Annotated in this window: 55 protein-coding genes and 1 tRNA gene (2 of these 56 only partly in view); 11 read left to right on the top strand and 45 right to left on the bottom strand. The window is 58.8% G+C overall.

Annotated elements, in window-relative coordinates; translation table 11 throughout:
* The 3 genes in view from ACYJRZ_RS10785 to pcsA are tightly spaced (at most 41 nt apart) and all read right to left on the bottom strand, a layout consistent with a single transcriptional unit that may run on beyond the window.
* Window positions 1–278: the 5' end (the start) of an ABC transporter ATP-binding protein gene (locus ACYJRZ_RS10785; protein WP_459458850.1), read on the bottom strand. It extends 1,297 nt beyond the left edge of the window; the window shows 278 of its 1,575 coding nt (coding positions 1–278); its start codon is at window positions 276–278; its stop codon lies off the left edge, out of view.
* Window positions 279–319: 41 nt separating this feature from the next.
* The gene (locus ACYJRZ_RS10790; protein ID WP_459458852.1) at window positions 320–1,303 is read right to left on the bottom strand and encodes a quinone oxidoreductase family protein; all 984 of its coding nucleotides are present in this window, start codon (window positions 1,301–1,303) and stop codon (window positions 320–322) included.
* Between the two features lie 36 nt (window positions 1,304–1,339).
* Window positions 1,340–2,065 carry a phosphatidylcholine synthase gene (gene pcsA, locus ACYJRZ_RS10795; RefSeq protein ID WP_459458854.1) on the bottom strand — a complete coding sequence of 242 codons (726 nt, stop codon included), beginning with the start codon at window positions 2,063–2,065 and terminating at the stop codon, window positions 1,340–1,342.
* Window positions 2,066–2,277: 212 nt separating this feature from the next.
* Between pcsA and ACYJRZ_RS10800 the strand changes: the two genes are divergently transcribed.
* On the top strand, window positions 2,278–3,480 hold the full coding sequence (locus ACYJRZ_RS10800) for a UbiH/UbiF family hydroxylase (protein WP_459458856.1): 1,203 nt from the start codon (window positions 2,278–2,280) through the stop codon (window positions 3,478–3,480).
* A gap of 118 nt (window positions 3,481–3,598) precedes the next feature.
* On the opposite strand, the gene ACYJRZ_RS10805 is transcribed toward ACYJRZ_RS10800, so the two are convergent.
* The gene (locus ACYJRZ_RS10805; RefSeq protein WP_459458858.1) at window positions 3,599–4,351 is read right to left on the bottom strand and encodes a cytochrome c biogenesis CcdA family protein; all 753 of its coding nucleotides are present in this window, start codon (window positions 4,349–4,351) and stop codon (window positions 3,599–3,601) included.
* 280 nt (window positions 4,352–4,631) lie between these two features.
* On the opposite strand from ACYJRZ_RS10805, the gene ACYJRZ_RS10810 reads away from it, so the two are divergent.
* Window positions 4,632–4,913, top strand: coding sequence for a PsiF family protein (locus tag ACYJRZ_RS10810; RefSeq protein WP_459458860.1), 282 nt, complete (start codon window positions 4,632–4,634; stop codon window positions 4,911–4,913).
* A 344-nt stretch (window positions 4,914–5,257) separates the two neighbouring features.
* On the opposite strand, the gene ACYJRZ_RS10815 is transcribed toward ACYJRZ_RS10810, so the two are convergent.
* From ACYJRZ_RS10815 to ACYJRZ_RS10825, 3 genes are all read right to left on the bottom strand, one after another.
* A complete protein-coding gene (locus ACYJRZ_RS10815; RefSeq protein ID WP_459458862.1) occupies window positions 5,258–5,461 on the bottom strand; it encodes a hypothetical protein in 204 nt (67 codons plus the stop codon).
* A 444-nt stretch (window positions 5,462–5,905) separates the two neighbouring features.
* On the bottom strand, window positions 5,906–6,385 hold the full coding sequence (locus tag ACYJRZ_RS10820) for a hypothetical protein (protein ID WP_459458864.1): 480 nt from the start codon (window positions 6,383–6,385) through the stop codon (window positions 5,906–5,908).
* A 680-nt stretch (window positions 6,386–7,065) separates the two neighbouring features.
* Window positions 7,066–7,141 (bottom strand) — tRNA-Lys (locus tag ACYJRZ_RS10825).
* 377 nt (window positions 7,142–7,518) lie between these two features.
* Here ACYJRZ_RS10825 and ACYJRZ_RS10830 point away from each other — a divergent pair.
* The 3 genes from ACYJRZ_RS10830 to ACYJRZ_RS10840 all read left to right on the top strand — a co-directional run bounded on the left by ACYJRZ_RS10830 (window position 7,519) and on the right by ACYJRZ_RS10840 (window position 8,971).
* Window positions 7,519–7,776, top strand: coding sequence for a GlsB/YeaQ/YmgE family stress response membrane protein (locus tag ACYJRZ_RS10830; protein WP_459458866.1), 258 nt, complete (start codon window positions 7,519–7,521; stop codon window positions 7,774–7,776).
* 195 nt (window positions 7,777–7,971) lie between these two features.
* Entirely contained in the window at window positions 7,972–8,178 is a 207-nt protein-coding gene (locus tag ACYJRZ_RS10835; protein ID WP_459458868.1) for a hypothetical protein, read from the top strand.
* Window positions 8,179–8,356: 178 nt separating this feature from the next.
* A complete protein-coding gene (locus ACYJRZ_RS10840) occupies window positions 8,357–8,971 on the top strand; it encodes a GntR family transcriptional regulator (RefSeq protein ID WP_459458870.1) in 615 nt (204 codons plus the stop codon).
* 52 nt (window positions 8,972–9,023) lie between these two features.
* Here the strand turns inward: ACYJRZ_RS10840 and ACYJRZ_RS10845 are convergent, their stop codons facing one another.
* The 5 genes from ACYJRZ_RS10845 to cysG all read right to left on the bottom strand — a co-directional run bounded on the left by ACYJRZ_RS10845 (window position 9,024) and on the right by cysG (window position 14,073).
* A complete protein-coding gene (locus ACYJRZ_RS10845) occupies window positions 9,024–9,836 on the bottom strand; it encodes a ferredoxin--NADP reductase (RefSeq protein ID WP_459458871.1) in 813 nt (270 codons plus the stop codon).
* 261 nt (window positions 9,837–10,097) lie between these two features.
* On the bottom strand, window positions 10,098–10,610 hold the full coding sequence (locus ACYJRZ_RS10850; protein ID WP_459458872.1) for a DUF934 domain-containing protein: 513 nt from the start codon (window positions 10,608–10,610) through the stop codon (window positions 10,098–10,100).
* 11 nt (window positions 10,611–10,621) lie between these two features.
* The gene (locus ACYJRZ_RS10855; RefSeq protein ID WP_459458873.1) at window positions 10,622–12,301 is read right to left on the bottom strand and encodes a nitrite/sulfite reductase; all 1,680 of its coding nucleotides are present in this window, start codon (window positions 12,299–12,301) and stop codon (window positions 10,622–10,624) included.
* 17 nt (window positions 12,302–12,318) lie between these two features.
* Window positions 12,319–12,633, bottom strand: a complete 315-nt coding sequence (locus ACYJRZ_RS10860) for a DUF2849 domain-containing protein (protein WP_459458875.1) — start codon at window positions 12,631–12,633, stop codon at window positions 12,319–12,321.
* A 3-nt stretch (window positions 12,634–12,636) separates the two neighbouring features.
* Window positions 12,637–14,073, bottom strand: coding sequence for a siroheme synthase CysG (gene cysG, locus ACYJRZ_RS10865; protein ID WP_459458877.1), 1,437 nt, complete (start codon window positions 14,071–14,073; stop codon window positions 12,637–12,639).
* A gap of 295 nt (window positions 14,074–14,368) precedes the next feature.
* Here cysG and ACYJRZ_RS10870 point away from each other — a divergent pair, with 295 nt between their 5' ends.
* Both ACYJRZ_RS10870 and mazG read left to right on the top strand, forming a co-directional pair.
* Complete coding sequence (locus ACYJRZ_RS10870; protein ID WP_459458879.1) at window positions 14,369–14,956, top strand: deaminase; 588 nt, start codon at window positions 14,369–14,371, stop codon at window positions 14,954–14,956.
* Window positions 14,957–14,978: 22 nt separating this feature from the next.
* A complete protein-coding gene (gene mazG, locus ACYJRZ_RS10875) occupies window positions 14,979–15,827 on the top strand; it encodes a nucleoside triphosphate pyrophosphohydrolase (RefSeq protein ID WP_459458881.1) in 849 nt (282 codons plus the stop codon).
* 6 nt (window positions 15,828–15,833) lie between these two features.
* On the opposite strand, the gene hflX is transcribed toward mazG, so the two are convergent.
* The 8 genes from hflX to dusB form a co-directional block, all read right to left on the bottom strand.
* Window positions 15,834–17,168: a GTPase HflX gene (gene hflX / locus ACYJRZ_RS10880; protein WP_459458883.1), complete on the bottom strand. Its 1,335-nt coding sequence runs from the start codon at window positions 17,166–17,168 to the stop codon at window positions 15,834–15,836.
* 78 nt (window positions 17,169–17,246) lie between these two features.
* Window positions 17,247–17,489: an RNA chaperone Hfq gene (gene hfq, locus ACYJRZ_RS10885; protein WP_003539403.1), complete on the bottom strand. Its 243-nt coding sequence runs from the start codon at window positions 17,487–17,489 to the stop codon at window positions 17,247–17,249.
* A 107-nt stretch (window positions 17,490–17,596) separates the two neighbouring features.
* Window positions 17,597–18,460 carry a D-amino-acid transaminase gene (locus ACYJRZ_RS10890; protein ID WP_459458886.1) on the bottom strand — a complete coding sequence of 288 codons (864 nt, stop codon included), beginning with the start codon at window positions 18,458–18,460 and terminating at the stop codon, window positions 17,597–17,599.
* Window positions 18,461–18,509: 49 nt separating this feature from the next.
* Complete coding sequence (gene ntrX / locus ACYJRZ_RS10895; protein ID WP_113352573.1) at window positions 18,510–19,874, bottom strand: nitrogen assimilation response regulator NtrX; 1,365 nt, start codon at window positions 19,872–19,874, stop codon at window positions 18,510–18,512.
* Complete coding sequence (locus tag ACYJRZ_RS10900; RefSeq protein WP_459458888.1) at window positions 19,864–22,137, bottom strand: sensor histidine kinase NtrY-like; 2,274 nt, start codon at window positions 22,135–22,137, stop codon at window positions 19,864–19,866. The genes ntrX and ACYJRZ_RS10900 overlap by 11 nt, the downstream gene beginning before the upstream one ends.
* 283 nt (window positions 22,138–22,420) lie before the next feature.
* A complete protein-coding gene (gene ntrC, locus ACYJRZ_RS10905; protein ID WP_015339828.1) occupies window positions 22,421–23,872 on the bottom strand; it encodes a nitrogen regulation protein NR(I) in 1,452 nt (483 codons plus the stop codon).
* Window positions 23,869–25,026: a two-component system sensor histidine kinase NtrB gene (locus ACYJRZ_RS10910; protein ID WP_459458890.1), complete on the bottom strand. Its 1,158-nt coding sequence runs from the start codon at window positions 25,024–25,026 to the stop codon at window positions 23,869–23,871. Before ACYJRZ_RS10910 ends, ntrC begins: the two co-directional genes overlap by 4 nt.
* Window positions 25,023–26,048 (bottom strand): tRNA dihydrouridine synthase DusB, encoded by a 1,026-nt coding sequence (gene dusB / locus ACYJRZ_RS10915; protein WP_459458892.1) that lies wholly within the window; start codon window positions 26,046–26,048, stop codon window positions 25,023–25,025. The genes ACYJRZ_RS10910 and dusB overlap by 4 nt, the downstream gene beginning before the upstream one ends.
* Before the next feature lie 223 nt (window positions 26,049–26,271).
* On the opposite strand from dusB, the gene ACYJRZ_RS10920 reads away from it, so the two are divergent.
* Window positions 26,272–27,492 carry a bifunctional 2-C-methyl-D-erythritol 4-phosphate cytidylyltransferase/2-C-methyl-D-erythritol 2,4-cyclodiphosphate synthase gene (locus ACYJRZ_RS10920; RefSeq protein WP_459458894.1) on the top strand — a complete coding sequence of 407 codons (1,221 nt, stop codon included), beginning with the start codon at window positions 26,272–26,274 and terminating at the stop codon, window positions 27,490–27,492.
* Entirely contained in the window at window positions 27,492–28,007 is a 516-nt protein-coding gene (locus tag ACYJRZ_RS10925; RefSeq protein WP_459458896.1) for a CinA family protein, read from the top strand. The genes ACYJRZ_RS10920 and ACYJRZ_RS10925 overlap by 1 nt, the downstream gene beginning before the upstream one ends.
* Here the strand turns inward: ACYJRZ_RS10925 and ACYJRZ_RS10930 are convergent.
* The 15 genes from ACYJRZ_RS10930 to ACYJRZ_RS11000 form a co-directional block, all read right to left on the bottom strand.
* Entirely contained in the window at window positions 27,998–28,444 is a 447-nt protein-coding gene (locus ACYJRZ_RS10930; RefSeq protein WP_459458898.1) for a type II toxin-antitoxin system RatA family toxin, read from the bottom strand. The two genes, ACYJRZ_RS10925 and ACYJRZ_RS10930, sit on opposite strands and share 10 nt — an antisense overlap.
* 9 nt (window positions 28,445–28,453) lie before the next feature.
* A complete protein-coding gene (locus tag ACYJRZ_RS10935; protein ID WP_459458900.1) occupies window positions 28,454–29,047 on the bottom strand; it encodes a P-loop NTPase family protein in 594 nt (197 codons plus the stop codon).
* A gap of 9 nt (window positions 29,048–29,056) precedes the next feature.
* Complete coding sequence (locus tag ACYJRZ_RS10940; protein ID WP_459458902.1) at window positions 29,057–29,650, bottom strand: P-loop NTPase family protein; 594 nt, start codon at window positions 29,648–29,650, stop codon at window positions 29,057–29,059.
* A gap of 157 nt (window positions 29,651–29,807) precedes the next feature.
* The gene (gene lipA, locus ACYJRZ_RS10945) at window positions 29,808–30,779 is read right to left on the bottom strand and encodes a lipoyl synthase (RefSeq protein ID WP_459458904.1); all 972 of its coding nucleotides are present in this window, start codon (window positions 30,777–30,779) and stop codon (window positions 29,808–29,810) included.
* 36 nt (window positions 30,780–30,815) lie between these two features.
* On the bottom strand, window positions 30,816–31,064 hold the full coding sequence (locus tag ACYJRZ_RS10950; RefSeq protein ID WP_459458906.1) for a GlsB/YeaQ/YmgE family stress response membrane protein: 249 nt from the start codon (window positions 31,062–31,064) through the stop codon (window positions 30,816–30,818).
* A 69-nt stretch (window positions 31,065–31,133) separates the two neighbouring features.
* Window positions 31,134–31,388 (bottom strand): GlsB/YeaQ/YmgE family stress response membrane protein, encoded by a 255-nt coding sequence (locus ACYJRZ_RS10955; protein WP_069612110.1) that lies wholly within the window; start codon window positions 31,386–31,388, stop codon window positions 31,134–31,136.
* A 55-nt stretch (window positions 31,389–31,443) separates the two neighbouring features.
* Complete coding sequence (lpdA, locus tag ACYJRZ_RS10960; protein ID WP_459458909.1) at window positions 31,444–32,889, bottom strand: dihydrolipoyl dehydrogenase; 1,446 nt, start codon at window positions 32,887–32,889, stop codon at window positions 31,444–31,446.
* 52 nt (window positions 32,890–32,941) lie between these two features.
* The gene (locus ACYJRZ_RS10965; RefSeq protein ID WP_459458911.1) at window positions 32,942–33,583 is read right to left on the bottom strand and encodes an SGNH/GDSL hydrolase family protein; all 642 of its coding nucleotides are present in this window, start codon (window positions 33,581–33,583) and stop codon (window positions 32,942–32,944) included.
* A gap of 25 nt (window positions 33,584–33,608) precedes the next feature.
* On the bottom strand, window positions 33,609–34,970 hold the full coding sequence (locus ACYJRZ_RS10970) for a pyruvate dehydrogenase complex dihydrolipoamide acetyltransferase (RefSeq protein ID WP_459458913.1): 1,362 nt from the start codon (window positions 34,968–34,970) through the stop codon (window positions 33,609–33,611).
* A gap of 15 nt (window positions 34,971–34,985) precedes the next feature.
* Window positions 34,986–36,368: a pyruvate dehydrogenase complex E1 component subunit beta gene (locus ACYJRZ_RS10975; protein ID WP_459458915.1), complete on the bottom strand. Its 1,383-nt coding sequence runs from the start codon at window positions 36,366–36,368 to the stop codon at window positions 34,986–34,988.
* A gap of 18 nt (window positions 36,369–36,386) precedes the next feature.
* Complete coding sequence (pdhA, locus tag ACYJRZ_RS10980) at window positions 36,387–37,430, bottom strand: pyruvate dehydrogenase (acetyl-transferring) E1 component subunit alpha (protein ID WP_459458917.1); 1,044 nt, start codon at window positions 37,428–37,430, stop codon at window positions 36,387–36,389.
* A 157-nt stretch (window positions 37,431–37,587) separates the two neighbouring features.
* Window positions 37,588–37,899 carry an FtsB family cell division protein gene (locus ACYJRZ_RS10985; RefSeq protein ID WP_459458919.1) on the bottom strand — a complete coding sequence of 104 codons (312 nt, stop codon included), beginning with the start codon at window positions 37,897–37,899 and terminating at the stop codon, window positions 37,588–37,590.
* A gap of 218 nt (window positions 37,900–38,117) precedes the next feature.
* Window positions 38,118–39,392 (bottom strand): phosphopyruvate hydratase, encoded by a 1,275-nt coding sequence (gene eno, locus ACYJRZ_RS10990; RefSeq protein WP_459458921.1) that lies wholly within the window; start codon window positions 39,390–39,392, stop codon window positions 38,118–38,120.
* Window positions 39,393–39,541: 149 nt separating this feature from the next.
* Entirely contained in the window at window positions 39,542–40,381 is an 840-nt protein-coding gene (gene kdsA, locus ACYJRZ_RS10995; protein ID WP_459458923.1) for a 3-deoxy-8-phosphooctulonate synthase, read from the bottom strand.
* The gene (locus tag ACYJRZ_RS11000; protein WP_459458925.1) at window positions 40,378–41,265 is read right to left on the bottom strand and encodes a VOC family protein; all 888 of its coding nucleotides are present in this window, start codon (window positions 41,263–41,265) and stop codon (window positions 40,378–40,380) included. The genes kdsA and ACYJRZ_RS11000 overlap by 4 nt, the downstream gene beginning before the upstream one ends.
* A 417-nt stretch (window positions 41,266–41,682) precedes the next feature.
* Here ACYJRZ_RS11000 and lexA point away from each other — a divergent pair, with 417 nt between their 5' ends.
* Window positions 41,683–42,405, top strand: a complete 723-nt coding sequence (gene lexA / locus ACYJRZ_RS11005) for a transcriptional repressor LexA (protein WP_459458927.1) — start codon at window positions 41,683–41,685, stop codon at window positions 42,403–42,405.
* Here lexA and ACYJRZ_RS11010 read toward each other — a convergent pair.
* On the bottom strand, window positions 42,386–44,854 hold the full coding sequence (locus ACYJRZ_RS11010) for a ComEC/Rec2 family competence protein (RefSeq protein ID WP_459459583.1): 2,469 nt from the start codon (window positions 44,852–44,854) through the stop codon (window positions 42,386–42,388). The two genes, lexA and ACYJRZ_RS11010, sit on opposite strands and share 20 nt — an antisense overlap.
* Before the next feature lie 291 nt (window positions 44,855–45,145).
* On the opposite strand from ACYJRZ_RS11010, the gene gltA reads away from it, so the two are divergent.
* Entirely contained in the window at window positions 45,146–46,435 is a 1,290-nt protein-coding gene (gltA, locus tag ACYJRZ_RS11015; protein WP_015339806.1) for a citrate synthase, read from the top strand.
* 26 nt (window positions 46,436–46,461) lie between these two features.
* Here the strand turns inward: gltA and lpxB are convergent, their stop codons facing one another.
* From lpxB to ACYJRZ_RS11060, 9 genes are all read right to left on the bottom strand, one after another.
* On the bottom strand, window positions 46,462–47,643 hold the full coding sequence (gene lpxB, locus ACYJRZ_RS11020) for a lipid-A-disaccharide synthase (RefSeq protein ID WP_459458930.1): 1,182 nt from the start codon (window positions 47,641–47,643) through the stop codon (window positions 46,462–46,464).
* Window positions 47,640–48,521 (bottom strand): LpxI family protein, encoded by an 882-nt coding sequence (locus tag ACYJRZ_RS11025; RefSeq protein WP_183812135.1) that lies wholly within the window; start codon window positions 48,519–48,521, stop codon window positions 47,640–47,642. The genes lpxB and ACYJRZ_RS11025 overlap by 4 nt, the downstream gene beginning before the upstream one ends.
* 2 nt (window positions 48,522–48,523) lie before the next feature.
* Window positions 48,524–49,339 carry an acyl-ACP--UDP-N-acetylglucosamine O-acyltransferase gene (gene lpxA / locus ACYJRZ_RS11030; protein WP_459458932.1) on the bottom strand — a complete coding sequence of 272 codons (816 nt, stop codon included), beginning with the start codon at window positions 49,337–49,339 and terminating at the stop codon, window positions 48,524–48,526.
* Complete coding sequence (gene fabZ / locus ACYJRZ_RS11035) at window positions 49,336–49,809, bottom strand: 3-hydroxyacyl-ACP dehydratase FabZ (protein ID WP_069612095.1); 474 nt, start codon at window positions 49,807–49,809, stop codon at window positions 49,336–49,338. Before fabZ ends, lpxA begins: the two co-directional genes overlap by 4 nt.
* Window positions 49,802–50,869, bottom strand: a complete 1,068-nt coding sequence (gene lpxD / locus ACYJRZ_RS11040) for a UDP-3-O-(3-hydroxymyristoyl)glucosamine N-acyltransferase (protein WP_459458935.1) — start codon at window positions 50,867–50,869, stop codon at window positions 49,802–49,804. Before lpxD ends, fabZ begins: the two co-directional genes overlap by 8 nt.
* A 51-nt stretch (window positions 50,870–50,920) precedes the next feature.
* The gene (bamA, locus tag ACYJRZ_RS11045) at window positions 50,921–53,254 is read right to left on the bottom strand and encodes an outer membrane protein assembly factor BamA (protein ID WP_459458937.1); all 2,334 of its coding nucleotides are present in this window, start codon (window positions 53,252–53,254) and stop codon (window positions 50,921–50,923) included.
* Between the two features lie 196 nt (window positions 53,255–53,450).
* Window positions 53,451–55,124: an RIP metalloprotease RseP gene (gene rseP, locus ACYJRZ_RS11050; protein ID WP_459458939.1), complete on the bottom strand. Its 1,674-nt coding sequence runs from the start codon at window positions 55,122–55,124 to the stop codon at window positions 53,451–53,453.
* Between the two features lie 126 nt (window positions 55,125–55,250).
* Complete coding sequence (locus ACYJRZ_RS11055) at window positions 55,251–56,084, bottom strand: phosphatidate cytidylyltransferase (RefSeq protein ID WP_459458941.1); 834 nt, start codon at window positions 56,082–56,084, stop codon at window positions 55,251–55,253.
* On the bottom strand, window positions 56,084–56,824 hold the 3' portion of the coding sequence (locus tag ACYJRZ_RS11060) for an isoprenyl transferase (RefSeq protein ID WP_459458943.1). It continues 6 nt past the right edge of the window; only the last 741 of its 747 coding nucleotides appear in the window; its start codon lies off the right edge, out of view; it ends in the stop codon at window positions 56,084–56,086. Before ACYJRZ_RS11060 ends, ACYJRZ_RS11055 begins: the two co-directional genes overlap by 1 nt.

The raw sequence follows: 56,824 nt of genomic DNA on the forward strand, positions 1-56,824 counted from the left end.
AATACCATACCGATGCCGAGCTTGCGCGCCGTGCCCGGCGCGTCGATCGACACAGGTTGCCCTTGCCAGACAATCTGCCCATGCGACGGTTCGAGCACGCCGAACAGCATCTTGACGAGCGTAGATTTGCCGGCGCCGTTTTCGCCTAAAAGGGCGTGAATTTCGCCTGGCTGGATTTCGAGATCGATCTCGTTGCAAGCAGTAAAACTGCCGAACAGTTTCGTCAGTTTGCGAACCGACAATAGTGCACCGGTTGCCGGCGCATCGGATGACGACACGTTCCCCTCATTTCCTTCCCACCGTCCTGCCCTTTACGGATCTATGGGATCAGCAGTGTAGTTCCACTCGTTTTCCTGGCTTCCAAATCCGCATGCGCGCGCCCTGCATCAACAAGCGGATAAGTTTGATGAATATTGATACGCACTTTGCTGCTTTGCACAACAGCAAATAACGCCTTTGCACTGGCTCTCAACTCCTCAGGTGTGCCGACATAGGCAAAAAGGCTTGGCCGCGTGGCAAAGAGCGAGCCTTTCTGATTGAGGATGGCGAGATTGAAATTTTCGATCGGGCCGGAAGACTGACCGAAGGTGACCCACATCCCGCGCGGCTTCAGGCAATCGAGCGACTGCGGAAACGTGTCCTTGCCGACCGAGTCGTAGACGACGTCGACACCCTTGCCGCCGGTAATCTCGCGGACACGCTCGGCAAAATTGTCCTTGCCGTAATCGATGACGTGGTCGTAGCCGTGAGCCAGCGCCAGTTCGACCTTTTCGGCGGAACCGGCAGTACCGATGACGGTACCGGCTCCCAGTGCCTTGGCCCATTGGCCGGCAATCAGGCCAACACCGCCTGCAGCCGCATGAAACAATAGCGTCGTTCCGGGACCGACCTTGAAGGTACGGTTCAGCAGATATTCGGCCGTCATACCCTTCAGCATCATCGATGCCGCAGTTTCAAGCGTGATATCATCGGGCACCTTGACCAGATGACGGGTCTCGATGTTGCGTTCAAGGCTGTAGGCACCGTCGCTGCCGGCATAGGCAACGCGATCGCCGACGGCAAAATCGGTCACGCCAGGCCCGACCTCAGTGATCGTGCCTGCGGCTTCCTTGCCGAGCGGCAGAGGAAAATATGGCGCCTTGTAGAGACCGGAACGAAAATAGACGTCGATAAAGTTGAGGCCGATTGCGGCGTGGCGGATCTGCACCTCACCCGCGCCGGGAGGCGGCAGATCCACCTCCTCTAACTGCATGACCTCCGGACCGCCATTTTCATGAATACGGATAGCCTTGGTCTTCTTCATGATGCATAATCCTTACTAACGTCCTGGGGACGGGCCTTACTGACGTCCGAGGGACGGGAAAAACTGCAGCACGGCACCGATGCAATAAAGATAGATCCCGCTGACGATGAACAGGACAACCGCCCATTGCGGCATGACGAAATGCATCAACAGCGAATAGATGCCGAGCGCCGACCAGAAGAGAAATATGCCAAGGTTCAGCGACCGCAAGCGCTTGACGCGCACCGGATGCAGAAAATTGATCGGCAGGAAGGTCAAAACGACGGAAACGCCGACGAGGATCATGGCTGTCGTGGCGCTGGCTCCGATGACGAAAAGCGTAAAAATCACCATGTTCCAGACTACCGGGAAACCGGAGAAGAAATATTCGTCCGTCTTCATGCCGGTATCGGCGTAATAGATGGCGCTGGAAACGACGATCATTCCGGCCGCGACAAAGGACCACGGCTCGCCGATCATTCCGCTCTCATAGAGCGCGAAGGCCGGCAGGAGCACGTAGGTGACGTAATCGATGATGTTGTCGAGCGTGTCGCCGGACCAGTTTGGCAGCACCTCCTTGACGCGGACCTTGCGCGCGATCGGCCCGTCTATGCCATCGACCAGCAGCGCCAGGCCAAGCCACCAGAACATATCGACAAAGCGATGTTCCGATGCCGCAACGACGCCGAGAAAGGCAAGAAATGATCCGGATGCCGTCAATATATGAACGGAGAAGGCACGCATCTCCGCATAAGGCACCCGCTTGTAATTGAAGATTTTCATCCGCCCCACGACTCGTCAGCTTATTCACCTGCCCCGGCAGGCGCTTTTTCTTGCTAATATGCATCCTTTGGTCGGCATCGCCAGCGCAAAAGCGTTTATCTCGGCACGCTAGCGCGACTTACTGTCATTTTCACCCGTTGCGATGTTTCATCCCATGGATTTCAACAGGCTAAGCGCTTATTTTCAGAACCGAAGGTAATTGAGGCATCGATATGAAGCAGATTGAAGTCGCCGTTATCGGCGGAGGGCTCGCCGGCATGATCACGGCGTTCGCGCTCGCGCGTGGCGGAAGATCCGTCGCCCTTGTGGCCGCACCGCACAACAAAGCCGACAAGCGGACCACGGCGCTGATGGATCAATCGATCCGCTTTCTGGAGCGACTGACGCTATGGGACAGGATCGCGCCTTCGGCGGCAGCGCTGACCACAATGCGCATTATCGACGGTACATCGCGGCTGCTGCGGGCGCCGACGGTCTCGTTTAGGGCATCGGAAATCGGGTTGGATGCCTTCGGCTATAATATTCCGAATGCCGTGTTGCTCGACAACCTCAGCCAAGCCATCGAGGCGGAAGGCAATGTTAGCCGCATCGAAGCCATGGCTTCCGAGATCACCTTCCAGGATGATGGCGTATCGATCATCTTCGACAACGGCGATTCGATCGAAGCCGCATTCGTCGTCGGCGCGGACGGCCGCAATTCGATGGTGCGCGAGGCATTGGGGATCAAGACCAAAGGCTGGTCTTATCCGCAATCGGCGATGGTTCTGAATTTCGCGCATAGCCTGCCGCACCAGAACATCTCCACGGAATTCCACACGGAAAGCGGTCCGTTTACGCAGGTGCCCTTGCCCGGCAGACGCTCCAGCCTTGTCTGGGTTCAGAAGCCGTCAGAGGCGGCGGCCAATGCTGAAAAGTCGCTCGAAGAGCTTGGCCGCCTAGTCGAGGAGCGGATGCAATCGATGCTCGGCCAGGTCACGATCGAGAACAGCGTGCAAGTCTGGCCGCTCTCCGGCATGACGGCCTACCGTTTCGGCAAGGGCCGCGCCGCGTTGATCGGCGAAGCAGCCCATGTCTTCCCGCCAATCGGCGCGCAGGGCCTCAATCTCAGCCTTCGCGATATCTTGGCCCTGTCGGAAATTCTCTGCTCGCGTGGCGGCCTGCCGATCCCGGCAACGGCTGGCGATAGTTTCGACCGCAAGAGACGCGCAGACATAATCAGTCGCACGGCAAGCGTCGATCTCCTTAATCGCTCGCTTTTGTCGGATTTTCTGCCTGTGCAGATGCTGCGGGCAGCAGGCCTGCATGTGCTTTCGACCATTGCTCCGCTGCGCAACATCGTCATGCGCGAGGGTATCGAACCGGGTGGCGGCCTGCGCAATTTTTCGTCGGCATTACGGGAGAAGCTGCGCCGGTAAGACGCCCGACTTTATCAGGTAGAGCACCAGCGAAACCGTCACCACGGAATAGGCCGTGGTGGTCAGGATGGCGGCGGAGGCTCACTCCTGCCTACCGATGACGTTCGTTGCTGCTGGCTCAGCCGATTTTCATCAGGATTGGAAAGGTCTGCTGAAACCAGATCGCCATATCGCTGATATAACCGAAGATGAAGGCGAGGCCCGTCAACACAAGAAGGCCGCCCATAACCTTCTCCACCGTGCCGAGATGGCGGCGGAAGCGGGAGAGAAAGCGCATGAAGGCCCCGGAAAAACCGGCGGCGATCCAGAAGGGGATGGCAAGCCCGAGTGAGTAGACGGCGAGCAGACCGGCCCCGGCGCCGACTGTTTCGCGCGAGGCGGCAATGCCGAGGATGGCGCCCAGCACCGGGCCGATGCAGGGCGTCCAGCCGAAGGCGAAGGCAAGGCCCATGATATAGGCGCCCGTCAGCGTCGCCGGTTTGCCGCCGCTCTGGAAGCGCGCCTCTCGGGCCAAAAGGCCTATGCGGAAGACACCAAGGAAGTTCAGCCCCATGATGACGATGATCAGGCCGCCGATCTTGGCAAGAATATCGAGGTGCTGGCGCAAAAGCATGCCGATCGAAGAGGCGCCGGCACCCAGCGCGACGAATACGGTGGCAAATCCCAAGGTGAAGAACAGTGCCGACATCAGCACATTGCCGCGGACGCTCGAGCTTGCCGCTACGGCTGCACCGCCGCCGCGAAACTGCTCGACCGAGATTCCCGCCATGTAGCAGAGATAGGGCGGCACGAGCGGCAGCACGCAGGGCGAGAGAAACGAAAGCGCTCCAGCGAGCAAAGCACTCAGAAGCGAAATATCGGCAAGCGACACGATGGACTCCGGCTATGTCATTCCGGTTCCCTTCCTAGCGATGCTGGAATCGGAAAGCCAATCACCTTTTCGAGCGGGCCGTGTCTTGCCTTAAAGTTGACGGAATTGAGAGACCTTCAGATTATTGCAAAATCTCGATTTCGCCCGGTTTTCCGGGCTCGACCAAGGGTCGCGAAGCTGCCCGATGAACAAATTGCTTTTGTAAAAATATTGGTTCAAGCTGCTGATGTTCGTCGAACAACGCACATTCCACTCAAGCTAGTCAGCAGAGGAAGCCCCCATGAGAATTGCTACTATGTTCACGACTGCAGCCTTTGTCGCACTGTTCAGCGTCAGCGCGATGGCACAAACGGCAACAACCCCCAGTACCACGACAACGACCACGCCCAGTGCAACGACGTCGACGCCATCGACGACCAACACGATGAAGCCGAAGGCAACGAAGCCTGCCCAAACTGCCGTTTCCAAGGCATGTTCAGCCCAGGCCGATGCCAAGGGCCTGCATGGAAAGGCGCGCGCCAAATTCCGCAGCGATTGCAAAAAGAACGGCGGCAAGGTCTAAACTTTCCACTCCGAAACCGCGGTCAACTTTACCATCCAGTTGGCGGTAAAGTTGATCGCGACGGCTTCGTCACTCCAGCCGAAAATTCAGACGTAGACACCAAGCGGGGGCAGAAAATCCTCGTCCGTCTTTTGAGGCTTTCGCATGAACGCGTGAGATGGCGACCAAGCGCAGGTTGCTACGATCAAGGCAAACCCTTGACGTTCAGTCCCGACTTGCTACATGGCGACAGCAAGCTTTCTCGACAAACTGGACAATGCAGGGAAACCGGCTGAAATTACCATTCACCTTGTGCGGTGAAATCAACGATGTGGCCCATAAAATGCGTCAGCATTAGTTTTAGCTCATGCATCTTTAGGCTTGCGCTCTTTTGTTTCCGGATCGATTTTGCCGTCCGCAAGCCTATTTCGGGGATCTGCAACGACGGGCGCCTGATCTTTTTCCCTATTCATCCGAGCACTCGCATGCGCCCTACCGTGCTGTATCTTCGCCAGCGCTTGCTTTTTCCCACGTCCGCCATTCGTGTCATTTTGTCGATCCTGTACCAAGGCGTATCTCCTCTTTGTTGGAAGAGAACTCACCTGATAGGATTAGGTTCCGATTGATATCGCGACACCATTATGCGCGATGACCGACTACCGATCGATTTCGAAGGGTTGCCATCTTCGATTGGGTAAAATGCCGCCTCGCTGTACTTTTAGCGACATATAATATAATAATGCGACGATAGGCGTGAAACGAATCATGAATTCCATGCGTTTAGGCTTCACTGCCTTGTGAGGAATACTGATCATGACGTCGATCGAAAGAAAAAAGCTCGCGCGGCTCGTTATGCTCAAATTGCTGCCGATCTTCGGTGGCCTGACGGCGGTCGCAGTGGTCGCACTCTCGACAATCGCATAGGCACAGGTTGAGTCTCGGTGGAGAGAGACGCGCGTTAAAACGTTCTCGTGGATATCGATCTCGGCGCTCGATATTTCGCCTATCGGCTGTCAGGAACAGTCGGTACTGTCGACCGAAAACGAATAATCCCTGCCCTTCAGCTGATAGATGTAATTCGCTAGAGATGCTTCGCCGGAAATGAATTTCGGCAGCAGGAAGTCGCAGAGATCCGCGAGCTGCGCGGACTTGACGAGAGGCGGATCGAAATCGTCATCATCGTAGTCGATATCGTAGAAATAGCTGTAGATTTGATCGGTGAGATCTACCTTCGTCAGCGTAGTTCTTTGGTCGATCTTCTTAGGCAAATCCTTGTTGGCGAAGATCACTGGATAACGCTCCGCGAGGTAGGGGATCACAAACCGCTCGGTCACCGGTGTCGTGACCGCGATACCGAGAAGCGGCAGGACTCTCAAGGCTACCGAAAACCTCCTGCCCGCGATCAGTCCGGCCAAAAGTCCCAAGGATACCAGCAACCCGCAAACGATTGCATAAATCTCCCATAGTGACAGCTCTGCCACGAATTCCATCATTCGCCCGTCGTCTTCGCCAACAATCCTATCGATGGGGCTATGGTACTACCAAATCGAGATTCGTCACCAGCCAATTCTAGCCAAGCATCATCAACAAGCTATGCGGTATGGCTGGAAAACGAAAATGCGGCGCGAGCCGAGGGCTACACTCAATGAGATTTGGCAATGGCGAAACAGCTACGAAGGCCGCCTGGCAGTGTAGCCTTCGGGTCGGTTTGTGAGCGACCTAATGAACCAGCTTCGCAACCTCGGGGACCGTTGGCATCGCGCTCTCGTGCCGTCCGGAAGTCAATCCGATGATTACCGCAACCGCAGCGACCATTATGTAAATAATGGTCCCTTTAGGCTTTCGATCCGATAAGCAACGCCTTGTCGACTCTAATGAATGCGGATGCTCAGACATCTTGATCCTTTGGTATTGAAGAGCGCTCGTTTAGTGGATCAGCAACGTGAGATAAATATCTCGATTCGCGTATCTCCCTTGCAGGCAGCGAATACCGGTTTATTCTTAGGCTGGATTGCCCCGCAAAAATCGGCTGCCCCGGTTTGGGTGCCGCCTCCGGGCTAGTGCCTTGTCTGAGTAACCTCGACGTTACCGGAAAATCCAGCAATACAATAACCCGCCTTCCTATCCTAGGGGCGTTCGGCTACCTATCTCTCCGGGCTGGACAAAGAAACAATGGTGAGAGCGATGGGATTCGAACCCATGACCTACTGATTAAAAGTCAGTTGCTCTACCGACTGAGCTACGCTCTCCCTCTCCGCTGGCAGAAGCTGCCCCGGCTGGAAGTGCGCGGAACATATGCAGACGCCCTATTGTGGTCAACCCATAAAATTGCGGTTGCCAGCGGCCGAAGATGCTTTTCCTCATCTCTCTATCACGAGACTGCGTCATCGGACCGGCGAAACCGCCCGTTCTTAAGGAAAATCAGAGCTCAGGCGTCAGCGACGAAGAAGCTTTGGCAAGACAATTGATTCTCAGAGACTCAAACTGCCGTAACAATTTCCCTTAATAATCAGGGTTGCAATGAACGGATCGATCGGTTCGCCAACTGCAACAGTTGGGGTGCGAATCGTTTTTGATGTATATCAGTTATTGTTAACAACCTGTCGGACCCTCAGGAGGTTCTTTTATGGAAGACGCAAACGTCGGTTGGATTGCAGCAATTATCATCGGCGGCCTAGCTGGCTGGTTCGCCGAGATGATCATGAAAAGCAATACAGGCATAATCATGAACATCATCCTCGGCATTATCGGCGCGCTCGTTGCCAGCTGGCTGTTCCGGGCTGTCGGCATCGCGCTGCCATTCCATGTATGGCTGAACTACCTGATTACGGGTTTCATCGGCGCCTGCATTCTTATTTTCGTCGGTCGACTGATCAGACGTTAACGGCGTATCGGGCAAAATATGCCCATATCGGGAAGAGGAGAAAAGGGAAGGCGGTTTGTTCCGCCTTCCCTTTTTTGTTGCATGAGTCTCGGCGGAAAGCCGCGCATAGCGGAGGTGCAGCCGGTTTCAAGGCCTTTCCAAGCCTGAATTCGGCGCTATTTACCTAAAAAGGGAGCCGAAAGGAGGTTGGGAAACATGATAGAAAACGCCAATCGGACAACCGCCCGGAAAGTCATCCGCGGACGCGCATACAGCATTGCCGAGTTTGCACGAAAATACCGTCTCGATGATGCGGAGGCAAAGCGCCTTTTTTATAAGTTCGGACCATCGTCCACCGAACTGGACCTGCTTATGGCCGCCAAACGAAGGCCGCCGACCCTTGCCACCGCAATCGGTCAATAACGACGCAGCTCCTTCGCCCAAATGCGCGATATTCGAAATCGTTGTCCTTCGGGGCAACGATCGGGATAAAGCGATGTACGAGCGCACCCGGCGGGATTGATATACTACGCCGGGTTGCCTTTGAGAATACCCGATGAGACTGTGTGTTCGATCACGTATAAGTCGGACACGACCACGGATGCAGAATTCCCTTAGCCATCTCGCCTATCTCGCATTGGAATATGCGATCGTGACGCTCGAGTTGAAGCCAGGCGCGCTCGTCACCGAAAAACAGCTGATCGAGATGGCCGGACATGGGCGTACGCCAGTGCGCGAAGCCATCCAGAAGCTTGCATGGCAGGGATTGATCCATGTGCGCCCGCGCGTCGGTCTGCAGATTGCGGAGATTCGTCCCGAAGATCATCAGTATGTCATGCAGGTTAGGCGCGAACTAGAACCGCTCGCAGCAGCACTTGCAGCGACCCATGCGGATCCGAAGCAACGCGAGCGATTGGGGGAATGTGCTCGACTGATGGAGGAATGCGCCACTACCGCCAACCTGCCTGGCTTTTTCGCCGCCGACAAGGCCTTCGACGAGGTTTTGGAAGCGGCCTGCCCTAACAACTTCATCACAGCGGCGCTCGCATCGGTTCAAACACATGCGCGCCGGCTGTGGTATTCGACTGAACCCCATGACCGCATGGGCGGCGCGATCACCATGCATATTCAAGCCATCGAAGCGATTCAAGGCGGTGATGCGCATGCCGCCAAGGCAGCCATGGCCTCACTTATCAATTATCTCAGCGGCGCATGAAAATGGCGGCCTCGCTACCAAAGCCGCCTTTCGTTCTGGATTTAGAGTTTGATCAACCGACGAAAGCGCGTTCGATGACGAACTCCGCCGGATTGTTGTTGGCACCCTCGTTCAGGCCGGCCTTTTCGAGCAGGCTCTTCGTGTCCTTCAGCATGGCGGAGGAGCCGCAGATCATGCCGCGATCGATCGCGGGATCCAGCGGCGGTACGCCGAGGTCGCTGAAAAGCTTGCCATTCTCGATGAGATCGGTGATGCGGCCCTTGAAGGGAAATTCCTCGCGGGTGACGGTCGCGTAGTGGCGCAGCTTATCGCCGACGACTTCGCTGAGAATCTCGTCATTGCGGATTTCCTCGACGAGGTCGAAGCCGTATTTCAGCTCGGCGACATCGCGCGTCGTGTGGGTGAGGATGACTTCCTCGAATTTTTCATAGGTTTCCGGATCGCGGATAAGGCTCGCAAACGGCGCAACTCCAGTGCCGGTCGAGAACATATAGAGCCGGCGGCCAGGTGTCAGCGCATCCAGAACCAGCGTGCCCGTCGGCTTCTTGCGCATCAGCACTTCGTCGCCGGGCTTGATATTCTGCAGGTGTGAGGTCAGCGGGCCGTCCGGCACCTTGATGGAAAAGAATTCGAGCTCGTCGGCCCAGGCGGGGCTCGCGATCGAATAGGCGCGATAAAGCGGCTTGCCCTCGACCATCAGTCCGATCATGGCGAACTCGCCCGAACGGAAACGAAAGCCCTGCGGCCGGGTCATGGTGAAGCGAAAGAGCCGGTCGGTATAATGCGTGACGCTCAGCACCTTCTCGGCGAAGACGCCGGCGGGTACTGCTGAAACAAATTCATCTGTCTTTGCGGGGGCGTTCATTCTGTCTCGAATCCCGTATTAGTCTTACGCGTTCTTCCTGGGCACGTATTCCCTGTGGCACGTATTCCCTGTCAGGCTCATTTCGCGATGCTGATATTACAATATAGCCGGTTTTGAAAGGCATTCCATTCCAACCGACGGCATAGGACTGAAATATGCGCTATCCAGTCAAGTTTCTAGATTGCCGACATTACATCGTTCGAAAGGCTTGAATACGGCAATCCGACACTGCCAAATTGCCGTAACAGCCGCCTTTCGACATCAGGCAGACTTTGCCGGCAATCGCCGCCAGCTATAGGCCTGTCCGCCTTCTGCGCGGCGCGCGGTCGGCTGATAGTAATGCGGAATGCCCGGCAGGCGATTTTCCGAAAGTCTCTTCAATGCTGTCTCATTTGTCACCGCGAAACTGTCGATGCCGACGCGCAGCATCAGCGGAATCTGATCGATCAGCACGTCGCCGACAGCGCGCAGCTCATTGGCATAGCCGAGGCGTTGGCGCAGCAGCGAGGCATGACTGAAGGCGCGGCCATCGCTGAAGGCCGGAAAAGCAACCGCGACGATATCGAGACGGTCGAGATACGGCTGCAGCCGGGTCACGTCATCGGCCGGCTTGATGAGAACGCCGAGACCGGCCTCATTGCTCTCTTCCGCCTTCGCGATCAGCGCATCAAGGTTAAGCAGAGGCTTCTGCGTCTCGGTCGCCTTGACCTCATCGGTCTCGATGACCCACGGATCATTGTCTAGGAAGCCTGTTTCACGCCAGATCTTGGTCATGGTCAATCTCCTTACGCTGCTTCGGCAGCCGACGAGGACGCGCCGTAGAGCGCGGTCTTGAACGGCTGTGGCCCGACGCGACGGTAAGCGGCTAGGAAGGTTTCGGAAGGATCGAGGCGAAGGCCGAGATATGTATCGACGATGGTCTCGATGGCGTCGGTCACCTTGTCGGGCTCGAAGCCGCGGCCGATGATCTCGCCGATCGAGGTGTTCTCGTCGCCGGAGCCGCCAAGCGTGATCTGATAGAGCTCAGCACCCTTCTTCTCGACGCCAAGCAAGCCGATATGGCCGACGTGGTGATGGCCGCAGGCATTGATGCAGCCGGAAATCTTGATCTTCAGCTCACCGATCTCCGCCTGACGCTCGGGCGAACCGAAACGCGTGGAGATTTCCTGCGCAACCGGTATCGAACGAGCATTGGCAAGAGCGCAATAATCGAGGCCGGGACAGGCGATGATATCCGTGATCAGGCCGGCATTCGCCGTTTCGAGGCCGTTGGCCACCAGACCGCGATAAACGGCTTCGAGATCGGCCAGCGCCACATGCGGCAGGATGAGGTTCTGCTCGTGGCTGACGCGGATCTCGTCGAAGGCATATTCCTCGGCGATATCGGCCACGGCTTCCATCTGCGCGTCCGAGGCGTCGCCCGGAATGCCGCCGATCGGCTTCAGCGAGATTGTTACCATGCCGTAATCGGGGTTCTTGTGCGGCTGCACATTCTGCTGCACCCAGCGCGCGAAGGCCGGATCGGCCTTCCTCCAGCGTGCCAGACTTTCCCAACCTTCGGGGCGCTCCGGCAGTGCCGGCGGTGCGAAATAGGCTGAAATCGCCTGAACGTCAGCTTCCGGCAACTTCAGTTCAGTGTCTCGCAATTTGTCGAACTCGGCCTCGATCTGACGCGCCAGTTCTTCGGCGCCGGTTTCGTGCACGAGGATTTTGATACGGGCCTTATACTTGTTGTCGCGGCGGCCATGCAGATTGTAAACGCGCATGATCGCCGTCGTATAGGACAGGAGATCCTCTTCCGGCAGGAAGTCACGGATCAGCTTGGCAACCAGCGGCGTGCGCCCCTGCCCGCCGCCGACGTAAACAGCAAAGCCGATCTCGCCCTTGTCGTTCTTCTTCAGATGCAGGCCGATATCATGCACCTGGATCGCGGCACGGTCGCGCTCGGCACCGGTGACGGCAATCTTGAACTTGCGCGGCAGGAAGGAAAATTCCGGATGAACGGACGACCACTGGCGGAGGATCTCGGCATACGGTCTGGGATCCGCGACTTCGTCAGCCGCAGCGCCGGCGAAATGATCGGCCGTCACGTTGCGAATGCAATTGCCGGAGGTCTGGATCGCATGCATCTCGACGGAGGCCAAATCTGCCAGCGCATCGGGCATTTCAGAGAGTTTCGGCCAGTTGAACTGCAGGTTCTGGCGCGTGGTGAAGTGGCCATAGCCGCGGTCATAGGTGCGCGCGATATGGGCGAGCATGCGCATCTGGCGCGAGCTCAGCGTGCCGTATGGAATGGCGATGCGCAGCATATAGGCATGCAGCTGCAGATAGACGCCGTTCATCAGGCGCAGCGGCTTGAACGCATCTTCCGAAAGCTCACCCGAGAGGCGTCGCTCCACCTGATCGCGGAACTGGGCAACCCGCTCCGCAACAAAGGCGTGGTCGAATTCATCGTAACGATACATGACTTCCTCGGGACTTCTCAGACTGCAATGAAATCGGGATCGGCCGCGGCATAGCCCGGCGCGTATTCCATGGTGGGGCCTTCGGCGCGGATGCGCTCGCGCAGGCGCAGCGGCCAGAGCTTGCCGCCGGTTTCCTGCACGTCGATCAGATTGACGTCGACGACCTTGTTGTCAGCATAGGCCTGCTTGCCGATCGCTTCCAGTGCAGCTTCCGCTTCGGCATGGCGAACGACAAGCGCTTCCTGCAGCGATGTCACCCACTCACCATTAGCGTTCAGCCATACGGCGACGCCATCGGTGAGCCGGTTTGCGGTCAAAACCTTGTCGACCATCAATCAGTTCCTTGCATAGTCTTGAGCAGCGGTCTCGCGACGGACCAGCGGCTCGGATTGTTCAAAATTCGCACCCGCGACGGCATCGCCGATAATGACCATGACCGGCCCGCTCAACTCGTCGCGGTGCTCGAGGTCAGGCAGATCCCGCAGGATTCCGTGCATCAAGCGGCGATCGCGCCGGCTTGCATTCTCGATGACGGCAACAGTCGTCTCGGGCGGCAAGCCGGCTTGCATCAGGCGTCCGGCGACGGAAGCCGCAACCGTGCGTCCCATATACACGGCAATCGTTGCGCCGGATACGGCCAAACTCGCCCAATCAGGCAACACATCGCCTGTGAGATCGTGACCCGTCGTGAAGACCAGCGACGAGGCAACACCGCGCAGCGTCAGCGGCAGTTCGAAATCCGCGGCGGCCGCAAAGGCCGAGGTGATGCCAGGAACAATCTCGTAGCCGATACCGGCAGCACGCAGAGCCGCCATTTCCTCGCCCGCACGACCGTAAACCAGCGGATCGCCCGACTTCAGCCGCACGACACGCTTGCCTTCGCGGCCAAGCTGCACCAGCAGATCGTTGATCTCTTCCTGCGACTTGCTATGGCAGCCCTTGCGCTTGCCAACCGAGAGGCGCTCAGCATCGCGGCGACCCATGTCGACGATCGCCTGCGGCACCAGCGCGTCGTAGACGATGACATCGGCTTCCATCATCACGCGCTGCGCCCGTAGCGTAAGGAGATCTTCCGCGCCAGGACCGGCGCCAACCAGCCAGACGCGGCCCTCGACTTCACGCGACGACCGCAGCAACTCATCGGCCGTCCGCTCCGCATGCGCAATATGGCCGGCATTGACGGCATCGGCGACCGGTCCAGAAAAGAACTGACGCCAGAAGACGCGGCGGGCAACGCCACGCACCACAAAACGCTCAACCGGCTTGCGATAGCGCGTCGCCAATTCCGCAAGCTTGCCAAGCGACGGCGACAGCATCTGATCGATCTGTGCGCGGATCATCTGCGCCAGAACAGGACCTGCGCCTTCCGTGCCGATGGCAACGGCCACAGGAGCGCGATTGACCAGCGCAGGCGTGTAGAAATCGCAATAGTCGGGCTGGTCGACGGCGTTTGCCGGGACGCGCTCAGCGCGAGCCGCATCGACGATCGCACGATCCGCCTCGGCATCGCCAGTAGCAGCAAAGACAAGCGTCGCGCCTTTGACCTGATCGGGTGAAAAATCGCCGCGTACGGTTTCGATGCGGTTGGCGATGAGGAAAGCGTGATAATCAGCCTCCGGCGCCTGCGCAAAGGCAACGACTTTCGCCTGTGTGTTCAAAAGAAGCCGTACCTTGGCAAAAGCCTCGTCGCCATTGCCGAACACAGCCGCCACCCTTCCTTCCACGCGGAAGAAAGCGGGAAACACCGAAAGCTGTTCAGTCTTGGGAGGCATCGTTATTCCACTTCGAGATTTGGCAAATATCGCCCCTGCGGCCAAGAGATTGAAGAAACAGAAATTCTAATGCCCATGCATGCGCGTATTCTTTTGCTCGACATGCCAAGGATTTGAGCAAAACTCACCAGGCGAGCAGATTGCAATAAGCCTATAAAATCTATAGAGTTTTATGGCTCGGCCCCGTTGCCGCGCTGCTTTATTGCTTGTGGCAAACATAGTCTTTAAGTTATTTACGCATACCGCCGCATTTGCAATCCCGATAGACTGCAGCGAAAATCGTTGGAGAAAACCCTTGTCTGACAATAGCATCGCTGCACGCCTCCTCGATGTCGTCGAGCATGACATCCTGCCGCTGACACGCAAAGGCGTCGCCGCCGGCAACAAGGTTTTTGGCGCGGCCATCCTGCGCAAGTCCGATCTCTCGCTCGTCATCGCGGAAACCAACAATGAACTGGAAAACCCGCTCTGGCATGGCGAGGTTCACACCCTCAAGCGCTTCTACGAACTCGGCGAAAAGCCCGCGACGAAGAATCTGATCTTCCTGTCGACTCATGAGCCCTGCACCATGTGCATGTCGGCGATCACTTGGGCGGGCTTCGACAATTTCTACTATTTCTTCAGCCATGAGGATTCCCGGGATGCCTTCGCGATCCCGCACGATCTCAAGATCCTGAAGGAAGTCTTCGGTCTGGAGCCGGGTGGCTATCGCCGTCAAAACGCATTCTGGAAGAGCTTTGCAATCTCCGACCTCGTGGAGACGGGAGACGATCTGCGTAAGGGCGAGCTGAAGGACCAGACGGCGCGCATCAAGCAAGCCTATGCCGATCTCTCCGAGAACTACCAGGCATCGAAGAGCGGCAACGACATTCCTTTGAACTGACAGAGCAAAACTTGAGGCAACGATGGAAGCATCGCGAGACATTTCCGGCCTGATCGACATCATGGCGGCGCTGCGAAACCCGGAGAGCGGCTGCCCTTGGGATATCGTCCAGACCTTCGAAACCATCAAGCCCTATACGATCGAAGAGGCCTATGAGGTCGCGGATGCGATCGAGCGCAAGGATAACGACGATCTTTGCGACGAACTTGGCGATCTCTTGCTGCAGGTCGTTTTCCATTCCCGGATCGCTGAGGAGGCCGGTGCATTTTCCTTCGGCGATGTGGTGCATGCCATTACCCGCAAGATGATCCGCCGCCATCCGCACGTCTTCGCCGTCTCGGACGCCAAAACCGAAGATGCGGTGACGCTGCAATGGGACCGGATCAAGGCCGAAGAGAAGCGCGAACGGGCCGAACGGCGGGCAAAGAGCGGCATCACAGAAGATTTCAAGGCCGGCTTCCTGAGCTCTGTGCAGCGGAGCTGCCCTGCCCTGACCGAAGCCCTGAAACTGCAGGAGCGTGCCTCCAAGGTCGGATTCGACTGGTCTGCGCCTGAACCGATCCTCGACAAGATCGAGGAGGAGATCGGCGAATTGCGGGCAGCGCTTGCAAGCGGCGACAAGGCCAAGGTCAGTGATGAACTCGGCGATCTGATCTTCGCCGTGGTCAATATCGGCCGGCATGTGAACGCCGATCCCGAGCAAGCGCTACGCGGCACGAACACAAAGTTCCGCCGCCGCTTCCATCATATCGAAACGACGCTCGAGGCTGAAGGCGAGACGCTGGAAGGCGCCTCGCTGGAACGGATGGAAGAGATATGGCAATCGGCAAAAGCCATCGAGCGGCAGCTGGCAGGCGTCAAGTCCGCGTAAACCCGCCTATTCCCAGTCTTCGCGTTGCGGCTTCGGGCCATTGCCCATGCGCCGCTCCAATTCCGCCGCTTCAGCCTCGGTCAGGCGGACGTCGAGCGTCACCGTGCCGTCCTCATTGTCTTCGCGGTTATCGACGATGGCGTGATTGTAAAGCCATGGCAGCAACGCCAGCTTTTCGACGGGCAAGGTGATCGTCGTTTCTGTCAGCACGCCGGAGAGGCGCCGGCTGATTTCGTCCATCAGACGATCAACGCCCTCGCCTGTTATCGCTGAGACGGCAATGACGTTTTCCGCGGTCGACGCCTTCTGGACGATGGCATCGTGAGCTTCCGGCTCCAGGCGGTCGATCTTGTTCCAAACCTCAAGGATGCGCTCGGCGCCTTCGGCTTCGCCGATACCGAGATCGCCGAGAATGCGCATGACATCCGCACTCTGGGCCTGATTGTCGTCATCGGAGAGATCGCGGACATGCAGGATCAGGTCGGCTTCCAGCACCTCTTCCAGCGTCGCACGGAAGGCTGCCACGAGGTGAGTCGGGAGATCGGAAATGAAACCAACGGTATCTGAAAGGATGACGGTGCGTCCATGCGGCAGCTTCATGCGGCGCAACGTCGGATCGAGCGTCGCAAAGAGCATGTCTTCCGCCAGAACGCCAGCGCCGGTAATACGGTTAAACAGCGTCGATTTGCCGGCATTGGTATAACCGACGAGAGCCACGATCGGATGCGGTACCTTTTTGCGCTTGGCGCGATGAAGCTGGCGGGTGCGAACCACCTGTTCAAGCTCGCGCTCGAGCCGGATGATCCGCTCCTGCAGCATGCGCCGGTCGGCTTCGATCTGGGTTTCACCCGGGCCGCCCATGAAGCCGGCACCGCCGCGCTGGCGTTCTAGGTGGGTCCAGCTTCGAACCAGCCGGCCCTTCTGATAGTTCAGATGCGCCAGCTCGACCTGCAGCGTACCTTCCTTGGTGGAGGCGCGGCGGCCGAAGATTTCGAGAATGAGGCCGGTTCGGTCGATGACCTTGGCGTTCCATGCCTTTTCAAGATTGCGCTGCTGCACCGGAGTTAAGGGATGATCGACGATGACGAGGCCGGCGTTGAGCTCGTCGAGAAGCGCGAGAATTTCCTCGATCTTGCCGGTTCCGAGCAAGGTTGCCGGCCGCGGATCGTTGATCGGCACGATAGAGCCGTTGACGACATCGAGATCGATGGCGAGCGCAAGGCCCTTTGCCTCTTCCAGCCGGCTTTCGGGCGGTCGAGTGACAGAGATGGCATTGTCGGCTTGAGCGGAACGCGCTGCACGTGCCTGCTTCAGTACAGGCACGACGACAACGGCGCGCATATCATCCCGGTGTTTTACGGTCTCCGGGATGAGGGAATCATTTTTGGTATCGCGTGTCGTGATAACGGCAAGTCCCGGTTAGGATGCGGCTTCTTCGCTCTCGAACATCTGCATCGGCTGACCCGGCATGATCGTCGAAATCGCATGCTTGTAGACGAGCTGCGAATGGCCATCGCGGCGGAGCAGGACGCAGAAATTGTCGAATGAGGTTACGACACCTGTGAGCTTCACGCCGTTAATCAAGAAAATCGTGAGTGAAATCTTTTGCTTGCGAACAGTATTGAGAAACAAGTCCTGCAAGTTCTGAGAACGTTCCGCCATCGCGCCGCTTCTTTCTTTTTTGCCGACCTGAGCCGGTTGAATGTCATGGTATACAGAGGTCCCGGACGGGAGATACCCTCATTCTCTCCCCCCAACGATTGTTGGTATCAAATCGCAGTCTTTTCCGCAACGTCGAAAAAGGCTTCACGAATTTTCTGTGACATGCTGCCCGGATGACCGTTCGCGATCGTCTCTCCATCGATAGAAACGACCGGAAAACAGATACTTGTCGCCGCTGTAATGAAGACTTCGCGGGCCTTCATCATCTCCTCGACCGAGAAGAATCGCTCGACGATCGTCACATCGAGCTTGGCTGCGACGTCCATCAGCGTGGTGCGGGTGATGCCGCGCAGGATGCCATGTTCAGCGGGACGGGTGACGAGATTTCCGTCGTGATCGACGATCCAGACGTTGGTCGCGGCCCCTTCCTTCACCATGCCGTTGTGGTCGATATAAATGGCCTCCTGCGCGCCGGCCTCCTTGGCTTGCTGACGGGCCATGGCGTTCGGAAGCAAGCCCACAGACTTGATATCCACCCGATCCCAGCGGTTATCGCGGACGGTGATCGCCTTGATGCCGTTGGCGTTCTTCATGGCGATGACGGACTGGTCGGTGCTCTTGGCGGTGACGACGATCGAGGATGGCGTGCCGGCCGGCGGAAAGACGTGATCTCGACGGGCGACGCCACGCGTCACCTGCAAATAGAACAGGCCGTTGCGGACATGGTTGCGGCGCAGCGTCTCGCGAATCACCAGGATCAATGCCTGACGCGTCATCGGCCAGGCGATGCGCAGCTCGCTTAGAGAACGGTTGAGTCGATCGAGATGACGCGTCAGGTCGACAATCACGCCATGACGAACCTCGCAAACCTCGTAGACTCCATCGGCGAACTGATAGCCGCGATCCTCAATATGCACCATGGCATCGCCGTGCTTGACGTAGCGACCGTTGACATAAGCTATTCTCGGCATGGAAGCCCCTGATCCGAATTCTGTGATGTTTGAAATGTCGGGCGACTGGTCAGACGCCCAACGACTTCAGCTTGCGATGCAACGCCGAGCGCTCCATGCCGACAAACTCCGCCGTACGCGAGATATTGCCGCCGAAACGGTTGATCTGAGCGATGAGGTAGTCGCGCTCGAACATTTCGCGGGCTTCGCGCAGCGGCAATGTCATGATGTGATAATCGTTCTTGGCGGAGACCTTCGGCAGCATGTCGCCGAGGTCGGTCGGCAGCATTTCCGCCGTGATCGGCGTTTCCGCGCCATCCGAGCGTGCCAAGATCATCAGCCGCTCGATATTGTTGCGCAGCTGGCGGATGTTGCCCGGCCAATCATGCGCCTGCAGCACGGCCATGGCATCATCGCCAATCCGGCGCGGACGGATGCCCGCCTGCTCCGAAATCTGGCGCATGAGCTGATCCACGAGGAAGGGGATATCTTCGCGGCGTTCGGCAAGGGCCGGCACGCGCACGGGCACCACGGCAAGACGGTGGTAGAGATCTTCGCGGAACAGGCCCTCGGCAATGCGGCTCTCGAGGTTATAGGCCGTGGACGAGATGATGCGCACATCCACCTTCACGCGCTTCGAGCCGCCGACGCGCTCGAACTGCTGGTCGACGAGCACGCGCAGGATCTTGTTCTGCGTCTCGCGCGGCATTTCGCCGACTTCATCGAGATAGAGGATGCCGCGGTGGGCCTCTTCCAGGGCGCCGATCTTGCGCGCCTGCCCCGGTGAGCCCTCGGTGCCGAACAGAGCGATTTCCATGCGCTCGGGTGTGATGGTGGCGGCATTCAGCGCCACGAACGGACCATTGGCGCGCGCCGACTTCTTGTGGATCATCCGGGCCACGAGCTCCTTGCCGGAGCCTGACGGACCGAAGATCATGATGCGGCTGTTGGTCGGGGATACCTTATCGATCGTCTGGCGGAGCTGCGAAACGGCGACTGAGGTGCCGATCAGCTCCACAGCGTCGCCGGTGCGGCGCTTCAACTCGGAAACCTCACGCTTCAGCTTGGAATTTTCGAGCGCGCGCTCGGCAATCAGGATGAGGCGATCGGCCTTGAACGGCTTTTCGATGAAATCGAAAGCGCCGCGCTTGATGGCGGAGACGGCCGTTTCGATATTGCCGTGACCTGAGATCATGACGACTGGCAGCTCGGGATGGCGCGCCTTGATCTCATCCAATAGCGCCAGACCATCGAGCTTACTGCCCTGCATCCAGATATCGAGGAAGATCAGCCGCGGCGCACGATCGGAAATCGCGGCGAGCGCGCTGTCGCTGTCATGCGCAGTGCGGGTTTCGTGGCCCTCATCCGAAAGAATTCCCGAAACGATTTCGCGAATGTCTTCCTCGTCGTCGACTACGAGAATATCAGATGCCATAGACGCTTTCCTTGTCATTTTCCGTATGGGCGACGGCGGCCTGCTCACGACGCGGCAGATGCACGCGGATCATGGCCCCCCTGCCCTGGTCGAAATCGGCGGGAGCGTCGTGGAGTTCGATCTGCCCGCCATGGTCTTCAATGATCTTCTTGACGATGGCGAGGCCAAGGCCCGTGCCCTTTTCGCGCATCGTCATATAGGGTTCGAGAATGCTGTGTCGGTTTTCCACCGGCAGGCCGCGACCGTTGTCGATAACATCAACCGTGAAGCGATCGCGATCGGGATCGAGTGACGAGCGCACAAGGACCTTCGGCTGCTCGCGCGCCTGGTCGCTCGGCACACCTTCGATTGCCTCGACGGCATTCTTGATGAGATTGCCGAAGGCCTGGCCGAGCATACGCGCATCGAACATCCCCTCGAGCCGTTCGTCGCCCAGCTCACGCTCGAACTGGACGTGCGTATTGCCCATTTCGCGCAGGAACACGGCGTCGCGCAGAATATCGCGCAGATCGGTCGGCTCCATGGTCGGCTTCGGCATGCGGGCGAAGGAGGAGAACTCGTCGACCATGCGGCCGATATCGCCCACCTGCCGGATGATCGTATCCGTGCACTGGTCGAAGACCGGGCGGTCGGCTTCGGCGATATTCTTGCCGAAACGGCGGCGGATACGCTCGGCCGACAGCTGAATGGGCGTCAGCGGATTCTTGATCTCATGCGCAATGCGACGGGCAACATCAGCCCAGGCGGTCGAACGCTGCGCGATGACAAGATCGGTAATGTCATCGAGGGTGATGACATAAGATTCATTGGCATCGCGCGATTCCTCACGTGTCACCTGAACGCTGAGCGTACGAACAGTCCCGCCGCGTACGAGGCTGATCTGCTTGCGGAAATCGCTGCGATGGCGCGTCGTCGCCTCGTTGACGACTTGATCGACCTCGGGGGCGATCTCCGAGAGATTCTTGCCGATGAGCTCGTCGCTCTTGAGCGTCAGCAAATCTTCCGCCGAAGTATTCACGATTGCGATGCGACGATCGTGCTCGACGCCGATCACGGCCGCCGTCACACCCGACAGCACGGCCTCGATGAAGCGGCGTCGATCGTCGACCTCGTCCTTCGCTTCAAGGATTTCATCGCGCTGCGTGCGAATTTCCGAAATCATCTTGTTGAAGGTGCGTGATAGGCTGCCGACATCGCCGTCAGCCGAGCGCACCGGTACCAGCACGTTCATATTACCCGAGGCAACGTTGTCCGCAGCGCTGATGAGGAGACGGATAGGCCGTACGATACGGTCTGCAATAGCAATAGCGGTCCAGATTGCCGCTAATAGAACGATGAGAGCAAAGCCGATATAGAGAACCGCAAAAGCGATCTGGAGCGACATGCGCCCTTCTTCCATCGCTTTGTACTCGACCGTGTTGTCCTCCACCATCCGCATGGCGTTCATGACGCGCGGGTCGACCGCGCGGACGGTGTAGAGGAACGCGCCGGGTATCTCATCAAGCTTGATGACCGCTCCGACCAGATTGGTTATGCCCGGCGGGATGAGGGTCGGCTGTCCGTTGGCCGAGGAATCAAGCGCATCCTTAGGAATGGCCGGCAGCGGACGCTCGGTCTTGATCTCAGCCTGGACGATGGCACTCCCGTCGCGGCGCACGAGAAATGCACCCAGCAAGCCGCGCCCGCGTGCTTGACGGGTCATCAAGTCGGCAAAACCGGTGCGATCGAGGTTGAAGAGGGAACGGTTGCGCTCCAGGTCATTCGCCATCGAGACGGTCTGGCCCTGCAGATAACTCGCATTCTCCATCAAATAGGCTTGTGCGACGTTCTGCGAGGAACTGATGATCTGCTGCGTGCGCACGCCGAACCAGCGGTCGAGGCCAACATTGAGCGTCAGGCTGGCAACGATGGCGACGAGGATGGCCGGCGTGATCGCCACGATCGAGAAAAGAACGACGATACGGATATGCAGGCGCGCCGCAGCGCGGCCCCGGCTGCGCGCCTTCATCAGCCGCGCCACTTCGCGGGCGATCAGCGCAATCAGCCCCAGCACGAACAGACCGTTGATCACGACCGAGGTGAAAACGACCGATGATGTCGGGGCGACCGGTGTCAGCCCGAGAAGCATCAGCAAAGTCGCGATGGCACACAAAAGCGCGCCGCCGGCCAAGATCAGACCAGGCAGGGCAAAGGAAGCACGACGGTCCGTCACCTTGACAACCGTCTCGTCGCTCGCCGCCGGCGACACCGCATCCTGTATCATTCCCATCAATCTCCACGCCCAAGCGACGGTCGGCGCCCTGGTCAAATGCACGGCCAAATAAGACCTTCATGCGAGTGACAGGCAGAGGCGGGAACTGTCGTCCGGTTTCGCCAAGGAGCGAAACCCTTACTTCAGGTCATCATTGCAAATAGCTGAAAAATCAGACGAACTCTTGCCTTTTGGAGAGCTGGTCAGACGAATCGCCACTGCAAAAACGACGAATCAACTGCGTGACCTTTAAGCAACGCATTGTGGCGAAAATGCAACGCATATGATCGGGTTGTCAAGCCGTACGGGAGCTTCTGTAAACCGAAACTCCCAGTTCTCTGATCTTCTTGCGCAGCGTATTGCGGTTGAGCCCCAAAAGATCGGCGGCCTTTATCTGATTCCCGCGAGTGGCGGTCAAAGCGGCGAGAATCAGCGGGTATTCCATTTCGGTCAATACGCGGTCGTAGAGGCCCGGCGGCGGCAAGTTCTCACCGAAACTGGCGAAATAGGTCCGCATATTCTCTTCCACCGCCTGTGCAATGGTCATGGAGCCGGTGCGGACTGGCCCTTTTTCGATCGGGCTGTCGGGCACGTCGGCGCGCAGCTCCGCGTCGATGATCTCCTTGGTGATGACATCCTGCGGGTAAAGCGCCATCAGCCGGCGAATGAGGTTTTCCAGCTCGCGGACGTTGCCGGGCCAGGGATAGGCCTTCATCAGCTCTAGCGCTTCCTGATCGAAACGCTTGGAACCCAGCCCCTCTTTTTCTGCCTGCTGGATGAAATGACGCACCAGATCCGGAATGTCCTCGGCGCGATCGCGCAGCGGCGGCAGGCGCAGCGGCACGACGTTGAGACGGTAATAGAGATCCTCGCGGAAGAGACCCTGGTTAATGGCCTGCTTCAGGTCCTTGTTGGTAGCGGCAACGATGCGAACGTCAGTGCGGATCGGCGTGCGGCCGCCGACGGTGGTATATTCGCCCTGTTGCAGCACGCGCAGCAGGCGCGTCTGCGCATCCATCGGCATATCGCCGATTTCGTCGAGGAACAGCGTGCCGCCTTCGGCCTGCTCGAAGCGTCCGGTCGAGCGGGTCTGCGCGCCGGTGAAGGCGCCTTTCTCGTGACCGAACAATTCGGATTCGATCAGGTCGCGCGGGATGGCCGCCATGTTGATGGCGACAAAGGGGCCGTTACGGCGCTTGCCGTAATCATGCAGGGCACGCGCTACCAGTTCCTTGCCGGTACCGGATTCGCCGGTGATCATCAGCGTCAAATCGGTCTGCATCAGGCGCGCAAGCACGCGGTAGATTTCCTGCATCGCGGCGGATCGGCCGACAAGCGGCATACCGTCCTGCATGTCGTCATCAATTTTTGCCGGCTTGCGCTTCGGCTCAGACAGAGCACGCCCGACGATCGCGATCAGCTCAGTCAGGTCGAAGGGCTTCGGGAGATAGTCGTAAGCGCCCTTCTCCGACGCTTTGATTGCCGTCATGAACGTGTTCTGCGCACTCATGACCAGAACAGGCAGATCCGGTCTAGCCTTCTTGATCCGCGGCAGCAGGTCGAATGCGTTTTCATCGGGCATGACGACGTCGGTTACGACAAGGTCGCCTTCGCCGGCCGAGACCCAACGCCAGAGCGTGGCGGCGTTGGACGTAATGCGTACGTCGTAGCCCGCGCGGCTCAAAGCCTGGTTGAGCACGGTGCGGATGGCCGCATCGTCATCGGCGACAAGGATCGTGGCTGTCATCGAGTAGTCCCTGTAGAGTTCGGAAGGGGGGCATCTTCTGAGGTGATGCCCTTGGAGGCAGGCATCAAAACACGGAAAGTGGTGCGATGGTTCTGGCTGTCGCATTCGACGATACCGCCGTGGTCGCCGATGATCTTGGCGACCAGTGCGAGGCCGAGGCCGGTTCCGTTCGTCTTGGTGGTGATGAACGGATCGAAGAGATGCGGCACGAGATCGGCCGGCACGCCAGGGCCATTGTCGATGACGCAGAATTCCAGCGGCAGGGAGATCTTTTCGCGCGTGCCGGCAACCGAAAGCCTGATGCCGGGGCGATAGGCCGTCGTCAACATGATCTCGCCATCCTGACGGTCGCCCACCGCTTCAGCGGCGTTCTTCACCAGATTGAGAAAGACCTGCACGAGCTGATCCCGATTGGCGAAGACCGCCGGCAGCGAGGGGTCGTAATTCTCTGAGATCTTGATGTTGCGGGCAAAGCCGGCCTTGGCGACGGCCTTCACATGATCGAGCACGGAATGGATGTTGACGGGGACGCGATCGACCGGCCGCTCGTCGGAGAAAACCTCCATACGGTCGACCAGCGAGACGATGCGATCCGTCTCGTCGCAGATGAGGCGCGTCAGTGCGCGATCGTCATCCTCGACCGACTGTTCGAGCAGCTGGGCCGCCCCTCGAATGCCCGAAAGCGGGTTCTTGATCTCATGCGCCAGCATGGAGGCAAGGCCGGTGACCGAGCGGGCGGCGGCGCGATGCGTCAGCTGCCGATCGATCTTGTCGGCCATGGAGCGCTCCTGGAATACGACCACGACGGAGCCTGGGTCGCTGGAAACCGGCGCGACATAAATATCCACCAGCTTGTCCTGCCCAAGGCGTGGCGAGCTCAGATCGACACGGTATTCGTTCACGGGCGCCCGGCGCTCACGAACCTGATCGATCAGCGCCAGCAAGGGGCTGCCGAAGGGAATGAAGCTCGAAATCTTATAGCGTGAGAGATGCGAGGCGCTGGCGCCGAAGAAAGCCTCCGCCTCCCAGTTGGCAAAGGCAATCAAACCCGCCTCGTCGACCATGACGACGGGATTCTGGATCGCGTTGAGAACAGCCATGGCGACAGAGTTGGCCGAGGTATCACCGGCGCCGGAGCTGGTTTTCGAAGTCATGCAGCCTCCTGAATGCGGTGAGCGAGATCAGCGCCTGCCTGCAGCGCGGCATGGAAAGATGCCGCTACCTCGCCGCTGTCTTTCGACGTCATGATTTTCGCCTTATCAGCGCCTGTCGTCGCAGGCGCATAGCGATCGAGATACCAGGCGAGATGCTTGCGGGCGTGGCGAATGCCGACGGCTTCGCCGTAGAACTCCAGCATCATGCGATAATGTTCGAGGGCGATCTCGCCGATCTCATCGCGACTGGGCTCGCGATGCCCTGCCAGCACGCCCGCATGCCACGGACGGCCCTGACAGCCCCGGCCGATCATGACCGCGTCGGCACCCGAGCGCCGCAGGATTTCCTGCGCGTCCTCAGCCGTTTCGACATCGCCGTTGGCAACAAGCGGAACGGAGATCACGTCGCGCACGGCGCGGATTGCATCCCAATCCGCTCTGCCCTCGTAGAACTGCATGCGCGTGCGGCCATGAATGGTGACGAGCTGGATACCGGCCTCTTCGGCCCGGCGCGCGATATAAGGCGCATTGATGGAATTCTCATCCCAGCCCAGCCGCATCTTCAGCGTAACAGGAATGTTCACCGCCCGTACCGTCGCTTCGACCAATGTCAGCGCATGGTCCGGGTCACGCATCAGCGCCGAGCCGGAATAACCGCCGATCACCTTCTTGGCGGGGCAGCCCATATTGATATCGATGATATCGGCACCATTATCCACGGCGATCCTTGCAGCCTCGGCCATCCAATGCGCTTCGCGACCAGCAAGCTGCACCATGTGGGGCTTCAACCCTGCGCTTCTCAGACGCGCCCAGGATTCGGCCGTGTCCTGCACGAGCTCGCGGCTTGCGACCATCTCGGTGACGACCAGGCCGGCGCCGTAGCGCAAGGCAAGCTGCCGGAACGGAAGATCTGTCACGCCCGACATCGGCGCCAGGATCACACGATTCCGGATTGATACGGAACCGATTGAAAATGGAGTTGCAAGCTTGGAAGATAGCAAATGATTATCTTTCGGGCACACTATACGTCTGCACTATTTTTAGACACGCTTTGAAAGTTTGCCAAGGGGTTTCGAAGAATCCCGATATTTTTTGGGCAAATGCTGGAAAATACTCGGTCGAGGCGATAGACCCTATTGGAAGCAGGATCCCGTTTTGGCGATCTATTTAGCATGTGCTTATTCAAAAAGCTCCACGCTTTTCAAAGCCATGCTACAGACGAAGCCTTTCATCCTTCGGGGGTTTATGACGCAAATGCATTCAAAGCAACCGCTGTCGGTGGGAATCGTCATCGTTGCCGCCGGGCGCGGCGAACGGGCGGGGTCTCCCGAAGAAGGCCCCAAGCAATATCGCCCGATCGGCGGCAGAGCGGTTATTGCGCATACGCTTGAAAAATTCGTGACATGGCCGCAGGCATCGAAAATCGTCATCGTCATCCACCGCGACGATGAGAAGCTGCTGCGTGCTGCGCTGGAGCAGGTCGCCGGCCTCCCTCATATCGAGATCGCCTTTGGCGGCGCGACCCGTCAGCAATCCGTGCTTGCGGGGCTACGCGCATTGAAAGACAGCGGCGTCACGCACGTTATGATTCACGATGCCGTGCGCCCCTTTTTCGACCATGATCTGCTGGATCGTATCGCCGCAGCGCTTGCAGACGGCGCGCCGGCGGTGCTGCCGGCCATGCCTGTCACCGACACGCTGAAGCGCGGCAATGCGGAAGGGCTCGTTGTCGACACCGTGCCTCGTGCCGGGCTTCACGCCGCACAGACGCCGCAATCCTTCCGCTTTGCCGATATCCTCGCGGCGCATGAGAAAGCAGAAGCCGGCGGCAAGGTTGATTTCACCGACGATGCGGCGATTGCGGAATGGTGTAACCTACCGGTGACACTCGTGATGGGCAGCGCCGACAACGTAAAATTGACGATCAAAAGGGATATTGCCATGGCCGATGAAAAGCTTAGCGCCGCGCTGCTGCCCGACGTGCGCACCGGCAACGGCTATGACGTTCATCAACTGGAGCCGGGCGACGGCGTGACGCTATGCGGCGTCTTCATCCCGCATGACCAGAAGCTGAAGGGGCACTCGGACGCCGATGTCGCGCTGCACGCGCTGACGGACGCGCTGCTTGCCACCTGCGGCGCCGGCGATATCGGCGATCATTTTCCGCCCTCCGATCCACAATGGAAGGGCGCGCCTTCCCGTATCTTCATCGAGCACGCGGCAAAGATCGTGCGCGATCATGGCGGCACCATCATGAATGCGGATGTCTCCCTAATCGCCGAAGCGCCGAAGGTCGGGCCGCATCGCGACGTGATGCGCGGCAGGCTTTCGGAGTTTCTTGGCATCAGCATCGATCGCTGCTCGGTCAAGGCAACGACGAACGAGAAGATCGGCTTCGTCGGCCGCCGCGAAGGCATCGCAGCCATCGCCACGGCGACCGTGGTCTATCGCGGAGGCAAGGCATAATGCATTTCCCCGATGAGATTCTCGCACTCGCGCAAAAGATCGTGACGGATTTCACGGCAAAGGGCTGGATGGTCGCCACGGCCGAATCCTGCACCGGTGGTCTGATCGCCGGCGCGCTGACGGAAATTCCAGGCTCGTCCGCCGTGGTCGATCGCGGCTTCGTCACCTATACCAATACCGCCAAGACGGAGATGCTCGGCGTTCAGGAGCAAACGCTGGCACAGTTTGGCGCGGTTTCGAAGGAAACGGCGCTGCAGATGGTACATGGCGCCCTCTTCCGCTCCCGGGCTGATTTCGCCGTGGCGGTAACGGGTATCGCCGGCCCCGGCGGCGGCTCCGCAGAAAAGCCAGTGGGCCTCGTCCACCTGGCAGCCAAGGCGCGCAGTGGCGAGATCATCCATCATGAAATGCGCTATGGCGATATCGGCCGCGACAAGGTCCGGCTTGCCACGTTAAGCGAGGCGCTGAAGCTGCTCGTCACGCTCGCTCAATATAGGGCGCGGCTTCAAGTATAGATTTTGTTCGCGCGCGTCTCGAAGGCATCCGTGAACATGCGGAAGGCACGATCGAACATCGATCCCATCAAAGCGCCGAGAATGCGGCTCTTGAACTCGTAATCGATGAAGAAATCGATGACGCTGCCACCATCCTCCGCCGGCTGAAAACGCCAGCGATTGTCGAGATATTTGAATGGTCCGTCGATATATTTCACGTCGATCGCGCGCTCCGCCTTATTCAGCAGCACCTGTGTGGTGAACGTCTCGCGGATCGCCTTATACCCGACCGTCATATCGGCAACGAGCAAGGTCTTGCCGTCGCGCTCCTTGCGGCTGCGGACCGTAAGCGCCTCGCAGAGCGGCAGGAATTCCGGATAACGCTCCACATCGGCGACGAGGTCGAACATCTGGTCTGGGGAATGCGGAACGGGGCGATGAGTTTCAAACTGAGGCATGAGCCGCAATTAAGCAGGACGGCCGAGAAGATCAAGGAGCTGACACATTTCGCCGCGGGATTTCAGCTGCAAAACGGGAACATCAGGGCCGTGCTGCGCAAGGCCTACAAGAATACGCGGGGCGAATTTCTCCTCGAAGGTCCAGATGAAGCTCAGGAACTCCCAATCGACTTTCTCTATGCAGCCTGGCGCCATTTCCGGTCGCGTGCGACCCATCCACTTGATCCAGCGAGAAACGGCGCCCCAGATGCATAGCAGGCGGGGCATTCGCACCCATATGACCAAATCCGTACGCGGCAGGCGGACGTCGAATGTCGAGGGGTTGGTCCCATCCATGATCCATCGCTCACCTTGCACCTTGGCAATGATGATGGCGCGCTGCTCTGTCTTGTCGCGCTGAGCCCAACCGGGCAGCCACAAAACGTCGCGATCGATGGAGACATAGGCAAGATCAAAGCGGGCGGCGATCTTCTGCGAGAGGGTTGATTTGCCACCGCCGGAGCAGCCCATGACAAGGATGCGATTTGCGCGGCGGATATGCTCAGCGGCTACCTCAAGGTCGCGTATCTCGCTGCGCAATGGCGGCACCAAAAGCTGATCCATAACGGCCTCTCAGATATTGCTTCGGAGACGCGAAAGCAGATCTTCGCCGTCGCGGTAGGATTTCAGCGTCACGACAGGCACATTGCGGCCGTGTCGTTCGAGCATCTCCTGAAGCTGCGGCGCTTCGTCATGCTCGAATGTCCAGATGTAGCGCAGGAATTTCCAGTCCAGTCGCTCGGGGCATCCGGGCGCCATTTCGGGCCGCGACCGGCCGCGGTAGCGCAGCCAACGTGAAATGACGCCGCGCAGTGCCACGTGCCGCGGCGGGCGTCGCCATATGATGAGTTCGGCGCGCGGCAACCGCAAGGGCAAGGTTCCGGGGCTGTTGCCGTCCATGATCCAGCGCGGCCCGGCAACCGCCTGCTCGATCAGCGCGATGGCTTCCGGGCGCGGACGCGATTTCCAGCCAGGCAGCCAGAAGATATCGCGATCCATCGAAACATAGGTCAACCCACGCAGCGACGCGATGGGCTGCGCGAGCGTGCTCTTGCCTGTGCCGGAACACCCTATGATAAGAATACGATCTGCCTTTTCGAGGATGCGTGCCGCCTCATCGATATCGATGGCACGGACGAGCGCATGCGGCGCGACGATCTGCTCCACGGTCCAGCTCCATAGTCGAATCGAAAACGCCGAAACCGGTAACAAACGGCGGCGAGTTCCCTAAGCCGCTTCAATGACAAAAAGATGACCGCGCGAACGAAAATCGCGGCGCAATCGCCGCGATCATCCGAATGACAAGAATGTATTCCGGCTGGGTTTATTCGGCAGCGAGCAGCAGCTTCTTGGCGCGAGCAGCTCGCAGCCGTGCGAAATCGTCGCCGGCGTGATGGGAGGAACGCGTCAGCGGGCTGGAAGCGACCATCAGGAAGCCCTTGGTGTAGGCTACCGTTTCGTAGGACTTGAACTCTTCCGGCGTGACGAAGCTCATCACCTGGTGGTGCTTGCGTGTCGGCTGCAGATACTGGCCAATGGTCAGGAAGTCGACGTCCGCGGTGCGCAGGTCGTCCATCAGCTGCAGCACTTCGTTGCGCTCTTCGCCGAGGCCCACCATGATACCTGACTTGGTGAACATCGTCGGATCCAGTTCCTTGACCCGCTGCAGCAGGCGGACGGAGTGGAAGTAACGAGCACCGGGGCGAACCGTCAGATAATTGCCAGGCACGGTTTCCAGATTGTGATTGAAGACGTCGGGCTTAGCAGCGACCACACGCTCCAAAGCGCCCGGCTTCTTCAGAAAGTCCGGCGTCAGAATCTCGATCGTGGTCGAGGGCGAAGCGGCGCGGATCGCCCAGATCACCTTCTCGAAATGCTCTGCGCCGCCGTCTTCCAGATCGTCGCGGTCGACCGAGGTGATGACGACGTGGCTGAGGCCCATTTGTTTGACCGCCTTGGCGACATTTTCCGGCTCGGCCATGTCGAGCGCATTCGGCTTGCCGGTCGCGACATTGCAGAAGGCGCAGGCACGGGTACAGATTTCGCCCATGATCATGAAGGTGGCGTGCTTCTTATCCCAACACTCGCCGATATTCGGGCAGCCGGCTTCCTCGCAGACCGTGACGAGCTTGTGCTCCTTCACGATCGAGCGGGTTTCGGCATAGCCCTTCGATGTCGGCGCCTTCACGCGGATCCAGTCCGGCTTGCGCAGGACTTCCGTATCCGGCCGATGCGCCTTTTCCGGGTGTCGCACGCGCTTTGCGTCCGGGTTGATCGTGTCGAGAATCGTGACCATGGAACGTCTACTTTCCGCCGCTTGAAATGCGGCCCTTCATCGCCGAGCGAATTTGGCGACGAATATCAGAATGCATGCACCGATAAAACCGGTGATGAAAAAGCCGAGCCGGCCGCCGGGAACGCCGACATGCAGGGCCACCATCAGCGCCGCGGCGACGACCGAACCGGCAATGCCGAGGATGATGTTCAGGATGATGCCGTAACGCGCATCCATCAGCTTGCCCGCGAGCCAGCCCGCAAGACCGCCTATGATGATCAGACCCAGCCAACCTACGCTTTCCATCAAACCCTCGTTCGGGCGCCCTTCAGAACAGTGCTGTCGAGCATCGCCTTGCGTCCTAATGATGATGCTCTAGGCAATCAATCTCGCCAAGAGCACCACGATGATTGCGCCAACTGTGGCATGGATGATCTCCACCACAAGCGCATTTTCAATGCCGAGCGATATCCCGAAATAATGGAACAGGAAACCGCCTACGAAAGCGCCGATCACGCCGCTCACCAGGCAACTGATGAGCCCTCCTCCTCCAACGATCAGGCTCGCGAGGAAACCCGCGACCAGCCCGATGAGAAGAAAGACGATCCAACCTTCCGCCGTGATAGACATGTTGATTTCCTTTCCTGTTTTCCACCCCCTGGATAAAGGGCATGGCGGGAAATTATCAAGCGTTCAGCACCCGGCCGTAGGCATCCAGCACCGCTTCCTTCATCGTTTCCGAAACGGTCGGATGCGGGAAGATCGTGTGCATCAGCTCTTCTTCCGTCGTCTCCAGGTTCATGGCCACCACGAATCCCTGAATGAGTTCGGTCACTTCTGCACCAACCATATGCGCACCAAGCAGTTCGCCGGTCTTCTTGTCGAAGATGACCTTGCAGAGACCCTGATCTTCGCCGAGTGCGATCGCCTTGCCGTTAAAGGCGAAGGAGAAACGGCCGACGCGGATATCGCGGCCGAGTTCCTTGGCCTTGGCTTCGGTGAGGCCAACGGAGGCAACCTGCGGCTGGCAATAGGTGCAGCCCGGAACCTTACCCTTGTCGGTCGGATGAACATTCGGCAGACCGGCGATCTTCTCGATGCAGACGACGCCCTCGTGCTCGGCCTTGTGCGCGAGCATCGGCGGGCCGGCAACGTCGCCGATGGCATAGATGCCGGGAACATTGGTCTTGCCGTAGCCGTCGATGACGACGCAGCCGCGATCGGTCTTCACGCCGAGCGCCTCGAGGCCGAGGTTCTCGATATTACCCTGAACGCCCACGGCCGAGATCATGCGGTCGGCAACGATCTGCTGTACCTTGCCGTCTTCGGTTTCGACATGGGCAGTGATCGAGTTGGCAGCCTTGTCGACCTTCGTAACCTTCGCCTTGGTGAAGATCTTCAGGCCGCGCTTTTCGAGCTGCTTGCGGGCGATGCCGGAGATTTCAGCATCTTCGACCGGCATGATCGTCGGCATGACTTCGACGACGGTGACGTCGACGCCCATGGAGCGATAGAAGCTTGCGAATTCGATGCCGATGGCGCCCGAGCCCATGACGAGCAGCGACTTCGGCAGGAAATCCGGCTTCAGCGCTTCGAAATAGGTCCAGATCAGCTTGCCGTCCGGCTCTATGCCAGGAAGAGCGCGCGGACGGGCGCCGGTCGCGACGATGATGTGCTTGGCGGTGTAGGTCCCCTCGCCCTTGACGTTCTTCGGCAGCGGATGCTGCGGCTCGACCACCGGCTTGGTCGACTTGCCGACCACGATTTCGCCCGGCTTGGTGATCTTGGCTTCCCCCCAGATCACATCGACCTTGTTCTTCTTCATCAGGAAGCCGACGCCTTGATTGAGGCGGGCGGAGACGCCGCGCGAGCGAGCAACCACAGCCTTCACATCAGCGCTCACCTTGCCTTCGAGAACGAGGCCGTAATCCTTGAGATGGTTGGAATGATCGAGAATTTCGGCCGAACGAAGCAGCGCCTTCGTGGGAATGCAGCCCCAGTTGAGGCAGATGCCGCCCAGGTGCTCGCGCTCGACGATCGCGGTCTTCAGGCCAAGCTGGCCGGCGCGCACGGCGGCGACATAACCGCCCGGACCGGAGCCGATGATAATGACGTCGTAATTCTCAGCCATGTGTTTCCTGCCTTATTGGTGGCGGCGGATCGAAGCCGGCGCCTTGAATCTATCAGAGACCGAGCATCATCCGCACGATCGGCTCGAGGCCGCGACCGAGCGCCCGGGTGTTTTCCGCATCGAGATGAACGCCATCGAGCGGCGTGGTGACGGCAACCGTATTGGCATCGAAAAAGCCGCAACCCAGTTCGTCTGCCAGATCGCTGTAAAGCGTCGGCAGCTTGGCCGATTCCTTGACTGCGCCAAGAAAGCTGGCCGCAAAAGCGGCATTGGCCGTCTCGGTGATTGCCGGCGGGGCGACGATGAGGATATCAGGCACCTCGTAGTCGAACCCCCAGGCATGATTGCGCACCAGCTGGACCAAGCGGCTGATGCCCTGCAGAGCGGCAAAGGCCGAACCGGCGACGACCGGCTTCATGTCGTTGGTGCCGAGCATGATGATGACGAGATCGAGCGGATTGTGGCTCTGGAGGATCGTCGGCAGGATTCTCGCGCCGTTGCGGTCGCAATCGGCAAGATGATCGTCGAACGCCGTCGTGCGGCCGTTCAATCCTTCCGGGATCACGCGCACCTGGTTGCCGAGCGCCTTTTGCAGCACGCTCGGCCACCGATCTTCATAGGCATGACGGCCGACCGTTTCGGCACTGTAGCCCCATGTCAGCGAGTCGCCGTAACACAGAACAGTCTTGGTCATTCATGCCTCCGTGTCACAGCAAGGCTCAGACGAGCATTCCCATCGGATTTTCGATGTAGCCCTTAAAGGCTGCGAGGAGTTCGGCGCCGAGCGCACCGTCGACGGCGCGGTGATCGGTCGACAGCGTGACGGTCATCACATTGGCAATCACCATTTCGCCTTTTTTGACGATGACGCGCTGTTCGCCAGCGCCGACGGCCAGAATGGTCGCATGCGGCGGGTTGACGACGGCGGCGAAGTTCTTGACGCCCATCATGCCCATGTTCGACACGGCAGTCGTACCACCCTGATACTCCTCGGGCTTCAGCTTGCGCTCCTTGGCGCGCTTGCCGTAGTCCTTCATCTCGTTGGAGATGGTGGAGAGCGTCTTCTGCTCGGCGCTGCGAATGATCGGCGTGATCAGGCCGCCCGGAATGGACACGGCGACGCCGACATCGGCATGCTTGTGCTTGACCATGGCGCTGTCGGTCCAGGAGACGTTAGCATCCGGGACATCGCGCAATGCCAGCGCCAGTGCCTTGATGACCATGTCGTTGACCGAGAGCTTGTAGGCCGGAACGCCGTCCTTCGACTTCGGAGCGGAATCGTTGAGCTGCGTGCGGAGCGCCAGCAGCGCGTCGAGTTCGCAATCGACCGAGACGTAGAAGTGCGGGATCGTCTGCTTGGATTCCTGCAGGCGCTTGGCGATCGTCTTGCGCATGCCGTCATGCGGCACGAGCTCGTAGGAACCCTGCTCGAACAGCTTGAGGACTGCGTCGTCGGACATGCCCTTCGGCGCTGCCGGAGCAGCAGCGGGAGCCGGCTGCGCGGCGGGAGTTGCTGCAGGCGCAGCCTTGGCCGTGCCGCCGGAAACAGCAGCTTCGATGTCCTTCTTGACCACGCGGCCATGCGGGCCGGTACCGGAAACTGCCGCTACATCAATGCCGGCTTCCTTGGCGAGACGGCGAGCGAGCGGCGAAGCGAAGGTGCGATGACCGTCGTTTGCTGCAGGAGCCGATGCAGCGGGAGCCGGAGCGGGCGCGGCAGGAGCAGAAACGCTCTCCGGAGCCGGGGCAGCAGCAGGGGCCACTTCCGCCTTCGGGGCTTCCTTGGCAGCCGGAGCAGCAGAGGCGCCAGCGCCGGACGCTGCCGCGGCAACATCCTCGCCATCGGCGGCGAGCACGGCAATCAGGGCATTGACCTTAACGCCTTCGGTGCCGGCAGGAACGACGATCTTGGCGACGGTGCCTTCATCGACAGCCTCGACTTCCATCGTTGCCTTGTCAGTCTCGATCTCGGCGATGACATCGCCGGACTTGATCTTGTCGCCTTCCTTGACCAGCCACTTGGCGAGGTTGCCCTCTTCCATGGTCGGCGAGAGGGCAGGCATAGTGATGTTGATAGGCATCGATGAGCCCTCCCCTTATTTGTAGCAAACGGCCTTCACCGCATCGACCACTTCGGCGACGCTCGGGAGCGCCAGCTTTTCGAGGTTGGCGGCGTATGGCATGGGTACGTCCTTGCCGGCGATCGTCAGGATCGGCGCATCGAGATAATCGAAAGCCTGCTGCATGACGCGGGTGGCGATTTCCGTGCCGACGGAGGACTGCGGATAGCCTTCCTCGACGGTGACCAGGCGGCCGGTCTTCTTGACCGATTCGATGATCGTCGGAAGATCCATCGGACGGATGGTGCGCAGGTCGATGAGTTCGACATCGATGCCCTGGGCTTCCAGCTCCGCGACGGCCTTCGTGGCATAGGTCATGCCGATGCCGAAGGAGACGACGGTGACGTCCTTGCCCGGACGGTGGATGCGGGCCTTGCCGATCGGCAGAACGAAATTATCCAGCTTCGGCACATCGAAGTGCTGACCGTAGAGGATTTCGTTTTCGAGGAAAATGACCGGGTTCGGATCGCGGATGGCAGCCTTGAGCAGGCCCTTGGCGTCGGCAGCCGTGTAGGGCATGACGACCTTAAGGCCCGGAATGTGGCTATACCAAGCGGCATAGTCCTGGCTGTGCTGAGCGCCGACACGAGCAGCAGCACCGTTCGGACCGCGGAAGACGATCGGAGCGCCCATCTGGCCGCCGGACATATAGAGCGTCTTGGCGGCGGAGTTGATGATCTGGTCGATCGCCTGCATGGCGAAATTGAAGGTCATGAACTCGACGATCGGGCGCAGACCGGCCATGGCAGCGCCGACGCCGATACCGGCAAAGCCGTGCTCGGTGATCGGGGTGTCGATCACACGGCGTGCGCCGAATTCCTGAAGCAGACCCTGGGTCACCTTGTAGGCGCCCTGATATTCCGCAACTTCTTCACCCATGACGAAGACGTCCGGGTTGGCGCGCATTTCTTCGGCCATGGCGTCGCGTAGCGCTTCGCGCACCGTCATCGACACCATTTCAGTGCCGGCCGGGATTTCCGGATCGGCCGGAGCAGCAGCCTTCGGCTGAGCCGGAACCGGTACAGCGGCCGGCGCCGCAGGAGCGGCAGGCGCTTCGGTCTTTGCCGGCTCGGCAGCGGGAGCAGCCTTGGCAGACGAAATGGCATCGGCGGATTCGCCGTCCTGCAGGAGGATGGCAATCTTGGTGTTGACCTTGACGCCTTCCGTGCCGGCATCGATCAGCAGCTTGCCGATCGTGCCTTCGTCGACGGCTTCCACTTCCATGGTGGCCTTGTCGGTTTCGATTTCGGCAATGACGTCACCGGAAACGACCTTGTCGCCTTCCTTCTTGAGCCATTTCGAAAGGGTACCCTCTTCCATCGTCGGAGAAAGGGCGGGCATGAGAATGTCGATGGGCATGGATCGTCCCTCCCCGATTTAGAGCAGAATGTCGGTGTAGAGCTCGGATGCATCCGGCTCTGGATCGTTCTGGGCGAAATCGGCGCTGTCTGCGACGATGTCGCGGACATCCTTGTCGATATCCTTCAGATCGTCTTCAGTTGCCCAGCCCTTTTCGAGCAGGCGAACACGGACCTGCTCGATCGGGTCGTGCTCGGAGCGCATCTTCTGCACTTCGTCCTTGGAGCGGTACTTCGCCGGGTCGGACATGGAGTGACCGCGGTAGCGGTAGGTCAGCATTTCCAGAATAATCGGGCCTTTGCCGGAGCGGCAATGCGCAACGGCTTCATCAGCCGCAGCCTTGACGGCGCGAACGTCCATGCCGTCGACCTGAATGCCGGGAATGCCGAACGAGGCGCCGCGCTTGGAGAAGTCGGCCTGCGCCGTGGCTCGAGCGGTCGAGGTGCCCATGGCGTAGCGGTTGTTTTCGATCACGAAGATCACGGGCAGCTTCCAGAGCTGCGCCATGTTGAAGCTTTCGTAGACCTGGCCCTGGTTTGCAGCACCGTCGCCGAAATAGGCAACGCTGACATTGTCATTACCGCGATACCAGTTGGCAAAACCGAGGCCGGTGCCGAGTGAGACCTGCGCACCGACGATGCCATGACCGCCGTAGAAGTTCTTTTCCTTGGAGAACATGTGCATGGAGCCGCCCTTCCCTCGGGAATAGCCGCCCTGGCGTCCGGTAAGCTCGGCCATGACGCCACGGGCGCTCATGCCGGTCGCCAGCATATGGCCATGGTCGCGATAGCCGGTGATAACCTGATCGCCTTCCTTCAGCGCCAGCTGCATACCGACGACGACGGCTTCCTGGCCGATATAAAGGTGACAGAAGCCACCGATGAAGCCCATGCCGTAAAGCTGGCCCGCCTTCTCTTCGAAGCGGCGGATCAGGAGCATCTCACGATAAGCCTTGAGCTCCGCATCACGATCGAAATCTGCGATCGGGCCGCCATTGGTTTCCTTGGCAGGCCTTGATGCTGTTTTACGGCTGGAAACGGTCGCGTTTTTTCGCGGCGCCATTCAACCCTCCCTGTGTGAGTAGCCTCGTTTTTTGGTGAGGCGTAACATAGGGAAGATTGTCCGTCACAGCAATGCTATAATTGCATGGCTCATATTCTTCGCAACCGATTGATATCGCTTGCGAAAATGCAATTAACCGAAATTCGGTTAATTGCGGCTATTTGTTGAAAATGACGATCTCGTTCGCCTTTGAATAAGTCAGCTGATAGCGCGCATATTGATCGAGCATATCCTTGTCCAAAGAGCCGTCGCTCAATAGAGTGACCTCTTTTTCAAGGTGTTCGCGCTTGGCGACAAGCTCAGCCAGTTCCTTGGCGCGATCGATGCGGCGCTGCTCGAAAACCTCGGTCGCTTTCAGGCCGTAATCGCCGTGAATGCAATGATAGCCGAAGTAGCTCACAAAAGCGATGGTGATGGCGGGAAGGATAAGACGGCCGAACCTTCTCTTCTTATGATACTTTGTCCACATACTCGCTCGTCACGCTCTGGCTTTATGCAATCCCCCTCAAGGCCATCCGGCCCGAACAAGATCACATGAAATCAAACACCTGGAGCCAAGTTAACCGGCAGAGATTAACCGTCCGTTGACTCTAACTGCCAGGGCCAACAAAAAACCGCGCCCCAAGGCGCGGTTTGATCCAAGCGATAATTTTGCCGCAGGTCCGGATGGACCCGACAAATCAGACATCAGCCACGGAGAATAGAACGGCCGGCATATTTTGCCTGCGGGCCGAGTGCTTCCTCGATGCGGATGAGCTGGTTGTACTTGGCAAGACGGTCGGAACGCGACAGCGAGCCGGTCTTGATCTGGCCGCAGTTGGTGGCAACGGCGAGATCGGCGATCGTGGAATCTTCCGTTTCGCCCGAGCGGTGCGACATGACGGCGGTGTAGTTGGCCTTGTGCGCGGTTTCGACGGCATCGAGGGTTTCGGTCAGCGAGCCGATCTGGTTGACCTTGACGAGGATCGAGTTGGCAACGCCCATGCGGATACCATCGCGCAGGCGGGCGGAATTGGTGACGAACAGGTCGTCGCCGACGAGCTGGGTCTTCTTGCCGATTAGGTCGGTCAGCGTCTTCCAGCCTTCCCAGTCGTCTTCAGCCATGCCGTCTTCGATCGAAACGATCGGGTACTTGGCTGCGAGTTCTGCGAGGTATTCAGCCATGGCGCCGGACTCAAGCGTGCGGCCTTCGCCTTCGAGAACGTACTTGCCGTCCTTGAAGAATTCGGTCGAGGCGCAATCGAGGCCGAGAGCGATTTCGTCACCCGGCTTGTAGCCGGCCTTTTCGATCGACTTCATGATGAAGTCGAGCGCTGCCGGCGCGCTGGAAAGGCCCGGTGCGAAACCACCTTCGTCACCGACGTTAGTGTTGTGGCCCTGCGATGCCAGTTCCTTCTTCAGAACGTGGAAGACTTCCGAACCCATACGGACGGCTTCGCGGATCGAGTCTGCACCGATCGGCAGGATCATGAATTCCTGGAAGTCGATCGGGTTGTCGGCGTGAGCACCGCCGTTGATGATGTTCATCATCGGGACCGGCAGCAGACGGGCGTGAGCGCCGCCAACATAGCGGTAGAGCGGCAGGTTGGCGCTCTGGGCAGCAGCCTTGGCGACGGCGAGCGAGACGCCGAGGATGGCGTTGGCGCCGAGGCGCGATTTGTTCGGCGTGCCGTCAAGCTCGATCATGATATTGTCGAGTTGGATCTGGTTTTCAGCGTCCATGCCGCCGATCGCGTCGAAGATTTCCGAATTGACAGCTTCGACGGCCTTCTCGACACCCTTGCCAAGGTAGCGCTTGCCGCCATCGCGAAGTTCGACGGCTTCATGCGCGCCGGTCGACGCGCCCGACGGAACCGCCGCGCGCCCCATGCTGCCATCTTCGAGGTAGACATCGACTTCGACAGTCGGATTGCCACGGCTGTCGAGAATCTCGCGGGCGATAATGTCGGTGATTGCGGTCATGATAGCTTCCTGCTCGCTGGTTTATAAATCGATTTAAATCGTCTTAGTCGAAGGCGCGGAAATTACAATGGCGATCCGCGCCGCGATTTGGCACTCCTGCAGGCCGCGTAAAGCAAATTCATGTCAGCCTGTTGAATGCCGGCTATGTTTCAGGCCTTGGCGATGGCATCAAAGGCCAGCAGCTTCTCCAGAAGCCGCGGCATGTCCTTCAGATAAACCATGTTCGGACCGTCGGACGGTGCATTGTCGGGATCCTCATGAGTCTCGACAAAAACACCTGCGACGCCGACGGCAACGGCCGCACGCGCCAAAGTCTCGACGAAGCGGCGGTCGCCGCCGGTCGAACCGCCCTGCCCGCCGGGCTGCTGCACGGAATGGGTCGCATCGAAGATGACGGGCGCGCCCATCGCCGCCATGATCGGCAGCGAGCGCATATCCGAGACCAGCGTGTTATAGCCGAAGGAAGCGCCGCGCTCGCAAAGAAGGATGTTCGGGTTGCCGCTATCATTGAGCTTGGCAAGCACGTTCTTCATGTCCCATGGCGCCAGGAACTGGCCTTTCTTGACGTTGACTACGCGGCCGGTCTTGGCGGCGGCAACCAAAAGATCGGTCTGGCGCGACAGGAAAGCCGGGATCTGAAGGACATCCACCGTCTTGGAAACGATGGCGCACTGCTCTTCCGTGTGGATATCGGTCAGAACGGGGAAGCCATATTCTTTCTTCAGGTCTTCAAAGACTTCCAGCGCCTTTTCCAGGCCGATGCCGCGCTTGCCGGACAGCGAGGTGCGGTTCGCCTTGTCGAAGGAAGATTTGTAGACGAGGCCGATGCCGAGCTTGCCGCAGAGCTCCTTGAGCACGCCGGCAACCATGAAGGCATGATCGCGGCTTTCCATCTGGCAGGGACCGGCGATCAGCGAAAGCTTCGCAGCATTGGAAAAGAGGACCTTGGAGGCACCCTCGCCGACGGTGACTTCGGAATTCGTGCTCATATTATCTCCTCGAAGGCGAACAGCGCGCCCTGACCGGGCGCCAACCTCGCCAATAGACGATTGTTCTTACGCGTATAGGTGACGCCGTTAGCAGCGAAATGCGACGATGTCACGGAAAGATCGCGCGTCTTGAAAAGGATTGCACGTGCCCTGAGCCCCGGATCGTTAGCAAGAACAGGCAGGTCATAGAACGCCTCCATGCCTTCCGGCGTCAAAATCTCAAGATCGGCGTTAGGTGCCTTGACGGTCAAACCGAAGGAATGCTCCGTTATTTGCGGGCTGCCGACAACGTCTTCGAAGAAGCGGCGATAGGCAGCTGGCCGCGGCGCGGAAAGCGCCACGCGCGCGATGCCGGTCACCCCGTTTTCATGACGCTCAAGCACGCTTCGGTCAGCCGGAAGCGGATTGATGCGCTGACAGCAGAAGGCGAGAAAATCCGGCGCGCGCAGATCCGCGGCAAAAGCAAGACGAAAGCCGGCCGTGGTTTCCGTGCCGTCCTGCATCTTCATGGGACGGGAGAAATCCAGCATTCGTCCCGCAGAAATCGCCGCCGCTTTGAAACGCTCGTCATCCGCCACAGCATCATCCGTACCGAACACCACGGCCGAAAAGCCATCTTCCCCCACCCGGAAGCGATAGGCCTGATCGCGCGCAACAAAAACATTGCCATCCAGGATGCTCCTCCCGCACTCTTCCGCGGATGCCACAGCCAAAGGCTCTAAATAGGTTTTATCGGCAAGATAAACGCAGGCATTCTGTGTGCCAAAGGGATGGCGCGCATCCGGAGCCACTGTAAAACCGAGCTTGCCGAGGCGCTCGCGCGCCAGGGCGATATCGACGGTCGGCAGCACAAGATGATCCAGTGGATGCTGTGACGAATTCATGGTTCCTCCTGTTTGCCTGTGGGAGCAGATTTGCGCCCATCCTTCGCTCAATTCAAGACAGGAACATGGACACTCGACGCACAGGGGCAGGACCGAAGGCAATCTCGCAAACGTGATCGCTGATTCTCAATTCCATCGGGCTTCAACGACGACGCGCAACATCGATCCGCTTCCTGGATACGCCGACCAAGTAATAAGGCATGAGAATGGAAATATCGACATTTCATATATTTTTCAAATCGTTGCAGCATGTATAGCGTCTCGACGTGTTAAGCCGATCCATTCGCAACTCGTGTTTATTTAATTGACCCTGCAAGGCTTTACCGAAATTTAAGCACTTGCGGAACACATATGGAACATATAGTGTCCGTTCTGGATTTGTTTCACGGCTTTTCTTGATTCTGGGGTTCCAAGACGATGTTGACGCGCAAGCAGCAGGAACTGCTTCTCTTCATTCACGAACGCATGAAGGAATCTGGTGTTCCGCCATCCTTCGACGAGATGAAGGATGCACTGGATCTGGCATCCAAATCCGGTATCCATCGTCTGATCACGGCGCTGGAGGAGCGCGGCTTTATCCGCCGGCTGCCGAACCGAGCCAGGGCCCTCGAAGTCATCAAGCTGCCGGAAGCCTATAGTCCAAGTCTGCAGCCTCGCCGCGGTTTTTCGCCGAGCGTCATCGAAGGCAGCCTCGGCAGGCCACAGCCCGCCGCTCCGCCCGCTCAGCCGAAGGTCGCAAATGACGATCATAGCGGTTCGGCTTCCGTGCCCGTGATGGGCCGGATTGCTGCCGGCGTTCCTATCTCGGCCATCCAGAACAATACACACGATATTACCGTTCCCGCCGACATGCTTGGTTCTGGCGAACATTATGCGCTTGAAGTCCGCGGGGATTCGATGATCGATGCGGGTATCTTCGACGGCGATACGGTCATTATCCGCAATTCGACGACAGCCAACCCGGGCGACATCGTCGTGGCGCTCGTCGACGACGAAGAGGCGACACTGAAGCGCTTCCGCCGCAAGGGTGCCTCCATCGCGCTGGAAGCCGCGAACCCAGCCTATGAAACCCGCATCTTCGGGCCGGATCGCGTGAAAGTTCAGGGTAAGCTCGTTGGCCTTATTCGTCGCTATCACTGACCGGTGAGTTGTCGACGACTGGTGGTGCCTTTGCAAGTGGCGCGTCAAATTTGCCGGTGCGCCAATCATAAGTTCGATGTCTGGTCCATGGCCGCTGCGGGTTCTCGAATGCGGCTGATATGATGGGCTTGTCGGCGGTAAGCATCATTTCGATGGAGCCGGTTTTGCGCAATGTCGCACCGGTTATGAGCATCGCTCCGGAGCGGCAGTAGTCCAGCCGCAGCCGGATATGTGTCACGATAATGTTCCCCGTGTCGCAAGCTGCGGGCAGGTAGGCTGCGTTCTCGATGGTGACCAATATCACGCCGTTTTCCAGCATGGCTACGCACCATGCTCCCTTCTGACAGGCAAAGCTTCCCTGCATGGTACGATCTAAGGCTTCCGCCATTGCTGTACCGACCGCCTTCTGCTCTTCGTTACTTAGTCGCTTATGCCGATCCGTCTTGCTGATCTGCGGAAGCCGGTCATCGGTCGCAAGCATCGTTGGCGGTTGATGTTCGGCCGCGACCAGCGCTTTTTGCCATTGCTCGAAGATGAAGGCCTGCGGTCTCTCGCGATTGGTGGAGAGAATATCATCCTGGCGCAAGGCAACGAGAATGCCATCTTCCGAGATCATCAGATCTGGCTTCGGCACGCCGGAGCCGAACGCAGCCACACCGACAGATGACGGCGATAGCAACAGTCCCAGATGGCGAAGCCTGGTCCGCAGCATGCTCATGATCAGGAATCCTGCGATGAAAGTCGGCATCAGCCAGCCGGGCTGGCGGCCGAAGGTGATATCGCCTCCCCAGCCTGCTACGGTTTTCGCGATGATGATCACAAGCTCCAGTCCCTCGCCGGTGACTTTCCAGAACGGTCCATCGATTCCGAAAGGCATCAGCAGCATCGCCATCATGCCGAAGGGCATGACGATGAAAGAGACGACGGGCATGGCCGCAAGGTTGGCGGCAAGTCCATATGTCGCCAGCCGGTGAAAATGTTCGATCGAAAATATCGCTGTCGACACACCGCCGATAAAGGAGGTGGATATCACGCCCCCGAAGAAGCGCGTGATAAATAGCAATGGGCTCAATAAGCGGATGCGCGAAACAACGTTCTCGCGATGGCGACGTCGTTTCCACAGCGAATAGCCCGAAACCAGCGCAAGCGTCGCGGCATAGGACATCTGGAAGCTCGGACCGAGCACTTGCGACGGAGACAAGACGAGGATGACGATGGCTGAGAGCGCCACATTGCGCAAGCTGATTGACGGTCTATCGAAAAGCACGGCCACCAACATGATCGCCATCATGATGAAGGCGCGTTCGGCGGAAACGCCGAAACCGGAAATAAGGTAATAGGCCGTTACCGTCAGAAGTGCGCCGAAAGCCGCAAATTTCTTTGTTGGCCAAGCCTGAGCGACACCGGGGAAAAAGCTGAACAAATAACGTAGACCGACATAGAAAATGCCGGCCGACAGCGCCATGTTGAGGCCGGAAATTGCAATGATGTGGGTCAGGCCCGCGACTCGCAAGGCCTCAGTCGTATCCTTTGAGATCGCACGTCTCTCATCGGTGACAAGCGCTGCGGCAAAGGCGCCGGTATCTCCCGGCAAGGTTTGCCTGATCCGGTCGCCTATGCTGTTGCGCAAGCCCGCAAGCCAGATATCGGCCGTATCCAATAACGAGCCGGCAGCGTTGTCACCGGATGGTGATAATAATTCCGGCGTTCCGTAGGCAAAGCCATTCGCGCCGATGCCGTTAAAATATGAGCTGAAGGCGAAATCGTTGAGGCCGATCAATGCCGGTCCGGCTGGAGGCGTCAGACGCGCCCTGCCCTGGATCCGATCACCCAAATCGAACGGCTCCGCTTGCTTGCGCACGAAGATCGTGACCCGTTGCGGCACGCGGCGAATAGAAGGCTTTTCCGTTGCCTCGACGCGGACGACATAGCGCCAGCGCCCATTGTCATAGGTCTCCCGTCGCTCAATCTGCCCAGTCACGGTGGTCGTCACGGCCGAATCGAGCATGACGGTGGAAACCCGCCAGCTTTCCCATTGCGAGAGCGCCATGCCCAGGCAGATGAGCATACCGGCGAAAAGCGTGTGGTGTAGTAGCCTGCCCGCATCGCGCTTGAGCAAAAAGCCCAAAGCAAACAGAACGAGGCCTGCGAGAACTGCCTGCGGTGGCGGATCGACCTGCGCTTCAAACCAGATAATCGCACCCAAACCCATATAGATCGGCGCGAACAGAACAGCACGGCCATGGGCCGCCTCCTCCGCAATCAAGCCGAGGACAGCGGCTCCAAGATGCTTCGCAACACGCAGGAAACGCGCCGTCAGCGGCGCCTGATCCTGTGTTCGTTCCCATCGTCGCGCTTTGGCGCGAAGGGTAATCGTGGTGGAAAAGGCGCGACCTTGCGGGGACGCGATAACGTCCTTGCTCTCTTCCTGCTGGTCGGATGCCTCCAAATTAGGCACTCGCTGACTGCCCCCGCGCCAAACTACAGCTTCTGCGCGATTTGTGCCGTCACCGTCTAGTGAATTCAACCGAAATCGGCGGGAACAAAGCTCAATAGGGCCTGTTTCTCAGCGTGGCATACGAAAAGACGCTTCTGCAGTGCCCAAAAGTTGATACTGCATTGCACAATTCAGCGCTAGGATAACTTGGCATTAGCCTCGGGATCATATAGCTAGTCGGTAGTCGCTTAACCTTTTGGCGCTTTTTATGGCGTCAATCCCGCCAAATCTTGGAGGATCAGCATGACGGAACAAAGCGCGAAACTAACTTGGGGTGAAAAGACGGTGGACCTGCCGGTCAAGACCGGAACCATCGGCCCGAGTGTCATTGATATTGGTGCCCTTTATAAGAACACCTCCACTTTCACTTACGATCCTGGTTTCACCTCCACCGCGTCGTGCGAGTCGAGCATTACCTATATCGATGGCGACGAAGGCGTTCTACTGCACCGCGGCTATCCGATCGATCAGCTGGCCGAACATGGCGATTTCCTCGAAGTCTGCTACCTGCTTCTCTACGGCGAACTGCCGACGGCAGCACAGAAGAAGGACTTCGACTATCGCGTGACCCACCACACGATGGTGCACGAGCAGATGTCGCGCTTCTTCACCGGCTTCCGCCGCGACGCTCATCCGATGGCCGTCATGTGCGGCTGTGTCGGTGCGCTCTCCGCTTTTTATCACGATTCCACCGACATCACGGATCCGCACCAGCGTATGGTCGCAAGCCTGCGCATGATCGCCAAGATGCCGACGCTCGCCGCCATGGCCTACAAGTACCATATCGGCCAGCCCTTCGTTTACCCGAAGAACGACCTCGACTATGCGTCGAACTTCCTGCGCATGTGCTTTGCCGTTCCGTGCGAAGAATATGTGGTCAATCCGGTGCTTGCCCGCGCCATGGACCGCATCTTCATCCTCCACGCCGATCACGAGCAGAACGCTTCGACCTCGACGGTTCGCCTGGCAGGCTCTTCCGGTGCCAATCCGTTTGCCTGTATCGCAGCAGGCATCGCCTGCCTCTGGGGACCGGCTCACGGCGGCGCCAACGAAGCGGCCCTAAACATGCTGAACGAAATCGGCACGGTGGACCGCATTCCGGAATTCATCGCCCGCGCCAAGGACAAGAATGATCCGTTCCGCCTGATGGGCTTCGGTCACCGTGTCTACAAGAACTATGACCCGCGCGCCAAGATCATGCAGAAGACGGCGCACGAAGTTCTCGGCGAACTCGGCATCAAGGACGATCCGCTACTCGACATCGCGATCGAACTGGAGCGCATCGCTCTGACGGATGAATATTTTATCGAGAAGAAGCTGTATCCGAACGTCGACTTCTATTCCGGCATCACACTGAAGGCTCTTGGCTTCCCCACGACCATGTTCACCGTTCTGTTCGCTCTTGCCCGCACCGTCGGCTGGATCGCTCAGTGGAATGAAATGATCGAGGATCCGCATCAGCGCATCGGCCGTCCGCGCCAGCTCTATACGGGCGCTCCGCTGCGCGAATACGTGCCTGTTTCCAAGCGCTAAGCTTCGGTATTCAAACAAAAAACCGGTCAGCGATGACCGGTTTTTTTATGAGCGAGAACGTCCAGAACAATCTGCGACGCCTTGTCGCCGGGCGGCTCCTCCGTTTGCATCCGTTCCCAGACCAGATCGTAGCCGGCAAGCATAGCCGCCCGCTCCGGCGTATTGCTCGACAGGCGCTCCATATAACGAGCCAGCATGCCCGGCCGCAGAACGTCATTGATGAGTTCTGGCAGGACGGCGTAATCAGCGATCAGGTTCGGCAAAGCTGCCGTCCATATCTTGATACGCGACAGCACGAATTTCGCCAGCCATTCCGTCTTGTAGGTCGAGACTACGGGAACGCCCGCCAGTCCAAGCTCCAGAATGACCGTGCCAGAGGCGGCCATGGCAGCGTCGGCCTGGGCAAAGGCGCTCCACTTGGCATCCTGGCCGACAAGTATATCGGGCTTGACCTGCCAACTTTCCGTCAACGAGCGAACCAGCGCCTCCTGCTTCGGCACTGTCGGCAGCAGAAAACGAATATTATCATTTCTCCGGCTAAGCTCTTCGGTAGCCCGCTCAAAAACCGGAAGCAATTGCCGTATCTCCGATGCACGCGATCCGGGCAGAAGCAGGATCGTCTTCTGCACATCGGCGCCTGCCAGACCGCGCAAGGCGCGCTGATGGCGAGTTTCCAGAAGATTGGCATCGACTGTCAGGCGATGACCGACATAGGTGGTTGCCGGACCGCCCAGGCGCTCCATGGCAGCAGGCTCGAAAGGCAAGACGGCCAGCACATGGTCGACATAGGCGAGCATTTTCTGCGCGCGATATTCCTTCCATGCCCAGACGCTGGGGCAGACGTAATCGATAACAGGAAGATCGGGCAAAGCCTTGCGCACGCGCTTGGCAACGCGATGCGTGAAATCGGGGCTGTCGATGATCACAAGCACATCGGGCTTTGCGGTAATGATTGCATCCGCCGTCTGCCGGATGCGGGCCAATAGCTTCGGCAACCGTTTGATGACCTGCATGAAGCCCATGATCGAGAGTTCGGAATAATCGAAGAGCGAGCGGAGACCTTGCGCCTCCAGCGCCTCGCCGCCGACGCCCATCAGCTCGACCGGATCATTATGGCGCCGCTTCAGGGCCGCGACGAAATCGCCGCCCAGTAGATCGCCGGAGACTTCTCCGGCAACGACGGCAAGCTTCAAAGATGCTGCGCTCACATGAAGCCCTCCGTACTCAGTCCGCGATCGATGCCGCAGACGAAAATACCGGCCTCGTCCGCGGCGGCGATCACCGCTTGCCGGTCGAGGATCAGGGCCCTGCCGGCTTCGACTGCGACGCCGGCCAGGCCAGCCTTCTTGGCATTCGATACCGTAGAAACGCCGATCGATGGCAAATCGGCCCGAATATCCTGCTGCGGCTTGCAGAGCTTGACGAGCACGCCGCGCCGGCGCGTCGAGATGCGTCCTGCTGCGCGCAGTTCGGCAACTCGCTCGATCATCTTATCGGTACCCTCGGCGCCTTCGAGCGCAACAACGCGGCCGCCGACGCTGACCGCGCCCTGCCCGACATCCAGGAGTCCCAGTGCATCCGCCGCCTTTGCGCCTTGAGCGATATCGCGCAGATCCTCTTCCACCGGCGAGATTTTTCCAAGCGGGCCGGTCGTCGCCAAGAGATCCGGTGCGATTTCATGCGCACCCACGACGCGAACTCCGCCAGCTTCGATCAGGCGAATGACCATCTGCAGGACGGCATTGTCGCCGCCCGAAAGAAGCGTGCGAATGGTGGAGGGCAATTCCTTGATGACGCGCCAAGTGGGATGCACCTGCCGCCACGAAGGGCGTCGTGCAACACCGCCCGACATGACGACACGATCGACGCCATGTCGGCGGAACATCGCCTCGAGGCCAGCAAAATTGCCGACGCCGAGATTGGCGTGATCAAAGGCAGACCAATCGCGATCGGCCTCGTCGGTCAAAGCGATGATAACGGGATTTTCACCGGCCTGCCGGGCGGCGTCGGCGACGTAAACCGGCAAAAGCCCGCTGCCTGCGATGATCGCCAGTCTGCCCTTGCCGTTTTCGCTGGCCGAAACCACCCTCAGCTCTTGCCGCGATTCGGCGATGAGAGCGCGCGGTCGCTATCGGCAGCAATGAAATCGAGAATTTCCATCACTTCCTTGCAATCGGCATATTCCTCGCGGATAGCCGCTGCATTGTCGCGGATGGATCCCTCACCTTCGAAGATGCTCTTGTAGGCGCGGCGAACGCGGTGGATGACGGCACGATCAATCCCTGCGCGGCTCATCCCGACGACATTCAATCCTGACAACACGCCTGGATTGCCGTTCAACATGCCATAGGGAATGACATCGTAACTGGCGGCCGTAAGGCCCCCGATGAAGGCTTGCCTGCCGATGCGGGTGAACTGGTGCACGGCGCAGCCGCCGCCAAGAATGGCGCGATCCTCGATAGTCACGTGCCCGGCCAGCATGACGTTATTCGACATGATGACATTGTTGCCGACGCGGCAATCATGTGCGACGTGCGAATTGGCAAGGAACAGGTTGTTGTTGCCGACGATCGTCCTGCCGCCGTAGTCGGCCGTACCGGTATTGATCGTTACGCCTTCGCGGATCGTGCAATTTTCTCCCACATCAAGCGTCGTCTCTTCACCGTGATGATGAACGCTCTGCGGATCGCCGCCCACAACGGCCATCGGAAAGATCTTCGTTCCTTTACCGATCGTCGTGCGGCCAGTCACGACTGCGTTATTGAGCAACTGAATATCGTCATGCAGAACAACCTTGGGACCGACATAGCAGAACGGGCCGACAACAACATTCTCGCCGACGACCGCGCCGTCTTCGACAACCGCCAGCTTATGAATGCGGGCGCTCTTTGCGATGCTGCTCATGCCTGTTCCTGATCCTTCCGTACGATCATAGCACCGATATCGGCCTCGGCGACCAAAGAGCCGTCCACCTTGGCATCGCAATGGAACTTCCAGATGGTTCCACGCTGCTTCTGCTTGACGACGTGGAATTCAACACGGTCGCCCGGGACAACCGGCCTGCGGAAGCGGGCGTTATCGATCGTCATGAAGTAGACGAGGTTGCCGCCGATGCCATCTTTGCGGGCGCAGATCGCGCCGGCCGTCTGCGCCATACCCTCGATGAGCAACACGCCCGGCATGATCGGCGATTCCGGGAAATGTCCGGTGAATTGCGGCTCGTTCGCCGTCACATTCTTGATGCCGATCGCGGAATTATCGCTATCGATCTCGATGATCTTGTCGACCATCAAGAAGGGATAGCGATGCGGCAAAAGCTTCATAATTTCAATGATGTCAGCCGACGACAGCGACGTCTTGGCTTCCTCAGTCATGCTCCGCACTCCCGTCTTTCTTGTCTCTGGCTCCTGACCGCTTCGCGATCTCCGCCGATTCCCTTAGAAAATCCCAAAGCGGCCGCGCCGGAAGGCCCGCATAGCGCTCGCCCGCAGGGATGCTGTTCATCACGCCGCTCTTGGCCCCGATCTGCACGCCGTCGCCGATGTGGATATGCCCGTTGAGGCCCGCCTGCCCGCCGATCTGCACGCCATCACCGATCACTGTGCTGCCGGCAATACCGACCTGGCTGACGATAGCACAGTGGCGACCGATGCGGACGTTATGTCCGATCTGGACCTGGTTGTCGATCTTCGTGCCTTCGCCGATCACCGTATCATCCATGGTGCCGCGATCGATCGTCGTGTTTGCGCCGATCTCGACATTGTCTTGGATGATGACCCGACCAATCTGCACGATCTTGAGCATGCCACGCGGTCCCGGCGCATAGCCAAAACCGTCCTGACCGATGCGCGTGCCATTGTGGATGATGACGCCATTGCCGAGATAGGCGCAGAGCACGCTCGCCCCCCCGCCAATGCTGCAATTGCGGCCGATTTTAACGCCTGGCCCGATGAGAGCATTGGGACCGATATAGGTCCCCTCGCCGATCTCTACACCCGGGCCGATGATCGCACCCGGCTCGATGCCGACATTCGCCTCTAACTTCGCAGTGGCATCGATCGTCGCGGCGGGCGAAATCGCAGCCGGATTCGCGGTGAACACGACCGGCCGCATGGCTTGCGGATGCAGCAACGCACCAGCAATGGCGAAATCCGTATGCGGCTTCTTCGACAGAAGTACCGGGATATGATCGGGGACGAAAGATTTCAGCGCCGGAAGGCAAATGATCGCCGAAGCCTTGCAGGTCTCCAGCTCAGCGCGATTCTTTCGGGATAGGATATAGCAAACGTCACCTTCGCCTGCCCGGTAGACGGGAGCGATAGATCTGATGACGACCTCCGAGGAGGCCGTATCAGCCAGTTCCGCCCCAAGATGCTCAGCCAGTTGTTTCAAGCTGACGCCACCATGGGGCGGGAAAAAACCAGTATGTTCCATAAGCACCAGCTCCAGAACGGTGTTCAAGCCCGCAGTTCTGGACTGCCGATATCAGAACTGGTTGGCGATGCCAAACCGGAAATTCTCAGTCTTGTCGTAATCTTCCTTCAAGACCGGCACCGCATAATCAACGCGGATGACACCGAACGGCGACGACCAGATCAGACCGGCACCGAGCGATGCGCGGATCGAGCTGTCGTTGTGAAGCGTATCGCCGAAGAGATTCGCCTTGTTGCCGTAGAGCGTGCCCGCGTCGGCAAAGGCTGCGATACGCAGACCGATATCTTGGGGAACACCCGGCATCGGCATGCTCGCTTCAGCCGAAGCGGTGAAGTAGGTCGTGCCCCCGAGCGGATCGCCATGCGACGAACGCGGACCGATACCTGCATTCTCGAAGCCGCGGATTTCACGGCCACCGAGCGTGAACTGATCGAAGACGTTCAGCTTGCCATTCGTCGGCATCACGTAGCCGGCGCCGACCGTCAACGAGCCGATGATATCGGCTTCATCGCTGATCATCTGGTAGTAACGAGCCTTACCACTCAGCTTGTAGAAGTCGGAATCGCCGCCAAGACCCGCAAATTCATGCGTGAACTTCGCGATGATACCCTCGCGCGGAAGGTTTTGATCGTCCAGCGTGTTGTAGGTGAAGGTCTGCGAAACCGTCGACTGTACCCACGGGCCGTTCTCGACAAGGTTGAGATACGGAGCCGAAAGATTGTTCTGCCAATCGTTCGTGCCGTCGTATGTCAGACGCTTGTAGTTGTAGCGCAGGGTCGTCGCCAGGTTCTCGGTGATCGGCGCGGTGACACGCAGCGAGAAGCCCTCTTCCGAATAGTCGTAATAATCGTCGCTCGATGTCTGGTTCTTGAAGATATCGAAACCGGCAGCCAAACGATAACCGAGGAAATAAGGCTCGGTGAACGAGATGTTGTAGGTGCGATTACCTTCCGTACCGGCACCTGCGGCGAGGCGGATGTACTGGCCGCGACCGAGGAAGTTCTTTTCTTCGACCGAAGCTTCGAGAAGCAGACCGCCGTTGTTGCCGACGGCATAACCTGCACCGATACCGAAGGAGCCGGTCGGCTGATCTTCGACATTGACGATGACGACGACGCGGTCCGGAGCACTACCCTGAGCCGTCGAGATATCGACCTTGGTGAAGTAGCCGAGCGCATCGAGGCGACGCTTGGCGCGCGTGATCATTTCCTGGTTGAAGGCATCGCCCTCGTTCAGGTCGAACTCGCGACGGATGACGTAATCGCGCGTACGAGTGTTGCCGCGGATTTCGATACGCTCGACATAGGCGCGCTCGCCCTGATCGACCAGATATTCGATGCCGATCGTATGACCGGACAGATCACGGTTGCCGCGCGGTGTGATCCTAGCAAACGGATAGCCGGCAGAAGCGACACGCTTGGAAATGTTCTCGATCGACGTCTGGATATCCTTGGCGCTATAGACATCGCCCTTGCGGGTGATGACAAGGCCCTTCAGTTCGTCGGCGTTGATGCCGTCGACGGTCGAGATGACGTTGATGTCGCCATAGGTATACCGCGGACCTTCATCAACGTTGAAGTTTAGCGTGTACTCGTTGCTCTGCTCATTCAGCGTCGCATCGGCACTGACGACCCGGAAGTCGGCATAACCGTGGTTGTAGTAGAACTGGCGCAGCTGATCCTGGTCGCCCTGCAGGCGCTCGGGGCTGTAGACGTCCTTACGGGTAAGGAACGACAGGAAGTTGCTCTTCTTCGTGCTGATGACCGAAGCAAGACGACCGCCGCTATAAGCCTGATTACCCGAGAAATTGATCTTGTCGATCTTCGTACGCTCGCCCTCGTTGATGACGAAGGCCACATTCAGACGGCCTGGCGCGACCTCGGCGGTCTGCGTCGTCACTTGCACATCGTTACGGCCGATGGAGGCATAGGCGTCCTTGATAGTCTTGACGTCAGCCTGAACCGTCGCCTCGTTATACGGGCCGGCAGCGTGCGTCTGGACGATACCCTGAAGCTTGTCGTCCTTGATCTTGCGGTTGCCATTGAAGACCACAGCGTTGATGAGCTTGTTTTCGCTGACCGATACAACCAGCGTACTGCCCGAAACGGTAATGTGGACATCGGAGAAATATCCAGTGGCATAGAGCTGCTTCACCGAAGCATCAATGTCGCTGGCGGAGAAGCTCTTCCCGGGCTTGATCGTGATATTATCCCGGACGGCCGTCTCGCCGACGCGCCCTGCACCGCGAACGTCAACCCGCTGAATAACAGCTGCTTCAGCGACAGAAGCAGAGGCAAGGGTGATCACACCAGCGCCCGACGCAACAACACCTGCAGACAGCGCTACCGCCGACACTGCGTTCAAAAATTTTGAACCAGCCTTCATTTCACTTCTTACCTTTTTTCAATCGTCCCCAGCCTCGAGCGAACTCGATTCCGGCCACGTGTGTCGTTTTACCCGCTTTTGACATACAAGCAAGGGAGCACGTTAATTTCTGTTTACTTCATTTCAAAGCGTGGCTCATTCGCCACTACGGCTTTGAAACATCGTAAATAAATCGTAATTTCCTCTCGTCGCCCCACTAGCCTATTCTGGAACTAATATCGTTCCAGGTCGCAAACACCATGAGTGAGAGCACCATCGCAAATCCAATCCGAAAAGCGATATCCTGCGCTCGTGCACCCAGAGGTTTTCCCCTTACAGCTTCAATCGCATAGAACATCAGATGGCCGCCATCAAGTACCGGGACGGGCATCAAATTTAATAACCCTATTGAAACAGAAAGTATGGCGGCGAATTGGAGCACCGCAGCAAGGCCCAGGGTTGCCATCTGCCCGGAGAGTTGCGCAACCCGGATCGGGCCACCGAGCTGATCGGCCTTCATATATCCGCCGATGACGTTGCCGAGATATTCGAAAGTGCCGGAAACGATACTGCCGGTCTGTTTCACCCCTTCGGAAAGCGCCTGCAGCGGCCCATAAGCCTCGTAGCGCAGCTTGATCGGCTTCTGTCCGTCGCCGATCCCGATCGTGGCAATCTCCGTCCGAGCGCCAAAGACATCGACCTCCTCAGACTTTTTCGGTGTCAAGGTCACGTCGCGTGTCTGGCCATTGCGTTCCACCGACAGCGTAATGGGCTTGTCAGCATGAGCTGCCGCATAACGCTGCACCTCGCCGATTGAGCCGATCGCTCGTCCATCCACAGAAAGAATGCGATCACCGAGCTCCAAGTCTGCCGCCTGAGCCGGACTGTCAGCACCGATCGACGCGATCAACGGATCGATCGGCGCGATGCCGATGCTGCCCACATCCTTCTTGTTGCCGGATGCATCCGTATCCGCCAATGTCTCGGTCGTGATCGTGAAATCGCGGGTCACGCCATTGCGCTGAGTGGTCAGCACGATGCTCTTGCCAGGGTGCTCAGCGATGTAGCGGCCGATTTCGTAATAGGTGGCAGCATTATTGCCATCGACCGCAATGAGGCGGTCACCCACCTGCACGCCGGCCTTTGCCGCCGGCCCGGCTTGCTCCACCGCAGTCACAAGCGGATCGACGAGAGCAATGCCGATACGGCCCATTTCCATCTTGTTGCCGAACTGATCTGTGTCCTCAACCAGTTTCGGAACGATTCGGAAATCGCGGTTCTGGCCATCGCGATCGACGGTCAGCACAATGGTGCGGCCGGGACGCAGACCCACATAGCGCTGCACTTCATCGAAGGTCGTCACCTTGTTGCCATCGACGGCAATCAGGCGGTCGCCTGGTTCGATGCCGGCCTCCGCGGCGGCGCCGTCACGCGTCACCATGGCAACGACGGGATCGGCGACCGTGCGGCCGTAAATGCTGAAAAGAACAGCGAAAATCGCAATGGCGAGCAGGAAATTGGCGATCGGACCTGCCGCAACGGTCGCAGCCCGCTTCCAGAGCTTGGCGCCGGCGAAGGATTGGGCACGCTCCTCCTCCGTCATGGCCGAGAGCTGATCCACATCGGTCTTGCTGGAGGCATCCTCATCACCGAAGAATCGCACGTAACCGCCCAGCGGAATGAGGGAGAGCTTCCAGCGCGTGCCGTGCCTGTCTGTAAATCCGGCGATCTCCGGCCCGAAACCGATCGAAAAAGCCATGATGCGGATGCCGGACCAGCGGCCTACCAGATAATGGCCCATTTCGTGCACGAAGACGAGCAACGACAACACAAAAACAAATGTGATGACGTTGTTCGTCAAGAAACCGATGAAGCCAGCCGCGCTACCCATGCAACGATCCTGTTCGTGTTAGAGCAGTTCGGCTTTTACGGAAGTTCCGAGCCGCTCCATCTTTCTGTTTTCTCGCAATTCCAAATGGAAAACCGCTGCGCACTTTTCCTGGGAACTGCTCTGGTATCAGACCCCGAGCAGAACGCCGCCCAACGAAATGGTCTCGCCGCTCATTGTCAGCGACATTACGATAGACAACAAAAACGCCGCAAAACAAGCAAAAATTAGTCCATCAACCCTATCCATGACACCGCCATGCCCCGGAATCATATGGCTGGAATCTTTCACGCCAAAATGACGCTTGATGAAAGACTCGAATAGATCGCCGATCTGACTGCAAACAGACAGCATCAGGGCGAGCGCAGGAATCCATAAACCATCCGCGAGGAAATAGTGCCAAACGATCGCCGTTCCGACGATCACAGCGGCAATCGCTCCGCCGATCGCCCCCGACCACGTCTTGCCCGGCGATATGCGAGGCGCGAGTTTCGGGCCGCCGATCGCGCGTCCGACGAAGTAAGCGAAGATATCGGTTGCCCAGACGGTAGCGAAGATGAACAGCATCAGCACGAATCCGCGCAGACCGTCGTCACGAATCTCTGCAAGAGCAATCACGGTCAATCCGGAATAGAATATTCCTGCGGGAAGCCACCAGCTCTTCTGCCGCGCGGCGACCATGATCGCCGTGGTGACCACGAACGCAGCCAGAACCTCCAGGGAATAAACCGAAACGTCCATCACCGTTGCACCGGCGATCAAGACGAGCCCAAGCCAGCCGAGCGCGTTGCCCTGAGGATCGCGGCCGTGCAGATCCGATATCGTCGACCATTCATAATAGACGAGGAGACCGATCACAGCGGCCAACAGGCGAAAACCTGTGCCGCCATACCAGGTGGCTGCAAGAACAATGGCGGCGAGAATGATGCCGGAAACAATGCGCAGCCTGAGTTCGCGGCTCATCAGGACCCCACGGCCGCCGCCTGCTTGGCGGAAAGACCGCCAAAACGCCGGTCGCGCGCAGCATATTTCTCCAACGCCGAGAAGAAGAGCTCGCGGCTGAAATCGGGCCAGTAGTCCGGCACGAACATGAACTCCGAATATGCGGCCTGCCAAAGCAGGAAATTCGAGAGCCGCTCTTCGCCGCTCGTGCGAATGATGAGATCCGGATCGGGGATACCGGCCGTGTCGAGACGCGCATCGACCAGGTCCGGAGTGATGTCCTGCGGGCGCAGCCTTCCGGCTTCGACATCCTTGGCAAGACTTACGAAAGCACGCGTGATTTCGTCACGCGAGCCATAGTTGAAGGCAATGACCAGCGTCAGGGCCGTGTTGTTCCTGGTGGTTTCCTCCGCCTCGAGCAGCAAGGGCAGGATATCACCACGCAAACCCGTGCGGTCGCCGATGACGCGGATGCGCACGTTCTGGCGGTGAAGTTCGGCCAGGTCCCGACGGATGAAGGCCTTGAGGAGGCCGAGAAGATCACTCACCTCCGCCTCGGGCCGGCGCCAATTCTCCGAAGAGAAGGCAAACAGCGTCAGATATTTTATACCGATGTCGCCCGCCGCCCTCACCGTCTCCCGAACAGCCTCCACTCCCTTGCGGTGGCCCATGGTACGCGGCAGGCCGCGCGCATTGGCCCAGCGACCGTTGCCATCCATGATGATGGCAACGTGTTCAGGTACGGCAGACAACGTGGGAGC

It is taken from the genome of Rhizobium sp. No.120 (assembly GCF_054558365.1).

Excerpts from the sequence above, each read along its gene's own strand:
- ACYJRZ_RS10790 (WP_459458852.1), bottom strand. The coding sequence starts at position 1,303 with ATGAAGAAGACCAAGGCTATCCGTATTCATGAAAATGGCGGTCCGGAG.
- pcsA (WP_459458854.1), bottom strand. The coding sequence starts at position 2,065 with ATGAAAATCTTCAATTACAAGCGGGTGCCTTATGCGGAGATGCGTGCC.
- ACYJRZ_RS10800 (WP_459458856.1), top strand. The coding sequence starts at position 2,278 with ATGAAGCAGATTGAAGTCGCCGTTATCGGCGGAGGGCTCGCCGGCATG.
- ACYJRZ_RS10810 (WP_459458860.1), top strand. The coding sequence starts at position 4,632 with ATGAGAATTGCTACTATGTTCACGACTGCAGCCTTTGTCGCACTGTTC.
- ACYJRZ_RS10820 (WP_459458864.1), bottom strand. The coding sequence starts at position 6,385 with ATGATGGAATTCGTGGCAGAGCTGTCACTATGGGAGATTTATGCAATC.
- ACYJRZ_RS10830 (WP_459458866.1), top strand. The coding sequence starts at position 7,519 with ATGGAAGACGCAAACGTCGGTTGGATTGCAGCAATTATCATCGGCGGC.
- ACYJRZ_RS10835 (WP_459458868.1), top strand. The coding sequence starts at position 7,972 with ATGATAGAAAACGCCAATCGGACAACCGCCCGGAAAGTCATCCGCGGA.
- ACYJRZ_RS10840 (WP_459458870.1), top strand. The coding sequence starts at position 8,357 with ATGCAGAATTCCCTTAGCCATCTCGCCTATCTCGCATTGGAATATGCG.
- ACYJRZ_RS10845 (WP_459458871.1), bottom strand. The coding sequence starts at position 9,836 with ATGAACGCCCCCGCAAAGACAGATGAATTTGTTTCAGCAGTACCCGCC.
- ACYJRZ_RS10850 (WP_459458872.1), bottom strand. The coding sequence starts at position 10,610 with ATGACCAAGATCTGGCGTGAAACAGGCTTCCTAGACAATGATCCGTGG.
- ACYJRZ_RS10855 (WP_459458873.1), bottom strand. The coding sequence starts at position 12,301 with ATGTATCGTTACGATGAATTCGACCACGCCTTTGTTGCGGAGCGGGTT.
- ACYJRZ_RS10860 (WP_459458875.1), bottom strand. The coding sequence starts at position 12,633 with ATGGTCGACAAGGTTTTGACCGCAAACCGGCTCACCGATGGCGTCGCC.
- cysG (WP_459458877.1), bottom strand. The coding sequence starts at position 14,073 with ATGCCTCCCAAGACTGAACAGCTTTCGGTGTTTCCCGCTTTCTTCCGC.
- mazG (WP_459458881.1), top strand. The coding sequence starts at position 14,979 with ATGGAAGCATCGCGAGACATTTCCGGCCTGATCGACATCATGGCGGCG.
- hflX (WP_459458883.1), bottom strand. The coding sequence starts at position 17,168 with ATGCGCGCCGTTGTCGTCGTGCCTGTACTGAAGCAGGCACGTGCAGCG.
- hfq (WP_003539403.1), bottom strand. The coding sequence starts at position 17,489 with ATGGCGGAACGTTCTCAGAACTTGCAGGACTTGTTTCTCAATACTGTT.
- ACYJRZ_RS10890 (WP_459458886.1), bottom strand. The coding sequence starts at position 18,460 with ATGCCGAGAATAGCTTATGTCAACGGTCGCTACGTCAAGCACGGCGAT.
- ntrX (WP_113352573.1), bottom strand. The coding sequence starts at position 19,874 with ATGGCATCTGATATTCTCGTAGTCGACGACGAGGAAGACATTCGCGAA.
- ACYJRZ_RS10900 (WP_459458888.1), bottom strand. The coding sequence starts at position 22,137 with ATGATACAGGATGCGGTGTCGCCGGCGGCGAGCGACGAGACGGTTGTC.
- ntrC (WP_015339828.1), bottom strand. The coding sequence starts at position 23,872 with ATGACAGCCACGATCCTTGTCGCCGATGACGATGCGGCCATCCGCACC.
- ACYJRZ_RS10910 (WP_459458890.1), bottom strand. The coding sequence starts at position 25,026 with ATGACTTCGAAAACCAGCTCCGGCGCCGGTGATACCTCGGCCAACTCT.
- ACYJRZ_RS10920 (WP_459458894.1), top strand. The coding sequence starts at position 26,272 with ATGACGCAAATGCATTCAAAGCAACCGCTGTCGGTGGGAATCGTCATC.
- ACYJRZ_RS10925 (WP_459458896.1), top strand. The coding sequence starts at position 27,492 with ATGCATTTCCCCGATGAGATTCTCGCACTCGCGCAAAAGATCGTGACG.
- ACYJRZ_RS10930 (WP_459458898.1), bottom strand. The coding sequence starts at position 28,444 with ATGCCTCAGTTTGAAACTCATCGCCCCGTTCCGCATTCCCCAGACCAG.
- ACYJRZ_RS10935 (WP_459458900.1), bottom strand. The coding sequence starts at position 29,047 with ATGGATCAGCTTTTGGTGCCGCCATTGCGCAGCGAGATACGCGACCTT.
- lipA (WP_459458904.1), bottom strand. The coding sequence starts at position 30,779 with ATGGTCACGATTCTCGACACGATCAACCCGGACGCAAAGCGCGTGCGA.
- ACYJRZ_RS10950 (WP_459458906.1), bottom strand. The coding sequence starts at position 31,064 with ATGGAAAGCGTAGGTTGGCTGGGTCTGATCATCATAGGCGGTCTTGCG.
- ACYJRZ_RS10955 (WP_069612110.1), bottom strand. The coding sequence starts at position 31,388 with ATGTCTATCACGGCGGAAGGTTGGATCGTCTTTCTTCTCATCGGGCTG.
- lpdA (WP_459458909.1), bottom strand. The coding sequence starts at position 32,889 with ATGGCTGAGAATTACGACGTCATTATCATCGGCTCCGGTCCGGGCGGT.
- ACYJRZ_RS10965 (WP_459458911.1), bottom strand. The coding sequence starts at position 33,583 with ATGACCAAGACTGTTCTGTGTTACGGCGACTCGCTGACATGGGGCTAC.
- ACYJRZ_RS10970 (WP_459458913.1), bottom strand. The coding sequence starts at position 34,970 with ATGCCTATCAACATCACTATGCCTGCCCTCTCGCCGACCATGGAAGAG.
- ACYJRZ_RS10975 (WP_459458915.1), bottom strand. The coding sequence starts at position 36,368 with ATGCCCATCGACATTCTCATGCCCGCCCTTTCTCCGACGATGGAAGAG.
- pdhA (WP_459458917.1), bottom strand. The coding sequence starts at position 37,430 with ATGGCGCCGCGAAAAAACGCGACCGTTTCCAGCCGTAAAACAGCATCA.
- ACYJRZ_RS10985 (WP_459458919.1), bottom strand. The coding sequence starts at position 37,899 with ATGTGGACAAAGTATCATAAGAAGAGAAGGTTCGGCCGTCTTATCCTT.
- eno (WP_459458921.1), bottom strand. The coding sequence starts at position 39,392 with ATGACCGCAATCACCGACATTATCGCCCGCGAGATTCTCGACAGCCGT.
- kdsA (WP_459458923.1), bottom strand. The coding sequence starts at position 40,381 with ATGAGCACGAATTCCGAAGTCACCGTCGGCGAGGGTGCCTCCAAGGTC.
- ACYJRZ_RS11000 (WP_459458925.1), bottom strand. The coding sequence starts at position 41,265 with ATGAATTCGTCACAGCATCCACTGGATCATCTTGTGCTGCCGACCGTC.
- lexA (WP_459458927.1), top strand. The coding sequence starts at position 41,683 with ATGTTGACGCGCAAGCAGCAGGAACTGCTTCTCTTCATTCACGAACGC.
- gltA (WP_015339806.1), top strand. The coding sequence starts at position 45,146 with ATGACGGAACAAAGCGCGAAACTAACTTGGGGTGAAAAGACGGTGGAC.
- lpxA (WP_459458932.1), bottom strand. The coding sequence starts at position 49,339 with ATGAGCAGCATCGCAAAGAGCGCCCGCATTCATAAGCTGGCGGTTGTC.
- fabZ (WP_069612095.1), bottom strand. The coding sequence starts at position 49,809 with ATGACTGAGGAAGCCAAGACGTCGCTGTCGTCGGCTGACATCATTGAA.
- lpxD (WP_459458935.1), bottom strand. The coding sequence starts at position 50,869 with ATGGAACATACTGGTTTTTTCCCGCCCCATGGTGGCGTCAGCTTGAAA.
- bamA (WP_459458937.1), bottom strand. The coding sequence starts at position 53,254 with ATGAAGGCTGGTTCAAAATTTTTGAACGCAGTGTCGGCGGTAGCGCTG.
- rseP (WP_459458939.1), bottom strand. The coding sequence starts at position 55,124 with ATGGGTAGCGCGGCTGGCTTCATCGGTTTCTTGACGAACAACGTCATC.
- ACYJRZ_RS11055 (WP_459458941.1), bottom strand. The coding sequence starts at position 56,084 with ATGAGCCGCGAACTCAGGCTGCGCATTGTTTCCGGCATCATTCTCGCC.